Consider the following 57,671-nt stretch of genomic DNA (forward strand, 5'->3'; position numbering starts at 1 on the left):
ACTGAGTTCGGGCACCAGCGTGCTGCGCTCGGCCCACGTGGGCGTGGCCACCTGGCTGGGCCTGCTCTTCGGTACCTTCGTGAAGCTGGTGATTTCCTCCGTGATGATCGGCCTGTTCGCCTTTGCCATGGTGTTTGGCTGAGGGCGCGACCTTCGGCACATGGCGCGGCCCCGTCAACGCCCTATAGGCTCAGGGGACTCCACCTTCAGGGAAGTCCACATGTCCAAACGTCTCGCCCTGGCACTGGCGGTTTCGCTGGTCGCCGTTGGTTCCGCCCAAGCGGAAACCAAGTCGCCCGCCTGGATCGAACGCAGCAACACCGACGCCAAGGTGCTGCTCGACGTGATGGCGAAGTTCAACCCGGAATTTGCTTCGCAGATCGGCGTGCCCGGCTTCGACGACAAGGTCGTCGACCTGAAGCCCGACGTCGACGCCCGCTCGCGCGCGGCCTTCGTCGACGCGAAGTCCAAGCTTGAGAAGATGCTGGCCAGCGAGAAGGACGACAACGTCCGCCAGGATCTGCAGATCATGATCAAGGCCGTCGATCAGCAGATCGAGGGCATCGATCTCAATCACAAATACATGCTGCCGTACCAGGACGTGGGTCAGCTGATCTTCCAGGGCGAGTTTGTGCTGCTCAAGGACGATGTGGCAGCCAACCGTCGCCCGGCCGCGCTCAAGCGCCTGGAATGCTATGTGGGCAAGACCCCGGGCTGCACGCCGATCGTCGACCTTGCCAAGGCGCAGACCAACGCGCGCATCGGCGAGAAGGACCTGATCGGTCCCTACAAGAACGAAGTGGAGCAGAAGCTCAGCAACACGCAGCGCTATGCGCAGGGCATCCGCCAGCTGTTCGCCAAGTACAAGCTCGACAACGCCGAAGGCAAGGCCGCGCTGGATACGCTGGACAGCCAGCTCAAGGATTACGACAGCTGGGTGAAGTCCACCATCGTGCCGCGCGCACGCGCCGACTTCCGCCTGCCCGAACCGCTGTATGCGTACAACCTCAAGCAGGTGGGCATCGACATTGCGCCGGAGCAACTGATCAAGGAAGCGCAATTCGAATTCGTCGAGCTGCGTTCGATGATGCAGATGATGGCGCCGGTGGTGGCGAAGGAAGAAGGCATCCAGGCCACCGACTATCGCGACGTGCTGAAGGCGCTGAAGACGCAGCAGCTGGGCAAGGATGACGTGGTGCCGTGGTACCACGAGATCATCGGCAAAATCGAAGACACCATCCGCCGCGAGCACATCATCACCTTGCCCCAGCGCAAGATGCAGATGCGCCTGGCCTCGGAAGCCGAAACCGCGGCCGTGCCGGCGCCGCACATGGATCCGCCGCCGTTCATCAACAACCACGGCGAACAGGGCACCTTCGTGCTGACCATGGGCAACCCCAGCGGTGGCAAGTCCGATTCGTATGACGACTTCACCTATAAGGCCGCCGCGTGGACGCTGACCGCGCACGAAGGCCGCCCGGGCCACGAGCTGCAGTTCGCGGCGATGGTGGAGCGCGGCGTATCACTGGCACGCAGCCTGTTCGCCTTCAACAGCGTGAACGTGGAAGGCTGGGCGCTGTATGCCGAATCGGAAATGCTGCCGTACGAGCCGCCGTCGGGCCAGTTCGTGGCCTTGCAGGCGCGCCTGCAGCGTGCGGCGCGTGCGTATCTCGATCCGATGCTCAACCTCGGCCTGATCACCAAGGAACGTGCGCACGATGTGCTGCGTTACGACGTGGGCCTGTCCGAAGCGATGACGCAGCAGGAGCTGGATCGCTACACCTTCAACAGCCCGGGCCAGGCCACTGCGTATTTCTACGGTTACATGCGCCTGCAGCAGACGCGCCTGAACACGGAACTCGCCTTGGGCAAGGACTTCAACCGCCAGGCCTTCAACGACTTCGTGATCGGCCAGGGCCTGTTGCCGCCGGAACAGCTCGCCGAAGCTGTGCGCACGCAGTTCATTCCGTCGCAGAAGAAGAAGTAATCGAACGAGACGAATCGTCCCGTCGACTCAACGAGGCCGCGCTTTCGGGCGCGGCCTTTTCTTTGGCGGCGCGGGTGCGTGGCCACTGCGTTCCAGCCACAGGGCGAAGCGCGCGGTATCACGACGCAAAGCAGGCGGCACGAGGATGTAGTCGCGGCTGGGCGGTTCGTCCGGTCGATGCCGGAACCGGGCTGCGCCTTCCATCGCCAGCAATGCGGGTTGATCTGCAGCGGCCAATCGCAGCGCAAGTCCCTGGGCACATAGCCATGCACACGGCTTTTCGTCGAACCAGGCCATCAGCCCGCCGAACATCGGCTTGAAACGAAGATCGTGCGGACGCCCCAGATGCGTGGCGGCGTCCTCCAGCTCCTTCCGCAGCGACTGGATGTCCGGGTTCACACCGGCGCGTCAGGCAACACGTAGAGCAGCACCGCGAGGTAGTGCAGCACGCTGCCAGCGAGCACGAAGAAGTGCCATACCGAATGGTGATACGGCAGCTTGCGCCACAGATAGAACGGCACGCCGAGCGTGTAGGCCACGCCGCCGGCCAGCAACAACACCATGCCGCCGGTCTGCAGGTGCGCGAGCAAGGGCTTGAACGCAATCACGCCCACCCAACCCATGCCGATATACATAAGTACCGCCAGCTTGCGGTACTTCTTCAGCAAGCCCAACTCCAGCGCGCTGCCCATGATGGCCAGGCCCCAGACCGTGCCGAACAGGCCCCAGCCCCACGCACCCGGCAAGGCGATCAGGGTGAAAGGCGTATAGGTGCCGGCAATCAGCAGGAAAATCGCGATGTGATCCAGTGTGCGCAACACGCGCTTGGCCAGCACGCCGGGAATGGAGTGGTAAAGCGTCGACGCCGTGTAGCAGAGGATCAGCGTGGTGCCGAACACGGCGCTGGCCACGATGGCTCGTGCGTCGCCGTACAGCGCTGCGAAGGCCACCAAGGTGGCCAGGCCCGCGATGCTCAGGAGGATGCCGATGCCGTGGATGACGCTGGCGGCGAGTTCGTCGCCAAAGGCATAGCGCGGAAGAACCGTGCCGGAGGTGGCGGACATGGGGCATCCCTCAAACGAAACGTACTGGAGCGTACGGCCCCGCCACCTTAGGACGCCGGGCGCCATTGAACAAGGGCGCCTGTTGCCAGGTCTGCGCAAACGCAAGGCCATGCGACGCCACGGGCGCCGCGCGCAAGGTGCTACTCGATGATGAAGGCGCCGAACGCCACGCCCAGATCCCAGCCCTTGCCGGTACCGCTGAGCGCGAGCGAGACATTGCCCTTGGTCATCACGCGAGCACCCGCGGAGTTGACCGCACCGGCGTGCGCACCCGCGTCGGCGTAGTGGCCCTTGATCTCGCTGATGCTGCCGATGCCCGAAAACTTGCCCACGCCGTTGGTGATCTGGCTCTTGCCGAAGGTGAGGCCACCGCCCTTCACGCGCAGGTGCACCGACATGCTCTGCCCGTTGCTGCAGTGAACGGTGCCGTTGCCGGTGGCTGTCTGATAGAACACCGACCAGCCCGCGAGATTGAAATTCATCTTGCACTCGAGCTCACCGGCGCGTGCCGGCACGGATGCCATCCATCCGGCGAAAGCCAGCACCGACGCACCTGCGCACTTCCAAACGTTCATGGCGTTTCTCCCTGGAAATCCCCGACCGCCGATACGCGGCGAACAAGTCATTGTGGCCATCGTCAGCCCTCTGCGGCGTGAATGCTGCTTTCACCCGGGATGTACGTCAAAGCAAGCCGCAAAAGCAAAAAATGACATAACCGGGCATCCCCTCTCTCTCCCCCGATGTCCCGGCCTTACCGCCCCGCCATCCTGTGCGGGGCTTTTTTTGTGCGCCAGCAACGCTAGCTACACGGCCACCGACGGCAGGCTCTATGCTGGAGACGGACCGGGAATCGGGAGAGCCGACATGTCATGCATCGACTTGCTGTTGCATCTGGACCATCTGGACCTCGGCGTTGCCGCACCACGCGCCGCCATGGCCTTGGCGCAAAGACTCGGCGCACGGCTCGACGCGCTGTATGTCGCCGACCTTCCCGCCACCGCTTTCAGCCTGCCCGAAGCCGTACCCGTGCAACTGGAGGAAACGCAGCGCCGCGTGGCCGAGGCACTGACCCATGACGGCCGCTGGCAACAAGCGCTGGCTGCCCGTTCGCTCGACGGCCGCTGGCGCGTGACCCAGGGCGATACCGTGCAGACGGTAAGCCAGGCCGCCTCCGGCTACGACATGCTGGTGATGGAACGCAGCCAGAAACGCAGCGATGCGCCGGTGGGCTTCGGTTCCGTGTCGCGTTGCGTATTCGCCAGCGGGCGACCCGTGCTGGTGGTGCCCGATGTCTCGCCCGTCCCCTCGCTCGGCGCCAACATCCTGGTGGCTTGGAACGGCAGCCGCGAATCCGCACTCGCCCTCGCCGCCGCCCTGCCGTTGTTGCAGAGGGCGGACCAGGTGCGCGTGCTCGACGGCAGCGAAATGAATGCCGACATGTTGCCTGTGCTTCCACCGCCAGGGCTGGCCGACTGGCTGCAACGCCGCGGCATCAACGCCCGCATCGACACGCTGGACAGTGGCCCCAGTCACGCCGCCGGGCCCGCGGTGCTGGAGGCGGCCCACGTGCAGGGCGCCGACCTTATCGTGATGGGTGCCTGGAGCCGTTCGCGGCTGGCGCAAATGGTGCTCGGCGGCACCACCCGCCACCTCTTCATGCATGGCGATGTGCCGATGCTGGTGGCGCACTGAAAATCCCGTTTCCGGTCGTCCCCGGAAACTCCGCACAGAATAGCCTTCCATACGGCTACTTGCGCAAGTCTTTTTTTCGGGCTTAGGCTGGAACTGCACCGGCACGATCCCTCCGCGTCCCCACGCGGCGTGCACGGGCTGGAGCCTGCTCGATGTCTTAGCGTGGTACGCGCCGGGAGCTGTTTGCCCGCACGCCAAGGAAGAACGAGGGAGTGTATGTCGATACACGGCCGAGTGATGACGCCGGCGTACGGGCAAACAGACCCGGCCCGAAGGGTTGAGTCAGTGCGTGCCTCGCCAAGACATCGAGCAGGCTCCAAAACTCACATCGCCGTTACGTCAGGAGGTCGCTTATGTCGTCCGCAAGCCTGGCTGTACCCCGTCACGCCCATCCGGACCATGTCCGTATCGCCGCGCTCAGTGTGGCGATAGCCCTCAACCTTGCCGCGCTGCTTGTCCTCATGCGCCCCATGGCACCGCAGTTGGTCGCGCAGGCGCAGCGCATCGTGAGTACGCCGGTCACCTGGATCACGCCAGCGAAGGAGATTCCCCCGCCGCCGCAAATCGAGCTGAAAAAACTGCGGGATCCCAAACCCGTTCCCCACACGCCGTCCGTATCGCACCCGTTGCCGGTGACGCCCCCCGTGGTCAACACCACGGATCAAGGCACCGCGCCTGCGGTCGTCGCTCCACCGACGATTGCGCCGCCCGCCACCGACATCACCAGCGCACCGGTGGAAGCCACGCTCGCCTATCGCGCAACGCCGCTGAAATACCCCGCGCAGGCGTTGCATTCACGCATCCAGGGACAGGTGATCCTGAAAGTGCTGGTGGACGAGAACGGCTTGCCGCAGGACGTAACGATCGAACAAAGCAGCGGCTACACCCTGCTCGACCGCAGCGCACGCGAGCAGGTGCTGAAAGGCTGGAAGTTCGAACCGGCGATGGTGAACGGTCACGCCGTGCGTGCGTGGGCACGCGTGCCGGTGACGTTCAATTTGAACGAGCTGTGAACTGAGTCGCCGCGAGTCGGCGACACCGAGGGGAAGGCCCGGCCTGCATCCAGTGGCAGGTCCGGGCCCTTCCACGGCAAACGAAACGATCAGCGGGCGTTGACGGGCGCGGGGTGCGCCGGGCCGCGCGCGATGCGCAGGATGGCCCATACCACGGCCACGAACAGAATCACCGGCAGGCACAGCGGCAGCAGCGCAAGCGCCACGATGGGCGCCATCACCAGCAGGGCAATGCCGCCGAATACCACGCCGAGCAGCGCGCCAATCACGCTGAAAAGACCACCGATCAAGGTGAAGGTGAGCTTGAACACCAGGCCGATCATGGCGATCGCAAGCCACACACCCACCACCAACATCAAGAGCACGCTCATCGCAAACATGATGTTTCTCCTCCCGGCGTCACTGCCGGTGACCATGGCGCATCGCACCGAGCTTTTGAGGCAGCTGATGCGACTTTCAAGGCCTTCTTGCAGATGATCGTGCGCTTTTGCGGCATGCCGCGCATGTCGCGAAAGTCATGCCTCTCCTTAGGCAAACATCGTCCTCGTGTTACGGGACTTTAACGATACGCGTGCTCCACTGCGCGCCGGTTTCCATGAGTGACTTCGCATGGCCAAACACATGCAACACCTCAAGGCGCTGCGTGATATCGCGTTTGACTATGGGGTAGGCGAACACCCGGATCTTGCCTCGATGGCAAGAGAACTGAGCCGTACGGTTTATCAGAGCAAGCAAGCGCTGGCAGGCGACTTGGCCGACCTGCGGACCCGCAACAGGGGTTTCGAACGCTGGTTGGTGGCGCAGCGCAACAAGCCGGACATCAGCGTGCTGGTGATGGCCTGGCCGGCCAACTACGCCACGCCGATCCACGATCACGCCGGCCTGTGGGGCCTGGAGCTGGCGCTGCATGGCGCGCTTGAAGTGGAGTCGTGGGACCGTGACGAAAACAGGAAGAACCTGCGACTGAGCGGCCGTGACTGGCTGGGTCCCGGGGACGCCACCTGGTTCGACGCCGACAACCGCCATGCCCATCGCTGCCGCAACCTCTCCCGGCACGAAACGGCCTTGACGCTTCACGTCTACGGTGGCGATCTGGCACAGTACCTCACGTACCAACGAGCTGGCGAAGCCGGCCAGTGGACCGCAAGCCCGCAGCGCAGCGCCCTTGCTGGTCGCCTGTACGCTTGAAGCCACATACGTAGAGACGTTTTTTTAAGGGAGTGGCATGTATCGACGGGTCGCCATCATCGGCGGCGGTGCTGCAGCGGCAGCGCTGCTGAGCGAGCTGCTGGAACGCCAGCTGCCGCAGCCGTTGCATCTGGACTGGTACACCGGTGGCGGTAATTCGCCGCGGGGTGTCGCGTATGGCACGCGGTCCGACAAGCATTTGTTGAACGTCCGCGCGGCGTCGATGAGCATGTTTGCTGCCAGGCCGCACGGATTCCTGGAATTCGCGCAACGCGGCGACAGCACCATCGCCGGCACCGATTTCCTGCCGCGCCGCCTCTACGGCGATTATCTCGAGGCGCAGGTGGAACGCGCGCTCGAGAGAGCACGCGCCGCCGGGCATGACGTGCGCGTGCTGCCGTTCGCGGTGGACGCGATCGTGCCGGAGCATGACGGCGTCAATGTCATTCACGGTGAAGAAAGCGCACGCGTCGACGCCGCTGTGCTGGCCATCGGTTCGCTTCCGCCGCAGCCATTGAGTGGCGTGAGCGATGCCGCCCTGGAAAGCGGCCAGTACGTGACCGAGCCGTGGGGTTTCCTCGCACAGGCCAAGCCGGATGCGCGTCCACGCAAGGTCGTACTCATCGGCCTTGGCCTTACCGCCGTGGACGTGTTGCTGGAACTCTCCGCGCTGTGGCCCAACGCCACCTTCGAAGCCATCTCGCGCCATGGCCTGTTGCCGGAACCGCACCTGCAACATGCTTCCGCACCGGCAGACGACAGCAGTGAGCTGATCGAGTCGATGCGCGACGAACCCTACATCCGCACCTGGATACGCCTGCTGCGCGAAGCGGTGGCACAAAGCGCCGACTGGCGCACGATCGTCGACAGCCTGCGTCCGCACACGCCGTCGTTGTGGGCGTTGCTGCCGGAGGTGGAACGTTCGCGTTTCCTGCGTCACGCGCGCTGGGCGTGGGAGCGCGTGCGCCATCGCATGCCGCCTCAGGTCATGGTGGCCATGAAGGCGCTGGAGGATGCCGATCGGCTGCATCGTCGTCGTGGCCGTCTCCAGGCCGTGGACGTGGCCGGTGACAAGCTGCACCTGGATATCCGTCGCCCGCACGGCAAGGGCGTCGAGACGATGGATGCGGACCTGGTGATCCAGACGGTGGGCCTCAATACCGATGTACGCCGCACGCATCACCCGCTGATTCGCCAGTTGTCGACCAACGGTCACGTGACGCCCGATCCGCTGGGCCTGGGCGTCACCGCCACCACGGAAGGTCGCGTCAAGCATGGCGACCACACCTGGCCGCATTTCTACGCCATCGGCACGCTGCTGCGCGGCACGCTGTGGGAATCCACCGCCATGCCGGAAATACGTCAGCAGGCACGCAATCTCGCCGACCGCTTGTTGAAGGGCGGATAAAAAAAGGAGCGCCAGGCGCTCCTTTTTTTGTGGACCCTGTCCAACATTCCTCAGCAGACACCCGATCCCCTCAGCGTCATTCCCGCGAAGGCGGGAATGACGGTCAAGCTGATCCTTGGTGAGAAACCGCGGACTGGCCCTCCGCATGCTCAGGCGATCACCAACCGCTGAGCACCACTTTGCCGATGGTGCTGGCGCTTTCCACCTGTTGATGGGCGCGCCGCAGGTTGGCGGCGTTGATCGCCCCCATGTTCTCGCGCAACGTGGTGCGCAACACACCGGCGTCGACCAGGTCCGCCGCCTCATTGAGCAACTGGTGTTGCGCCTGCATGTCGTCGGTGTGGAACAGCGAGCGCGTGAACATGAGTTCCCAATGCAGCGAGATGCTCTTGGGCTTGAGCAGGGTGACGTCAATCGGCTTGGCTGGATCGTCGATCAAGGCCAGCTTGCCCTGCGGCTTGAGCAGTTCCACCAGCTTGGGAAAGTGTTGCTCGGTATGCGTGAGGCTGAGCACATCGTCCACGCCCTGCGGTGCCACCGCCTTCACCGCGGCCACGAGATCGCCGTGATGATCGACCACGTGATGCGCACCGAGCTCCTTCACCCAGGCCTGCGTGTCTTCGCGCGATGCGCTTGCGATCACCGTGGCGTTGGTCAGCCGGCGCGCCAGTTGGATGGCCATGGAACCTACACCGCCAGCGCCACCCATCACCAGGATGACGCGATGGCGCCCGCTGCTGCCGCGCGGCACGTTGAGCCGGTCGAACAGCATCTCCCACGCCGTGATGGTGGTGAGCGGCATCGCCGCGGCCTGCGCGAAATCCAGCGTGGAAGGCTTGCGTCCCACGATGCGTTCGTCGACCAGTTGGAACTGCGCATTGCTGCCGGAACGATCGATGGCACCAGCGTAGTACACGGCATCACCGGGCTTGAACAGCGTGACATCCGCGCCTACCGCGACCACCGTGCCGGCGGCATCCCAACCCAGCACCTTGTCGGCACCTGCTGGATCGGTACGCCGACGTACCTTGGTGTCCACCGGATTGACCGAGATGGCTTCCACCTTCACCAACAGGTCGCGCCCTTGCGGAACCGGCTGGGGCAGGTCGACATCGATCAGGCTCTGGGGATCGGTGATAGGCAGGATCTGCCGGTACGCAACAGCCTTCATGCAACTCTCCTAGCGAATGCGAAAACTCAGGGAATGATCTTGCGCCGACGAAAGTCGTCAAACAGTCGCGTAAACATGGCCTTGGTTTCCACGTGTTCGTGGAAACCGAAGCGACGCGCCTTGGAGCCGTCGCCAAACATGTCGTAGTCCCACGAAAACACGAAATCGGCGAAGCCCCAGGACGATACCTCGGCATACGCATGCGGCACGAGGCCATGCCGTTCGCCCATGGTGCGCCACAGCGGTTCCTTGTCCGCCATCACGGTGGCCAGCGACAAGGGCAGCGGCGGCGCCACTTCCAGATCGAAGTAGTCGGCGATGAACGGCCACATCTCGTTCCAGCGGAACAGGTCGCCATTGGTGATGTTGAACGCCTGATTGGCGCAGCCAGGCTCGGAGGCGGCCCATACGGTGGCGCGCGCGAGCAGGCCGGCGTCGGTCATTTCCAGCAGGCGGTCGTAAGCGCCGGGCTTGCCCGGAAAACGCAGCGGCAGACCGAGTTCCTTGCTCATCGACGCATACATGGCAATCGCCAGCGCGAGATTCATCGGATTGCCCAGCGCGAAACCGCCTACCACGGCCGGACGAATCGCCGACCAGCGCCACGCCTTGCCCTGCTGGCGATGTTCCAGAAAACGCTGCTGGTCGTGCATGAATTCCGGCGGCATGAAGGCCGCGTCGGTTTCACGCGCGGGCGTCTTGAACGGCCCGAGGTGACCGCCGTAAACCTTGTAGCCCTGCATCAGGCTGATGTGTTGCAGCCGCGTCGCCACCGGCTCGAGCGTGTCGACCACGTTTACCAGCATGGCGAGATTCGGCGGCACCAGTTCGGCCCAGCTGGGGCGATCCTGGTAGGCCGCGTAGAACACATGCGTCACGTGGCCGAGCGCGCCGAGTTTCTTGCGCGCGTCTTCGATGTCGAGCAGATCCACGGCGACATGTTGCACGCGGCCCGCATCGATGCCGCCGCGGCGCGACAAGCCGATCACCTGCCAGTCGTCGAGCGTGGACAGGTGATCGATCAGGTTGCGGCCAATCACGCCCTGCGCACCAACCACCAGGGCGACGTTCGCTTGTTTTGTCATGACGATCCTTCGTGCATTCGTATGAGCAGGATCAGGCGCCGACCGCACACGCCGCCACGCTGCTTGAGCGGCGACGTTCAAGCGCTGCGCTCGCCAGCGTCACCAGCAGACCGAGCAGAGCCACCACCGCGCCGGCAACGCTCACCGAAGGCAGGCCCAGGCCCATGCCGATCATCGAGCCGCCGATGAACGCGCCAATCGCATTGCCGAGATTGAAGGCGGCGATATTGAGCGTGGACGCCAGGTGCGGTCCTTCGCTGGCCTGCTGCACCACGCGCATTTGCAGCGGCGGCACGGTGGCGAACGCTGCAATGCCCCACACGAATACGGTGACGATGGCGGCGATCGTGTTGTGCATGGTCCACGCAAAGGCCAGCATGATCACCGACAGCACCACCAGCACGCCGACCAGCGACGGCATCAGGCGCCAGTCGGCGAGACGGCCACCCAGCATGTTGCCGATGGTGGTGCCCACGCCGAACAGGATCAGCACCCAACCCGTGGCACCCACGCTCACATGCGACACCTGCTGCAGGATCGGCGCGATATAGGTGAACACGGTGAACACGCCGCCGAAGCCGAGCACCGTCATCAGCAAGGCCAGCAGCACTTGCGGCTGACGCAGCACGCCCAGCTCGCGCTTCATGTGCGGCGACGGCAGATCCGGCAACGATGGCACCAGGCGCCAGACGGCGATGGCCGCGACCACGCCCAGCCCGGTGACGGCCATGAAGGTGGAACGCCAGCCAGCCCACTGGCCGAGGAAGGTACCGAACGGTACGCCCAGCACGTTGGCGAGCGTCAGGCCGGTGAACATCAGCGCAATGGCACGCGCCGCCTGCCCCTTCGGCACCACATGCGAGGCCACCACGGCGCCAATGCCGAAGAACGAGCCATGGCAGAACGCCGCCACCACTCGCGCCACCATCAGCACGCCGTAGTTGGGCGCCACGGCACAGAGCGCGTTGCCGAGAATGAACAGGCCCAGCAACAGCAGGAGCGCATTGCGGCGCTCCATGCGGGCCGTGAGGGCCGCCAGCAGCGGCGCACCGGCCGCCACGCCCAGCGCGTAGCCCGACACCAGCAGGCCGGCCGAGGGAATGCTCACGTGCAGGTCCGACGCCACTTCGGGCAGCAGGCCCATGATCACGAATTCAGTGGTGCCGATGGCAAACGCGGCCACCGACAAGGCCAGCAGGGCCAGCCGGGAGGACCCGGCGGCCGCCGTATCGCTACGTTCGGCGGAAAGGGGGGAGTTCATGGGAAGGTTCCAGAAGGAAACGGCCGCCACTTTGCGCCTTGTGAACCTTTCCGGGAATTGAGCAAACTAGAGAGGCATCTTTTCCTGAAAGTTAAAGATGCGCGGCAAGCGGCACCCTCACCGCCTCCACCAGGGCATCCGGAAGATGGTCGATTTCGAAGACATGCGCCTGTTCGTCCGCGCCGTGGCCGAAGGCAGCCTCTCGGCCGCCGGGCGCGAACTGGGCCTCTCCCCGGCCGCCGCCAGCAAACGGCTGACCCGCCTGGAGACTTCACTGGGCGTGCGCTTGCTGCAACGCAGCTCGCGCCGGCTGGTGCTCACCGAGGAAGGCACCATCTACTTCGAGCGCTGCCAGGCCATCATCGCCGACGTGGACGACGCGAACTCGGCCGTCGGTCTCCGCCAGCTGGAGGTGCGGGGGCAGCTGCACCTGTCCGCCTCGGTGGACATGGGGCGCCAGTACGTAGGCCCCATTGCCGCGGACTTCGCGGAGCAGCATCCCCAGCTCCACCTGCGCCTCACCAACTCCGACGCCATGCTCGATCTGTTCGAATACGGCGTGGACGTGGCGGTGCGCGGCGGAAGCATGGTCGATTCGCGCCTGGTGTCGCGCCTGCTGGCCAACAATTTCCGCGTGCTGTGTGCCTCGCCGGACTATCTGGAACGGCATGGCCATCCGCGCACCGCCGACGAGCTGCAGCACCACCGCTGCCTGATGCTGCATCGCCCTGGCCACGGCGTGCTGCCGTGGATCGTGCAATCGCCCGACGGCCCCCGCCCGCTGCGGGTGGAAGCCGCCATGACCTGCGACAACGGCGACCTGATGCGTGCGCTGGCCGTCGCCGGCCACGGCATCGCGTTCAAATCCGCCTGGGACATCGCCGAGGACGTGCGCGCCGACCGGCTGGTGCCGCTGAAGAACGAGGTGTTCCTGCCCGATGCCCACGTCTACGCCATCTATCCCAGCCGCGCCTACCTGCCGGCACGCATCCGCCTGTTCGTGGATCATCTGCAGCAGGAACTGAAAGCGCGCGAACAGGATGTGCTCGATACTGTGCGCGACGCCATGCGTTGACGACAACGGGAGACGCCATGCCGGGCCAGGTTCGACGCACTTGTATCTTCACCATCGGCTGCATCGCATGCTGACCACCATCGTTGGCACCTTGCTGCTGTTCCTGCATATCGCCGGCGTGCTCGCCGCGATGCATGCGGTGATGAATACGCGCACGCCGCAAGGCGCGTTTGCCTGGGCGCTCGGGCTGGTACTGCTGCCTTACATCACGCTCATCCCGTATCTCTACCTCGGCCGCAGCCACTTTCACGGTTATGTAGATCTGCACCGCGCACGGCGCGATCAGATGCACGCGCTGGCGGACGAGCAACTGTCCAACGGCTCCTCCTCGCCTGACGTCAACGAACGCTATGGCGAAATCGCGCAGATGCTCGGCGCGCATTTCCACGAGGGCCAGCGCCTGCAGTTGCTGGTGAATGGCGAGGCCACGTTCGAGGCCATCTTCTCCGCCATCGACGCCGCACAGCGGTGCGTGCTCGTGCAGTTCTTCATCTTCCACGACGACATGCTCGGCAAGCGCATGCAGCAGGCGCTGATCGACCGTGTGCGCGCCGGCGTGGAAGTGTGCGTGCTCTACGATGGCATCGGCAGCCACGCGCTACCGCGCGAATACGTGGAAACGCTGCTCGAAGCCGGCGTGAGCATCCATCCGTTCGCCACGCAGCGGCGCAGCAATCGCTTCCAGCTCAACTTCCGCAACCATCGCAAGATCGTGGTGGTGGACGGCGTGCGCGGGTTTGTCGGCGGCCTCAACGTCGGCGACGAATACCTCGGCATGGAGCCGCCGCTGTCGCCCTGGCGCGACACCCACCTGGAAATCGAAGGCCCCGCCGTGGCGGACCTGCAACGCAGCTTTGCCGAAGACTGGCACTGGGTGACGGGAGAACTGCCGCCATTGCTGAAGCCCCAACCGGGCAACGGCACCGCGCACACGCTGATTGCCGCCACCGGCCCGGCCGATCGCCAGGAAACCTGTTCGCTGTTCTTCGTTTCGCTGATTCATGCCGCGCGACGCCGGCTATGGATCACTACGCCCTACTTCGTGCCTGACCAGGCGGTGATGGCCGCGTTGCGGCTTGCCGTGTTCCGTGGCGTGGACGTGCGTGTGCTCATTCCTTCGCGCCCCGATCACCACACCGTGTTTCTCGCCACGGGCCTGTATGCGCACGACGCCGTGCTCGCCGGCATTCGCGTGTTCCGCTACGGGCCGGGCTTCCTGCACGAGAAGGTGCTGCTGGTGGACGACGACACCGCCGTGGTGGGCAGCATGAATCTGGACAACCGCTCGTTCCGCCTCAACTTCGAAATCGGTGCGTTGAACGTGGATGCGGATTTCGCCGCACAAGTCGAAGCCATGCTGTGCAATGACTTCGACCACGCGTACGAAGTGACGGAAGCGGAATACGAAAACGCACCCTACGTGCGGCGCCTGGCGATGCACGTGGCGCGTCTGTTCGATCCGGTGCTCTGACCCAGCGTCAGCCGGTCGCCTTGTTGCCGTAGACGACATAGAGGCAAGCGGTGAGCACCACTGCGGCAAGCGACATCATCGCCGCCACCACGAACATCGGGCCGTAGCGCCCGCCTGAGGCGATCCAGCCGCCCAGCGGTCCGGTGACGCCAAGCGCCACATCGATGAACACGGAATACGCCGCCAGCGCGGCGCCACGATTGCTTCCGCTCACGCGCTCCACCGCCACCACGCCCAGCGCCGGAAAGATCAGCGAGAAACCGATGCCACTCAATGCCGCACCCAGCATCGCGATGCCGGGGTGGTTCGCCATGGCCAACACCACCAGGCCCGCGCATTCCACCAGCAGCGAGACCATCGCGGTGCGATAGCCGCCAAAGTGCGCGATGGTCCATCCCAGCACCAGCCGCACGCCGACAAAGCACACGCCGAACACGCTGAGCGTTGGCGCCGCACCGGCCCAGCCCTGGCTGGCGTAATACAAGGTGATGAACGTTGCGATGACGCCGAAGCCCACCGAACCAAGCGCGAGCCCCGTGCCATAGGGCGCCACGCGGCCGAACACGTGATGCATCGGCATGCGCTCGCCGCCTTCCACGCGCACGGCGGGGCGACGCCACGCGAGCAACAGCCCCAGCACCATCAGCGCCACCGCTGCCACGCCGATGCTGGCGAAGCCGGCGGCATGGCTCAGCACCACGCCGAGCGGCGCACCGACCGCCAACGCACCATAAGTGGCGATGCCGTTCCACGAAATGACCTTGGCGGTGTGTTCCGCACCTACACGGCCAATCCCCCACACGATGCAACCGGTGGCCACGCAGCTCTCGCCCATGCCCAGCGCCAGTCGTGCCACCAGCATCACGCCGATGGACACCACGCGCCATTCGCGCAGCAACGCCGCCCCCATGAGCAGCAGGCCGCTGGCCGCGCACGCCGCCAGGCCAATCAGCGCCGCGCGCTTGGGGCCCGCCGTGTCAGAGGTGCGCCCGGCAAAACCGCGGCTCAGCAGGGTGGCCACGTATTGCGTACTGATCACCAGGCCGGCGAGCACGGCGCCGAAGCCGAGATCGTCGTGCACGAACGGCGGCAAGACCGCCAGCTGCATGCCGATCACCAGATAGGCCAGGAACGTGAAAAGGACGATCTGGACGATGCGCAGGGTCAGCGGCGTGCCGCTGGCGCCCGGTTCAACGTGAGTAGTCATGGGTACAACATCGGGGAAGGGATAAAACTGCGGAAGTCGTCGGCGCAGAGGGGGAAACGCCGACGCCCCGTGTCAGGTGGACGACCGTCGGCGCGCCACCAGCAGCCAACCGATGAAGACGCCCACGGCCACGCCCACGAATTCGAAGAACACGCGCGCGCCGAGGTTGTCGGGGTCATGCACTTCGGCCAACCGCACTTTCAGCAATTGCAGCGATTGGACGCGTCCGTAGTTGAAATAGACGAGGTTCCACATGTCGCTGCCGCCGGCCAGGATCATCCCGCCCACGCAGGCCCAACCGACCTCGATGCCCAGGCTCCAGCCTTGGGTGCGGCCATACAGATGCAGCAGGACGAACAGGACCAGCCCGATGGCCAGGGCGATGGCACCGGCCTCCAGCGCACCGACGATTCCGTATCCCATCCACGACTGGTCGAAAAACATGTGCAGGTTCCGCTGGTTGCCTGGAACTCATTATGCCTGCGACGCCGCCCCGACTGGGTGCCAACCGCCGATCTCGCAGGAAATTTCCCAGCCTGAACACTGTCTATGGATGACAAATCACCCGCCGAACGCGTCACACCATGATTCCCGTTGGCCGACTAGACTTTACGACGCAACCTTTTACGAGACCCGACGCGACTATGAGCCCATCCCCATGAGCCCAGCCATCAGCCGCCGCGCCGCCCTCATCCTGGTCGACGTCCAGCCGGACTTCATGCCCGGTGGCGCACTGGCCTGCCATGAGGGGGATGCCATCGTTCCCGGCATCGACCAGTTGCTGAAGCGGGACGTGTTCGAGCACGTGGTGGCCACCCAGGACTGGCATCCCGCCGGCCATATCTCGTTTGCCACCTCACATCCCGGGCGCGAGCCGTTCGACCGCATTCCGCTCTACGGCCACGCGCAAACCTTGTGGCCGCCACATTGCGTGCAGGAAACGCCGGGCGCCGCGCTGCATCCCTCGATCGACTGGTCGCACGTGGATACGGTGATCCGCAAAGGCGACGACCCCAGCGTGGATTCCTATAGCGGCTTTCGCGAGAACCATGGCCCGCACGGCAAGCGGCCGTCCACCGCCCTGCACGGCTGGCTGCGCGAGCAAGGCGTGGACGAAGTGTATGTGTGCGGGCTGGCGCGCGACGTGTGCGTGCTGTGGACCGCGCAGGACGCGGTGGAACTGGGTTATCGCACGCACGTGCTGTGGGATCTCACGCGACCGGTGTCGCCGGAGACCGATATCCCCACGCGGCTTCGCTTCGAGAATCTCGGCGTGAACGTGATCGATTCGTCCACGCTCGCCTGAGCGTCAGCCCTCGTTCTCCGATGCCACGCTGACCTGGGGATCGCCGTCCTCGTCGAAGCTCACGCTGATGTTGATGGGACGGCAGCAGACCTGGCAGTCCTCGATGTAGTGCTGGCTGTCGACGGAGCCATCGACGAGTATCTCGATGGCTTCGCCGCAGTAGGGACAGTGGATGAAGACTTGATCGAGCATGGCGCCCTCCTCTTCTCCCCTGTCAAACCATCGCTCAGCGCTTGGCCAGCGACAGCGACGAACCCCACTTGTTCACCTGCACCAGCGCGGTTTCGCCGGCTGCCAGGTTGGTGTCGACATGCGCGTCGTTGCTCACCTTGTGGCATGCGCCGGAATTGCGCAACGACACGGTGTGGGCACCGCTGGGCAGATAGAACGTGGCCTGCTCGCCGGGTTCCATCGATGCGGCGAACTTGTCGTCGACCAGGATCTGGCTGGAGCAGCCGCCGCCGAAATAACCATTGCTGCGCACCACCTGCAGCGTCGCATTGCCATCGCCCGGCGCCTGGTAGAGGAACTGGCGATTGGACACCACGTCCTTGGTGATCTTGTCGTGGTCGTTGGTCACGCCGCAGCCGGTCAGGGCCATCAGGCCCAAGGCCACCCACACTGCACCCGCTGCGTTCTGCATGATCTTCATGGTCGTACTCCATCTTGGATAGTTAGCATCGCGAACACCCGATCAATCGCTTGTGAAGCGTACGCTCAGGGCACGGGTGGTTCCCATGCCGAAGGACACAGAATGCGGAACCAGCCCTCGCGCGCCGTGCGCCGGGCCAGTTGTAGCAGCGCCTTGTCCTTGCTGAGCAGGCACTGCGCACCCGACGCGAGCGCCAGTTCGAGGAATTTCTGGTCGTCCGGATCCGCGCAGCGCGGGAGTTTTATCTCCGGCCGCGACATCAGGGCCGCTGGCTCAAGCTGCGTCACCGCCTGGTCGAACGCGGCCACGGCCTGCTCGCGCGCCGCCTCGGTGAGGCCGAGCTGGGGATAGTCCAGCACCGCCAGCCATTCCGCACGGCAAGGCTCATCCACCACCGCGACCACCTGCGCCCGCTGCAGCGCGTCCTGGAGGCGTGCGCAGGCGGGATCGCGGAACACGAAAAGATCGAGTGCGACATTGGTGTCGAGGACGAGTCGGGGCACGGAAACGGACATGGCGCGCATGGTGGCACAGCCGCCCGGTTAAAATGAGCGTCCTACCTGGTGGAACACCGACATGACCGATCGCCTCTTCGACCATTACACGGTCCACGCCACGGCGGTTGCCGAGGGTTCGCGCTTCACCGCCTGCATCGTGGTCACGCCGCGCGAACGCAGCGGTTTTCCCGTGTATTTCGCCATTTGCGAGAACCGCAGCTTCCGCGACAAGTCACTGGCCGAGGAAGCCGCCGCCAAGGCGCTGGCCGCCATCGAATCGCTGGAAGACGACGGCACGCCGGTGTTCCCGGAAGGCTACACCGGCTTCGACGACGAACCGCCCGCGGCATGACCTCGCTGAAATACCTTGGCGGCTATCCACCCGCACTGCTGGAGAAGGTGCGTCAGCTGATCGAGCGCGACGAGCTCGGTACGTACCTGGACAAGCGCCATCCCGGCCGCCACGAAGTGCAGAGCGACAAGGCGTTGTATGCCTATACCAACGCGCTGCGGCAGGAACACCTGCGCAACGCGCCAGGCATCGATCGCGTGTGGTACGACAGCAAGCTGGACGTGATCAGCAAGGCGCTGGGCATGCATACCGCCATCTCGCACGTGCACGGCAGCCGCATGAAGGCGCGCAAGGAAATCCGCATCGCATCGCTGTTCCGCGACACGCCGCCCGAATTCCTGAAGATGATCGTGGTGCACGAACTGGCGCACCTGAAGGAAGCCGAACACAACAAGGCGTTCTACCAGCTTTGCGAATACATGCAGCCCGATTACCACCAGCAGGAATTCGACCTGCGCCTCTACCTGACCTGGCGCGACGTGCAGGCGACACGCTCCGCGTGAGCTTCGCGCGCCGCGATAGAATCGCCACGCCCCTCACCCGCTCGGTATCGCTCCATGCGCGCTTGGTTTCATCAGTGGCTCAACCGCCCTCGCACCATCCAGATCGGCGGACGCCCGTTCGTCAGCGAGGGCCTGACGCAGCGCATCTGGGACGACATCTACCACTTCGCACTCACCATCCGCTGGCCCACGTTTTTCGGGCTCGCGGCGGCCGCGTTCCTGGCCCTCAACACGGTGTTCGCCGCCCTGTACCAACTGGGCGACCATGCCATCGCCAACCAGTTTCCGCGCAATTTCGCCGGCGCCTTTTTCTTCAGCGTGGAAACGCTGGCGACGGTGGGTTATGGCGACATGCACCCGCAAACGCTGTATGCCCACATCGTGGCAACGGTGGAGATCTTCGCCGGCATGTTGAGCATCGCCTTGGTCACGGGCCTGGTGTTCTCGCGCTTCTCGCGCCCGCGCGCCAAGATGCTGTTCGCCGACCATCCGGTGATCCACCTGGTGCATGGCAAGCGCACGCTGATGATCCGCGCGGCCAATGCGCGGCAGAACGTGATTGCCGAAGCTTCCGCAAAACTGCACCTGCTGCTGCGCGAAACCTCACCCGAAGGTTTTCGCCTGCGCCGCATCCACGACCTGAAGCTGATGCGAGACCGGCACCCGGTGTTCACGCTGAGCTGGAGCCTGATGCACATCATCGACGAGACCAGCCCACTGTACGGGCTGAGCCGCGACGACCTGGCCGCCACGGAAGCCACGCTGATGCTGTGCATCGAAGGCGTCGACGAAACCACCGCGCAATCCATGCTCGCGCGCCGCCAGTGGAGCCATCGCGAGTGGCGCTGGAACTACCGTTACATCGATCTGGTGCACGACGACGAACAAGGCGTCAGCCACATCGACTACGGCGTGTTCCACCACGTGCTGCCGGTGGAAGAGAACGAAGACATCGACCGGTTCTGATATCCCTCAGAGCGTCAGCAGCACCTTGCCGATGGCGCCGCGGCTTTCCAGGAAGGCGTGGGCGCGGGCGCCGTCGTGCAACGGAAAGCGTGCGGCGATCTGCGGCTTCACCGTGCCCTGCCTGATCTGCTGGAACAACGCCGCGGCACGTTCGCGGCGGGCCTCCGCACCCGTGAGCACGTTCCACAGGTCACCGCCGGTCAGGGTGAGCGAACGGTCCATCAGCAGGCGCGGATCGACCGGATCCGGATCGCCCGCCGCCATGCCGTAGAACACCACGGTGCCACCGATGCGGGCGGCAGCGAGGCTGTCGGAGAGGGTCCGGCCGACGGAGTCGTAGACCACGTTGGCGCCGTGTCCGCCGGTGAGCGCGCGCGTGGCGTCCACCCATTCCTCATAGCCAACGGCCACGTCGGCGCCGGCGGCGATCACGGCATCGCGTTTGGTCTCGCTGGAGGCGATGCCCAGCACCACCGCGCCCAGCGCCTTGAGCATCTGCACCAGCAGCAAGCCAACGCCACCCGCGGCAGCGTGAACCACAGCCACGTCACCGGCGCGCACCACGAAGCTGTCCGAGACGAGGTATTGCGCTGTGAGGCCCTGCAGCAGCACGGCGGCGGCCGTGTCGGCGTCGATGTCGTCCGGCAGCGGGATCAGGCGATCGCGATCCACCGCCACCAGTTCGGCGTTGGCATGCGGCATGTCGGCGAAGCCCACCCGCCTGCCCGCCGGAAACTGGCTGTCACCGGCCACCGGCACCTCGATCACGCCCGCGCCTTCATAGCCCAGTACCCAGGGCGCCGAGCCGCTGAGGTGGTAGTTGCCGTTGCGGCGGTACACGTCGGCAAAGTTCAGGCCGACGCTCTTCATGCGTACCAGCACCTGGCCGGGGCCGGGAATTGGGTCCGGACGCTCGGTCCAGCGCAGGACGTCGGCAGGGCCAAAACGGTCGAAAGTGAGTGCGTGCATGGGCGTGTCCTGTGCTGGGCGCCGAGAGGATGACAGGTTTGGCGCCGCCGTCCCTGGCCCGGGTCTCGAAAAAAAGTGACAAATCTGTCGCTTTTTCCTTACGGGAAGCTGTATTTTTGGTCAACGCAACGAGAAATCACGCGTTATTCACCGCCATTGGCCAGGACGTCGCGGCCACTGTTCAGGGAGACAGCGCCATGCGGCGAACGTTTGTCGTGGGTTGCCCACGTTCGGGGACCACTATTGTCCAGGCTTTGCTGGCACGACATCCTGCTGTCTATACGCTGCCGGAAACCGCCTTCTTCGAACAATTGCACGGCGACCTGGCCTGGCGCTGGGGCGATGCCCGGGTGCAGCCCCGTCGTCGCCGCTGGCGCCAGTCGCTGGGCCTGACCCGCCGCCACATCCGCGACGCCTTTGCCGCCTTGCACGTGCAGTTGGCCGGCGCCCGCCCCCCGATGCCCTCGGCCTACCATTGGCGGACGCTGTCCGGCCGGTTCCTGGCCCTGCTCGACCGCTCCGCCGCCGCGGCCGGACGCTCGATGTGGCTGGAGAAGACACCCAACCACCTGCTTTATATCCCCGAGATCGAGACGCTGGCGCCTGACGCCCGCTTCGTTCACGTCGTGCGCCGTGGCATGGATGTATTGGCCTCGCTGGCCGACGTCTACCTGCGCTTCGAGAACGACGACGCCTTCGGCGGCGGCACCGTGCACTGGGCGCGCCGCTGGAACCGCGCCATGGACATCCACAGCCAGCATATCGGCCGCGCCAACCATCACTTCGTGTTCCTCGAGGACCTGGTGCGCCAGCCGGACATCGAATGGGTGCGTCTGTGCGCCTTCCTTGACCTGCCGCCAGACGCGCCCTTGGACAACGCCTGCCAGCAGTCCATCGCCAACCTCTCCGACGAACCCTGGAAGATGTCGGCCATCGAAGGCCAGGTGCGCGAGGCCGACCGCAAGGTGGATAGCCTTTTCGGCCCCAAGATGCAGCGCTGGCTACACGGGCGCCTGGCCTCCTACGAAGACCTGCGCGCGCAGTGCCAGGCGGTTCGCGTACGCCCTTCGCCGCGTCCGCGCAGATCACGCAGCGCCCAGGTCGCCGGCGTCGGCTGAGCCGGCTGGTTCACCTCAGCCCGAAAGCACCGCCACTTCGCTGGCGCGGTTGAAATCACCGATGGCCTCGACGAGGTCCGTCACCGCCACGCGCTCGACCTCGGTCAGGTCAGGGTTCCAGCTGTCCATGATCACCACCACGCGCGTCGTGTCGCTGCGATTCCACGCCTCGTGCTCGAAGGTGTCGTCGAACGTGACGCAGCGACCTTCCTTCCATTCGTGCAACTCACCGCCCACATTGATCGCGCAATCGGGCGGTACGATCAGTGGCAGGTGCGTGACCAGCCGGGTGTTGGTCACGCCGCGGTGCGGCAAAATGTGCGTGCCCGGGCGCAGGATGGAGAACAGCGTCTCCGGCGCATGGTCGCGTATGCGCACCAGCGGCACGCGCTCCAGCACGGCGGACGTGCGCGGGCACCTCGCGTGATGGTCGTCGAAGCGTTCGCCGTGGCGATAGAAGAAATAGGCGTCCCACGCCGCAGGCTGCACACCCGAGGAACGCAGGTGGCCCTGGAGCTCCTCCACCGACTGCTCGCCAAGGAAGGGCTCCAGCGGGCGGTTTTCCGCCAGCACGGACATGAGCTCTTCGCGAATCACGTCGGTGGCGGCTTGAAGATCGGCCTGCCAGGGAAAGCGCTCCGTGCCGTAATAGGGCTGACTCGGTATGCCGGGAAAATAGAGAAACTTCGGCTTCTGCCGCGCATCAGGAATCTGGGCCTGGCGCTCACCCAGATAGATGGCCAAACAGTCTTCCACCCGCGACAACTCATGGCGCCCGTAGCGTTCGCGCAGCGGCTGCAACACCGCATCGAAAGTGCGGCGTCGGCCCGCATCGATGAAACGCATGGCGTGCTGCACCGACTGGCGAAGACCGGGCGCCGTGGTGGCATCGCTCATCCAGCGACCTTCGGCCTGCGCCGAATTGACCGCGCCGAAATAGGCAAGCAGGGCACGGTGCATGTCGCCCAGTTGTTCCAGCGTGATGCCCAGGCGCAGGCGCGCCACGAACATGTTCGGTGCGATGTCCACGCAACGCCGCAGGCTGGCGGCGGCGCCCGTCAGGTCGCCCGCGATGGTCTGCACCACGCCAAGCTGGTGCAGCAGATCCGGGTGGTCCGGGTGTGCCCTCACCGCCGCGGTCAGCATGGCCAGCGCGCGACTGGCATCGCCCCTCGCCACATGGCGGCTGGCCACGAACTGCAAGGCCTCGGCATCGTCCGGCACCTGCTCCAGCAGGCGCGCGAAATACTGCTCGGCCAGCGGCGCATCGCCCTGTCGCAATCCGTTGAGCGCCATCTCGCGTAGCGCCGACGCTGTCACTCCCACCCCGGTATTCATCGTTGCTCCCACCGCTTGCGACATCATGTATTCGTTTGAAGGCCGCGGTCCCCACCGCGGCGCATACGGGCATAATAGACGCGTTTCGACGGGCCGCACGCGCTTTTTTCATCCACGGGAAACGGCGTCGCGGGAATCGTTCCCTGGATCGGGCCACTGATGAATTCGCGACTGCAAGGGCTGGGACCAACGGCCACCCAACAAGTGATGATCGCCGCCCAGGCGCTCGACGCCGGGCGCGCCGACGACGCCGATCGCCAGCTCGAACGCGTGCTGACGGCCTACCCCAACCATCCCGAAGTGCTGCGCATGAAGGCCGGCATCCACAGCCTGCGCGGGCAGCACAACGATGCCGTGCGCCTCATGCAGCGCGCACTGGTGCAGCGACCCCAGGACGCGCTCTACCACAACACGCTCGGCTCGCTGCTGGGCACGGCGGGCGACTATGAAGGCGCCATCCTTGCCCTGCGCCGCACCTGCGAGCTCGATCCCAAACTTGCGATGGCCTGGTACAACCTCGGGGTGATGCTGACCAAGTCGGTGCGCAACGAAGAGGCCACCGAAGCACTGCAGCGGACCGTGGCTCTGGCGCCCGACCACATTGGCGCGCGCGCGCTGCTCGCCGACCTGTTGCGCACGCGCGGACAGGTGGATGCCGCCGCCGCGGAATATCGCCGCCTGCTCGCTGTGCGTCCCGCGTTCGGCCTCGCCTGGTGGGGACTGGCCGACCTGCGCACGCAACGCTTCGATGCGAAAGACGTGGCGCAAATGCAAGCGGCGTTGCAACGATCCGACGCCAGCGAGAACGACCGCATCGCCATCGGCTTTGCGCTCGCCAAGGCATTCGACGACGAAGGCGAGTACGCGCAATCGCTGCAGGCACTCGCAACGGCAAACGCGACGGCACGACGCTATCAAGCTTGGGACAGCAACCGCTTCTCCGCTGGCGTGAAAAGCGTCGCCGATGCTTTCGTGCCGCCACCCGCCGGCAGTCCTGCTCCACTGGGAAGCGAGGTGATCTTCATCGTCAGCCTGCCGCGATCGGGCTCGACGTTGGTGGAACAGATCCTCGCCTCGCATTCCCAAGTGGAAGGTGCCGGCGAGTTGCCGGATCTGCCGCAGGTACTGGCCGAAGAAACCCAGCGACTTGGCGGCAAGCCGATCCCACAATGGGCGCGCGAGGCGACACCCACCGACTGGCAGCGACTGGGCCAGCGCTACCTGGAGCGCACCGCACGCTGGCGCAGCGAGCGCCCCGTGTTCACCGACAAATTGCCGAACAACTGGATCTACCTCGGCGCCATCCGCGCGATGCTGCCGGGGGCACACATCGTGGTGGTGCGACGCGATCCGCTGGAGACCTGCTTCTCCTGCTACCGCCAACCGCTGGATGCCGCCAGCGGTTATAGCCGCAGTTTCGACGCGCTCGCCAGTTTCTGGCGCGACTTCGACCAGAACGTCTCGCTCATCGCGAACTTGCATCCAGGCCATATCCGCGAGCACAGCTACGAGGCGATGGTGGCCGATCCAGAGCCGCACATCCGCGAACTGCTGGCGTTCTGCGGACTGCCGTTCGAAGAGGCCTGCGTGAACTTCCACGAGAACCAGCGCGTCGTGCGTTCGCCCAGCGCCACGCAGGTGCGCCAACCCATGCGAAAGGATACGGCGCGATCGCAGCGCTATGGCGCGTTGTTGAATCCGTTGCGAGCGGCGCTGGGTCTGCCAGCGTATAGCGAATGACCCCTGGCACGACACTGCCAGGGAATACGTCGGCATTGCTCGCGGCGCTTGCGGCGCAACCGGAAAGCGAATGGCTCGCCCAAGGGCGCGCGCTCACCTTGCGCTCGGACATGGCCGGTGCGCTTGCCGTGTTCAACGCGGCCACGTCGCGCTTTCCCGAATCGGCCGACATCAGGCTCGGCCTGGCGGGCCTGCTCTGGCAAACCGGCGAATCAGAGCAGGCGGAACAGCTGCTGCGCGAATGGTTGGCCGCCCATCCTGCCGATGCGAGCATGGCGCTACTGCTCGCATCGCTCTTGCGCGAACACGGGCGGCTGACGGCGGTCGGCGAAGTTTTGCTATCGGCGTTCGCAAACGGTGCACACGATGTGGATACCGTGATCCGCGCGGTCGAAACCCTCGATGATTATGGACGTCCAAACGAAGCGCTAACCATCTGCGAAAATGCCATGGCCGCGGACGACGATGATCCACGCCTGCATGCCTATGCCGGCATGCTGGGCATTCAGCTCGGACAGTTCGAACGCACGCGCGCCCACTATGCGCGAGCACTGCAGCAGGAACCCGCTGCCGTCGAATGGAATATCCCGCTGGGCTTGGCGGGTCTGCAGCGTTACGAAGACGCGAGCCATCCGGATTTTTCGTTCTTTCGCGACGTGCTTGCCCGGTCAGACATCACGGCATACACGAGGCGCTCCACACTGTTCGCGCTAGGCAAGGCCCACGACGACGTAGGCGACTACGCCAGCGCCGCGACCTACTTTCGCCAGGCCAACGCCATGGGGCACGCCCATGCCAGCTGGTCGCGCAAGTTGTGGAAACGCAATATCCAGGCACGCCTTGCGGCAGCGAAGCCGACGGTAAGTTTGCCGGCACCGACCGACTGGACGCCCATCTTCGTGGTCGGCGTACCGCGTTCCGGCACCACGCTCGTCGCGAAACGACTGGCGGATCATGCCGGCGTGCGCAACCGCGGCGAACTGGGTTGGCTCCAGGTGTGGGAGGAGCGTCTTTCACACAAATCCCCCCTGCACGCCGCTGCACTTGAAGAAGCCGCGCGGTCGCTGGAGATGCAGCTGCGTCAGGACGACGGCGACGCTTCGTGGATCATAGACAAGCAGCCGCTCAACCTGCTGCGGGTCGATTTGATCATGGCGCTATGGCCGAACGCGCGGATCGTGCATTGCCAGCGAAACGCCCGCGACACGGCGCTCTCGTTGTGGACACAACCCTTCCATGACCAGGCCCATGACTATGCGTACGATTTCGGTGACATCGACGCGGTAATCAGAGGATGTCGCCAACTGGCCGAGCTTTGGCAGGCACGATATCCGCAGGCCTTTCGCAGCATCGCCTACGAACAGCTGGTCTGCGAACCCGACGCGTGCATCGACGCCCTGCGCGATTGGCTTGGTATGCCCTTGCAATCGACGGCACAGCCGACGGACGTCCAAAGCGTTATCGCGACGGCAAGCGCCTGGCAAGCGCGCCAACCCGTTTACACGCGTTCCGCGGGCCGCTGGGTTCACTACGCTCCCTACCTGCCCGAGCTGCTCGATATCCCGGGGCACTGAACGCCCCGGGATATCGCAGAAGCATCAGGAGCCGGTCGCGTCGTAGCCCCAGTGGCGCAACATCGGCTCGAGGATGGGCAGCAGGGGTTCCATCTCGCGGCGGTACTTCTGCCAGCGGCCCACGGCTTTGCGGTTCACCGGTTCGATGACCTGGGCGTAGCTCGGCGTGCCGATATAAGCCTTGTTTCGCGCATGCTGATCAAACTGCAGCATGGGCGAGGCGTCACCGAGTTCGAGGAACTGCGCGATGCGCGATGCCTGCTGCACCGGATCGTCGACGAGGTCTTCGTAGCGGGACACCAGTAGCGAAGGCTGCAAGACCTCCACGTCGTTCAACCAGGACTGCATGACCTGCACATAGGCGTGTGCCAGGCGTTCGAGCGTGCTGCACGCTGCCGCGAGCGCGCTGGAGCGGAAGCTCTGCATGTAGCAACTGAGGATCACGTCGCACGGATGACGCACGGCCAGGATGAACTTCGATGCCGGGAACAACCGGTACATGATCGGCAGCCAGAGCATGTTCAACGGGTTCTTGTCGACCAGTCGCGTATTCCAGTCCCGCTGGATGCGTTGGCCAACCATCGTGTTGTAGCGCTTGCGCAGCTCGTCGCAGTCGTACTGACGCAACACACTCAGGTCGCCCAGGATGCGTTGGTCGTGATTGCCCAGAATGCCCGAAAGGCGATTGAAGAAGGGATTCTCGTCCATGGACTGCAGGCCCGGATGTGCATCCAGCATCTGCTCGAGCAAGGTTGTGCCCGAACGTGGAAAGCCGACCACGAAGATCGGCGAATCCTGCATGTCCGGCGCGATGTACCGGGGCCAGCGCGCGAACTGCTCGGCCGTGACACGCGGCGCCTTGACGGGCATGGCGGCGGCGTCCGGCGCGAAGAACTCGGGCGAGTCATGGCGTCGTTCGGCAGCCTCCCGCTGGTGCGCAACGCGCAAGGCATCCATGGCCGCCCGGGTGTCGCCCAACTTGTCGTAAACCGAACCCAGCTGGAAATAGTGGTTGTAGTCGGCATCCGATTCCGGACCGGCAGCCTCCAGCAAATCCCTCGCAGCCGCAGGCTCTTTGGCGCGCATGGCAAGCGTGGCCTGCACATGTGCACCCTTGTTTCGATGGATCGCGGCGCTTGCCGGCCCGACCTGCATCAGCGGGGAGACCATGGCCGCCGCGTCATCGAGCCGATTGCGACGTTCATACATATGCGCAAGTTGAAGGCGAACCTCGGGATGACCGGGCAAGCGGTCGAACAAGTCCTCGAGCAGATCGGTCGCGTCAGGGATCTCGTTGTTCTGGATCAATACCTGGGCAAGCTCCAGCTGCAGCTGGTCGTCGTTCAACGGCACGCTGTGCCGCCAGTGGCGGAGTAGGTCGGAAGCGCCCTCGTAGTCCTGGCTGAAGCAGCATGCGCGCGCCGCGTCCACGCGCAGCCGCAACGATTCGGGTTGCTTCTCCACGGCGTCCAGAAGCAGATCGCGGGCGGCCAGATAGTCGCGCTTCTGCATCAGGGTCGTACCCATCTGCGACCTGGCCAGCGTGTTGTCGGGGTTCAATTCCAACGCACGTGAGTAGGCGGCCAAGGCCGCATCGAGCTCACCTGCCCCTACCAATGCCGTCGCGTAGTTGTTCCAGTACTCGCTGCTGCCGGGCTGCAGGCGGGTCAACTCCTCGTAGATCGGCAGCGCTTCCTGCGCGCGCTCCTGGAAATGCAGGCTGATCGCCAGCAGGAACAACAGGTTCTCGTCTTGCGGCGATTCGATGAGTGCGGCGCGGCTCAATTGTTCGGCGCGGCCGGGCTCGCCGGCCTGGAGGGCGGCGGCTATCTGGGCGGTCTGGGCTGGAATCATAGGGTCACAAAAAAGGGCCGCGTGAACTGCCACGCGGCCCTAAGGTTAACGCTTTAACTCAGGCTTAGAACTTGACCGTCACGCGAGCCCAGTAGTAGCGGCCCATCAGGTCGAAGTCGCTCGGGTCGGTGTTGGCGTTGAGCGTGTTGTTCGCGTACAGCAGCGGCGGCTGCTTGTCGAACAGGTTGTTCACGCCGAAGTCCAGACGGGTGTTGATGATGGCCAGGTTGTAGCCAATCGACACGTCGTTGTAGACCGTTGCACCGTACTTCAGGATCGTGCCCGACTCACCGTTCGGGAAGCTATCCTGCGGCGAGCCCGTGGCGGCACCGTTCTGGAAGCGACCGATGTAGCGCATGCGCCACTGGGCACTCCAGCCACCAGCCTGCCAATCCACGAAGCCCTGTGCGCGCCAGCGCGGGAACAAGCAGATACCGGCGTTATCCGGGCAGGCCGCGGAAGCAGCCGAACCGTACGGCAGGAAGTGACCGGCGTTCTTGTAGACGTCCGCATCCGGCACGCCCGGCGCCGTGATCTGGTTGTAGTAGTTCAGGTACGACGCGTTGACGCCGATGTTGATCTGACCGAACGAGAACTGCGGCAGCTTGTAGTTCGCGGACCAGTCGATACCGGCGGTGTTGATCGTACCCAGGTTGGCGATCGGCTCGATCGTGTTGGGAGCGATCTGGCCGCTGGCGTCGCGCTGGATGAAGTGGCAGTACTGCGTGGCACCGGCCGCGCAGACGTTGAGCAAGCTCTGCAGACCCACCGTGGTGATGGTGTCGTTGAGGTTCACGCGCCAGTAGTCGATCGTGGTCGAGAAGCCCGGCAGGTACGACGGGCTGTACACGAAGCCGAAATCGTACGACTTGCCGTGTTCCGGCTTGATCGGCACGCCGGCCACGTAGGCGCCCTGCACGATGGTGCCGGCCTGGGTACGCGAATCGACGAACGAGTTGGTGAACGAACCGTCGGTCGGAACGTTTACGCAAGCCAAGGCCAACGGCGAACCGGCCGGGGCGCCACGGTAACCCGTACACGGGTCGGTGTGGATCAGCGGTGCGTCGGAACCGGACGAGTACAGCTCGGTCAGGTTCGGTGCGCGGAACACTTCTTCCATCGTGCCACGCAGCAACAGGTCGTCGATCGGCTTGTACTCAAGCGCGAACTTGAAGTTGTTGGTGCTGCCGAAGCCTTCGATACGCGAGAAGCGGTCACCGATGGTCAGGTTCAGCGACTGCACGCCCGGCATGCCGGCGAGGATCGGGATGAAGGTTTCTGCGTACAGATCCTTGGTGGTGTAACCACCCTGCACGGCGCTCAAGCACTGGCTACCCAGCACGCAGCTACCGGTGGTCGGGTCGATGACCAACTGCGGCGACGGGATGGTATGGGTGTAGTCCTTGCGGTATTCGAAACCAGCCGCCAGCTGCACGGCACCGGCCGGCAAGCTGAACAGCTCACCGCTCAGGCCCGCATGCCAGGTCTTCTGGATGGTGTACAGCGTGGACGGTGCGGTAGCGGCGGCGGCCTTGATGGCCGCGATGCTGCCAGCCGAGTGGATGTCAAACGGGTTGAACTGGCAGGCCACCGGATCGACGCCAGTCGGGCAGGTCGCGGTGCCATCGGGATTCAACGTCGACGGGCCGGTGTAGAGCTTGCTCTGGTCCGGCAGACCGGTGGTCGCGAGCGAGATGCTCTGGTGACCGTAGTTGAAGCCGACGTCCCAGTTCCAGTTCTTGTCGAAGACGTTGAAGTCACCACGGAAGCCCGTGTTGATCTGGGCGTCCTGGCGACCGCTGAACGCCATACGATTGCCGGCGCTGTCCAGGCGCGAGCCGAACACCAGATCCTGCGGGGTCTGACGCGGCGACTGGAAGGTCTGGCCAAAGCCGTTGAACGCATTGTTCTCGGCCACCACCACGCCCGTGCCGGTGCCGTACACGGCCGGAGCAAGCTGGAAGTTGGAGGAGGTCTTCTGGTAGACGGCGTCCACATAGGCGGTGACGTGATCGCCCAGGTGGTAGTCGCCGTTGATGAAGCCGCCGGTACGCTCCTGCGGGGTCATGATCAGGTTGACCGTCGCGTAGTTGTACTTGTCGGCGTTGCCGTAGCAATGGTAGTTCGACGAGTTGACCTGGGTCGGGTTGCCACCCGGATTCAGGGTGACGTAGCCCGAGCCGCAACCCGCGCCGCCACCGAAGTTACCAGCCAGCGCCGGCGGCAACTGGATATGGCCATACGGCGTGCTGGACGAACCGCCCACGCTCACGGCAGTGCCCGACAAGCTCAGCGCGTTCTTCGAGAAATCGCGCTTGGACGACTGCACGCCGTCCTGCTTGTTGTAGCTGATGCCGGCCATGATGCTGCCCTTATCGGACGTCTGGCCAAAGATGAAGTTGTAACCGCTCTGCTCACCGTCGTTGCGGTCGGACTGGCCGACGTTCGCCGAGAAGGTGGCACCCTGGTAGTTCTTGCGCAGAATGAAGTTCACGACGCCACCAATGGCGTCCGAACCGTAGGTAGCCGAGGCACCGGTCGGCAACACTTCGATGCGCTCGATGGCATCGGCCGGAATGGCGTTCGGATCCTTGCTCAGCAGGCGCTGGCCGTCGACCAGGATCAGGGTACGGCGTGAACCCAGGCCGCGAAGGTTGATGGACGACACACCCGAACCGCCACCGTTGTTGGTCTGCGGGTTCACGTTGCCGCCGGTCATGGCCGGCAGCTGCTGGATCAGGTCGCCGAGCGTCGGCTTGCCGGTGGCCTGGATCTGAGCGCGATCAATGGTTACGACGGGACTGGCCGTCTCGACGTCTACGCGGCGAATCAGCGAACCGGTCACGGTGACCGTTTCGAGGGTCTTGCTCTTGGCCTGATCAGCGGCCGGAGCCGGCGTAGTGGACTGCGCATCCTGCGCGAAAGCGGCAGTGCCGTACGTGCTCGCTGCGAGCATGCCCAGCGACAGAGCCAGGCGCACCGACGTGCACAGTTTATTTTCCCCGAACTTCATGAGAACACCCTCCCGTTATTTATATTGACTGGGTTTGAAAGATTTCCCCGCCTCAAACCCGCGCCCGAGTCACCCAAACAAAACAGGCGTAGACCTACAAAATTACGGTCTACAGCGCTCGGCATTTATCACGCTTTACTTACAGATAGTCAATAAAATCTATACGGCAAGAAATCACCATGTCGCGACAGGTATCGTGGTTTTTTGCGAAAAATCCCGTTCCGACCCGTGCCCCCACCGGCCTGACAGCGTTTGCTGCGGCGCGACGAACATCCCTGGACAGGGGTGAAGCCACGGTGAAAGAAAGCCTGGCAAGCCGCCCTGCGCCTCGCCAGACCTCTGATTTGACGAGGGTTCAATCCGCCGCGCTGTCGTCCTCGAAACGCAGGTGCTTGACGCTGCGTCCCCTGCGGCGCACCAGTTTCAGCGCCTCGATACCGATGCGGATATGGCGTTCAACAAATTGCGAGGTCACGCTGCGGTCGCTTAATTCCGTCTTAACGCCCTCGGGGATCATGGGCTGGTCGGAAACGAGCAGGAGCGCTCCGCACGGGATCTTGTTGGCGAAGCCCGCCGCGAAGATGGTGGCCGTCTCCATGTCGATGGCCATGCAGCGCGTGCGGCGCAGGTAATCCTTGAAGGCGTCGTCGTGCTCCCAAACCCGGCGGTTGGTGGTGTACACCGTGCCGGTCCAGTAGTCGTAGCCCAGGTCGCGGATCATGGTGGACACGCCGCGCTGGAGCTGGAACGCGGGCAGCGCCGGCACCTCGGGCAACAGATAGTCGTTGGAGGTGCCCTCGCCACGGATCGCGGCGATGGGCAGCACCAGGTCGCCGATAGCGTTCTTCTTCTTCAGGCCACCGCACTTGCCCAGGAACAGTGCGGCCTTGGGATGGATGGCGCTGAGCAGATCCATCACGGTGGCCGCGTTGGGGCTGCCCATGCCGAAGTTGATGAGGGTGATGCCGTCGGCCGTGGCATTGGGCATGGGCCGGTCGCGGCCGCGCACTTCCACGCCATGCCATTCGGCAAAGAGTTCCACGTAGTGCCCGAAATTGGTCAGCAGAATGTGCTGGCCAAACTCCTCCACAGGCGTGCCGGTATAACGCGGCAGCCAGTTGGAGACGATCTCCTGCTTGTCCTTCATTGAGACCCCTTGAGGTCAGCGCAAGGTGGGTTCCCTCGCGCGTTACCGGCGACGCCACGCCGGCAGATGCCAGATCAGTGGTGACATCTTAACGGGTCGGAGGCCGCAGCTGACCAGTTCGTTGTCATTTTCTTGAGCCGCGCCTGCTCACGATGGGCGCCATTCACAGGAGAGCCTCATGCTGCTGATCGGTTGGATCGCCGCCCTTGTCGTCTTTCTGGGCTTCGCCTTCGTGGGTCGCGGATGGCTGGCCTGGGTATTCGCGCTGGGCGTGCTGTTTCTTACCTGGATAGTGCGGGGCGTCGACTCGCCACTCCTTCTATATGGACTGCTATCTGCCACCGCGCTGGTTGCACTCGTAACCGGTTTGCCGCCGCTGCGCCGCGCGCTGTTCGCCCGCGCCCTGCTGCCGATGCTCGGCAAGGTGATGCCACGGCTGGGCGAAACCGAACGCATCGCGCTCGAGGCGGGCACGGTGTGGTGGGATGCGCAGATCTTCTCCGGCATGCCCGATTGGGATTTCCTGCTTCGCTTCGAGTGCAAGCCGCTGAGCGCGCGCGAACAGGCCTTCATGGATGGGCCGGTGACGCAGCTGTGCGCGATGCTCGACGACTGGCAGGTGGAACAACAGCGCGACCTGCCGCCCGAGGTGTGGGACTTCATCAAGCGCGAGCGTTTCTTCGGCATGGTGCTGCCCGAAAGCTATGGCGGGCTGGGCATGTCCGAAATCGGCCACTCCCGCGTGGTCACGCGCATCGCCACGCGCTCGGTTGCTGCGGCGGTGACGGTGATGGTGCCCAACTCGCTGGGTCCCGGCGAATTGCTGCTGCACTACGGCACCGAGGAACAGAAGCAACATTATCTGCCGCGACTGGCCGACGGCCGCGAAGTGCCCTGCTTCGCACTCACCGGGCCGGAAGCCGGCTCCGATGCGGCCGCCACGCAATCCGAAGGCATCGTCGAATGGGGCCAGTGGGAAGGCAAGGAAGTGATCGGCCTTCGTCTCAACTGGAACAAGCGATACATCACGCTGGCCCCGGTGGCGACCCTGATCGGCCTGGCGTTCCGGCTGAAGGATCCCAGCGGCTTGCTGGGCGGCGCGGTGGATCGCGGCATCACCTGCGCGCTGGTTTCACGCGATCTGCCCGGCGTCGTCATCGGGCAACACCACGATCCGATGGGCGTGCCGTTCGCCAACGGGCCCATCGAGGGACACGACGTGTTCGTTCCCATCGACGCCATCATCGGCGGCGTGGAACAAGCGGGACACGGCTGGCGCATGTTGATGGAAAGCCTCGCGGCGGGTCGTTCCATTTCACTACCCGCGCTTGCCGTGGGCGCCGCACAAATGGCCACGCGCATCTGCGGCGCGTACGCCACGGTGCGCGAACAGTTCGACACGCCTATTGGCCGCTTCGAAGGCATCGAGGAGCCGCTGGCGCGCATCGCCGGCCTCACTTATCTGATGACGGCCACGCGCACGCTCACCTGCGGCGCGCTCGATGCCGGCGAGAAACCGGCGGTGCTCGGCTCGATCGCCAAGGCCTATCTCACCGACGCCATGCGCGAAGTGGTGAGCGACGCGATGGACATCCGCGCCGGTGCCGCCATTCAACGTGGACCGCGCAACGTGCTCTCGCACATGTGGATGTCGGTACCCATCGGCATCACCGTGGAAGGCGCCAATATCCTCACGCGTTCGATGATCATCTACGGACAAGGCGCCATCCGTTGCCACCCGTGGGTGCAGAAGCTCATCAACGCGCTGGCGGCGAAGGACCTCAAGGCCGTCGACACCTGTACGTTCGGCTACATCAACTTCGTGTTCACTCGCGGCGTGCGCGCACTGTTGCTGGCGCTCAGTGGCGCGCGCCTCGCCAAGTCCCCGGACAGCGAACTGGCTCGCTGGTACCAGCACCTCACACGCTTTGCCTCGGCCTTCGCGTTCGTGTCCGACACCTGCATGGCCACGCTGGGCGGTTCGCTCAAACGTCGCGAGAAGATCTCGGGCCGGCTCGCCGATGCGTTGGCTTGGCAATACCTGGCCGCCGCCACGCTCAAGCGTTACCACGACGGCCCCAAGCTCGCCTCTCATTACGACCTTGCCCGCCGGGGCGTGGCGCTGGCGCTGTATCGCACGCAGGAGGCATTGCGCGGCGTGTTGGACAACCTGCCGTCGGGTTTCGCCGCCGGCCTCGCCCGCGTGCTGGTGTTTCCCTTGGGCGCGCACTTCCGGCCGCCATCGGATCTGCTGGGGCAGCGCGCGGCGCGCGCCATCCTCGAAGACCGCGAGGCGCGCATCCATCTCACCGGGGACATCCATGTTCCCGGCCCGCAAGAGCCTGGACTGGGCCAACTGGAAGCCGCGCTGGACAAGGCCGTACGCGCCCTGCCTGTGGAAACCAAACTTCGCGACGCCATACGGGCGGGCAAGCTGGACCGCGCCGCGGGTGAAGCGCTGGGACGCAACGCGCTGGCCGCAGGCATCATCACCCAGGCCGACTACGACGCGCTCAGCGAAGCCGATGAAGCGCGCAATGCCGTGGTGCAGGTGGATGCGTTCGACCCCGATACCTACCGCCAGTTGCGCTAGGGCATCCGCCCGCACCGCTCTGGGCCTGGGAATGCGGGCAGACTCATGGCCCAACCGTCAGGGTCGGCACCTGCACAGGTGCGTGCTATGTTGGCGGCGCTTGTCATAGGGGAGTCATGATCATGCGGATGGGTTTAGCGATCGATGCCGCCTGCGATCTGCCGCAGGCCTTTCTGCAGAAGCACAACATCGCGGTGATGCCCATCACCATCCGCATCGACGATGAAATCTTCATGGACAACCGCAACCAGGTCGAGCTGCATCGCTTCCTGGATCGCAACCTCGGCAGCCGCAGCCATTCGGCCGAAACCATCCCCTGCTCCGTCGAAGACGTGCAGAAGCTGTTCCTCGAAAAACTGGTGCTGGAGCAGGACTGCGTGTTCTGCCTCACCATCACCGCCACCCGCAGCGCCATCAACGATCATGTGGTCAAGGCCAGCTTCGCGGTGCTGAAGAACTATCGCGAGGTACGCGAGAAGAACAACATGACCGGCCCGTTCCTCATGCGCGTCATCGATACGCGCACGTTGTTCGCCGGTTCCGGTCCAGCCATCGTCGAGGCCACGCGACTCATCGCCGCCGGCGAAGTGCCCGCGGCGATCCGCGAACGGCTCACCTATATCGCCAACAATTCGTACGGCTACATGTTGCCGCGCGACCTCTACTACCTGCGCGCGCGCGCCAAGAAGAAAGGCGACCGCAGCGTGGGCCTGGTCAGCGCCATGCTCGGCTCGGCGCTGGACATCAAGCCGTTGCTGCGTGGTTATCGCGGCGAAACCGGCCCGGTGGGCAAGGTGCGCGGCTTCGAGCACGGCGCGGAAACGCTGTTCAACTACACGGCGCAACGCGTGCGCGCCGGCCTGCTCGTACCCGCGGTGTGCGTGAGCTACGGCGGAGATCTTGCCGAACTGGCCAAGCTCCCCGGTTACGCCGGCCTGCGCAGCACCTGCGAGGAATGCGGCGTGGAACTGATGGAAGCGCCGATGAGCATCACCGGCATGGTCAATGTGGGCGAAGGTGCGGTGACGCTCGGCTTCGCAGCCGAGGAACACGTCGCCGAATTCTGAGTCGACGCGCCACGGGAGACATCGCATGGTCCGCCTGTGCATCCTGTTCCTGCTCGTGGTGGCGAGCCTTCCCGCGGCGGCTGGCACGGCCTATCAATGCACGGATGCCAGCGGCAAGATGTCGTTCCAGGACAAACCCTGCAGCGGCAACCAGCGCCAACAGGTGCTGCAGCTCGACGATTCCCAACCCGCCATGCCACCGCAGCCGGAAGCAACCGACACCACGGTCGCGGAACCTTTACCACCGCCTCCGCCGCCACAGCCGATGGCCGCGCTTCCCAGCATGTTCGCCTGCGTGCGTGCCACCGATGGCAAGCCTTACACCAGCGACAACGGCGATCCACAGCCCTATCAGGTGCCCTACGGCATCCTCGGCGCATCGCAGTTGCCGCTGTCCCAGGTCTACGGTGGCCGCAACGCTGCAGGCGCATCGGCACCCGAACTCAATCGCGGCCGCGTCACGCCCGGCCTCATCGCCAACAACTACGTGTGGGTGCAGGACCAATGCCGCGAACTGACCCGCGCTGAAACCTGCCGCGCGCTGCGCGATGCCTACGACGACAACGCCGACAAACTGCGTCGCGCGTTCAAGAGTGACCAGCCGCCGCTCGAACGACGCGAGCAGGAACTGCAGGCACAACTGCGGAACTGCTGAGCGCACTGCGCAAAGTTTGCGCAATGTCATGCAAGTGTGCGCCACGCAACGCGCGTGGCGAGTTGTCCACAGGCTTGTTACCAGGGTTTCCCCAGGTGCTGTGGAAAACGTTGCGGGCGGTGGTGATTGTTTGCGCAGGGTGCTGAAACTTTTGTGGTGGCGCGGGGTTGGGTGATCTATCCACAGGGTTTTGCGGTGATGATCCACATGGGCTGTGGAAAAGGGTGCGTTTGCCTTTTGCTTGTCGTCCCGGCTCAGGGCGGAGGCGCTTTACAACAGCCGAGGGCTGGTCATCCAGAGCCTCGTTGTTTGGTTGTCGCGCTATCGCGATCTGGCCGCTTACGCAGCGGGCGTTTCGAACGGCTGCCGCCGCTCGAGTCACTTTTCTCTTGCTGGCCCAAGAGAAAAGTAACCCAAAGAGAATGGCCTGAAGAGCAAGGGCTCATAGCGTTCTGTTGAATACGAGCCTTGCAGTCTTCGAAGCCCGGAACGTCACGATCTCTCTAATCAACGGTATGGCTATACCGCCACGCGCCGAAGCGAAGAGGGCTTAAAGCAGGACGTCGCTGCGCTGCTTCATGGCTACCAGCATCTTCGCCAAGCACCGCACTTCTCCCTCTCCCCTCGTGGGAGAGGGTTGGGGCATTGCCACCTTTACGGTGGAGAGGGGGCGGGTGCTCGCGAAATCGTTGCTACTCGAGCTTTGGCTTTCGCCATTGCTTCTGCGCTTGGCTCTTCGGGGTCCCCGTATGACAGCGGCGGGCGGGTGGAGGAAAGCCCGTAGGGTGGCCGCATGGATGCGGCCAGTTTTTCGACAGGACATGGATGTCCTGTCGAAAAACCCCGTAACCCGCACGCGTACCTTCCGGGCTTAGCCCGGAAGGCGCGTCATCCGGGGGGCCGTTTCTTTTGGCATTGCCACCATCTCGGTGGTTGCTTTTCTTTGGGCCAGCAAAGAAAAGTGACCCGACCTGCGGCAGCAGGTCGGAAGCCCGCCGCAGGCGAGCCAGATCGCGGCATCGCGACAATCAAACGCGCAGCCACAGGATGACCAGCCTTCGGCTGTTGAAAAAGCGCCTCCTGCTTCTGCAGGAATGACGACGACCAGGAACGACAACCCTAGATCCTTCGTCGTGCCCAGTTCCCGCAACCCCTAGAACCCGTAATTCAAGAACCCGCCATCCACCGCCAACACCTGCCCCGTGACATAACTCGCCGCCGGCAGGCACAGGAAAGCGATGGCCGCCGCCACTTCCTCTGGCTCGCCGATGCGACGCAGCGGTGTGCGGTCCAGCACTTCGTCGAGATATTCGTCGTTCGCCAGCGCAGGCTCGGAGCGTTGCGTGCGGATGTACCAGGGCGCCACGGCGTTGACGCGGATGCCGTCGGCGGCCCATTCCGCGGCGAGATTCCGCGTGAGCTGGTGCAAGGCCGCCTTCGACATGCCGTAGGCCGAACCAGTGCGCACATGCGTGATGCCCGATACGGAACCCACGTTCACGATGGCCGCGTTCGCGTGCTGCACCAGTTGCGGATGCGCCAGCCGGCACATCTCGAAAGCGGAGAACAGGTTCTGTTCGAAGATCGCGCGGTAATCGTCTTCGCGATAGGCGAGCGTGGGCGCCGGCTGGTTGCCGCCGGCGTTGTTGACCAGCAGGGACAGCGGCGCACCAAGGTCGGCGACCCAGTCGAACACGGCGAGGCGCTCTTCCTGCTCGCTGAGGTCGGCACCGAAGGCCAGCACCTCGATGCCCGGGAAGTCGTCCACCAGCTCCACGCGCACCTGTTCCAGGTAATCGGCGTCGCGGGCCACCAGCAGCAGGTTGGCGCCAAGCGAGGCCAGTTCGCGGGCAGTGGCATAGCCGATGCCCTTGCTGGCGCCGGTGATCAAGGCGGTGTGTCCCTGCAGCTGCCAGGCGTCGATGCGTGCGTTCATGCCCTGAGCTTAGAACGCGACCACGTTTCCCGCCAAGCATTGCCCGCTACCATGCAGACCGGAGCGCCAGCTCCATCCATCACCGAGGCAACGTCATGAAACGGTTCGTTCCCCTGCTGTGCCTGCTCGCCCTCACTGCCTGCTCCGGCAAGCCGCCTGCCCCGGAATCCGCACCGGCCACGGCCAGCACGGCGCGCGTCGCCACACCGTGGGACGACATGGAGAAGGCCAAGCAGCGCGCTGCCGACGTGCAGAAAACCACCGACGAGCAGGCGAAGAAGCAACAGCAGCAACTCGACGCGGCGGGGCAATAAGCTGCCCTTCCGACAACAGGACTTGGCAAATGGACGTCCGGACGTGCATGGTGTCCGGCATGAACGTCCACCACGATGAACTTTCCGCCGCGCCGCTGCTGGATATCGACGATGCCAGCGTGATGCGCGGCGAGCGCCTGATCCTCGACCGCTTCAGCCTGCGTATCGGCGCAGGCGAACACACCGCCATCCTCGGCGCCAACGGCGCGGGAAAATCCACGCTGGTGCGGCTGATCACGCGCGAGCTCTATCCGCTGGCACGCAGGGATGGCGTGGCCGCCATGCGTGTGTTTGGTCGCGAGCGCTGGCATGTATCCGATCTACGCGGATTGCTGGGGATCGTCTCGCCGTCCCTGCAGCACGACTGCACCAGTGATGCCACGCTGGAAGTATCGGAGGCCGTGCTGTCGAGCTTCTTCGCCGCGCAACGCCTTGGGCTGAATCATCACGTCACGCCGTCCATGCGCGAACGCGCGCACGAAGCACTGGAACAGGCAGGCGCCACGCATCTGCTCGGCCGCACCATGGCCAGCCTTTCCACCGGCGAAGCGCGCCGCGTGTTGATCGCTCGCGCGTTGGTGCATCGGCCTCGTGCCCTGCTGCTCGACGAACCCTGCGCGGGCCTGGACATGGCCAGCCGCCGACGCTTTCTGGAAAACCTGCGCAATCTCGCGCGCCACGGCGCCACACTGCTGCTGGTGACGCATCACGTGGAGGAAATCCTCCCCGAGATCCAGCAGGTGGTGCTGCTGCGCGACGGCCGTCTGCTCAAGCAAGGCGACAAGGCGGAAGTACTCACCAATGCGCTGCTGTCGGACACCTTCGGCATGCCCGTGTGCGTGGAACGCCACGGCGATTACTTCAACGCTGCCATCGCGTAAAACCATCGGACATAAAAAAGCCGCCGCCGGAAACCGGCAGCGGCTCGATCACTGAACGTTGCCGCGCGTCAGCGCGGTGAACAGAAACAATAGGCGTACACGTTCGGCCGGCCAGACTGCGCCGTGCGCAGCAGTTTCAGTTCCGGCGCGAATGCATCGACGTGGGCCATCCACGACGGCAGTTGCACGCCGTACGACTGCGCCATCTGCACCATGGCGTTCTCGTTGAGGCTGATCACGAACTGCTCGAAGCCACCCAGCGGCTCTTCGACGTAACGCACCGGCGCATCCTTGGCGAGCTTGGCGCGCTGCTGGGCATCGGCGATAGCGTCGCCCAAACCACCGAGTTGATCGACGAGGCCGCGATCGAGCGCCTGCTGTCCCGTCCACACGCGCCCCTGCGCAATTGTGTCGACGGCGTCGTACGGCTTGCCGCGGGCCTTGGCCACCTGGCCCACGAAATCGCGGTAGCCCTTTTCGATGGTGGCCTGGATCACCGTGCCGACCTTCGGGTCGAGCGGACGCGTGATGTCGAACGCACCGGCCAGCGGACTGGTGCCCACGCCGTCGCTCTTCACGCCGATCTTGTCCAGCGTGCCCGGCACGGTGAGCACCATGCCGAAGATGCCGATGGAGCCGGTGATGGTGTTGGGTTCGGCGTAGATGCGATCGGCATTCATCGAAATCCAGTAGCCGCCACTCGCGGCCACGTTGCCCATCGACACCACGACCGGGATGCCGGCTTCACGCGTCAGCGCCACTTCGCGTCGCACCTGCTCGGCGGCATACACCTCGCCACCGGGCGAGTTCACGCGCAGCACCAGCGCCTTGGTGCGCTTGTCTTCGCGAGCGGCGCGGATCAATGCGGCAGTGGAGTCGCCACCCACCGTGCCTTGCGGCTGCTTGCCGCCGGAAATCTCGCCCTCGGCCACCACGATCGACACGCCCGGCGTGGTCGAGCCGTTCTCCGAAAGCGTCGCTTCATAGCGCTGCAGGGACACCTGCCGGAAACCCTCGCCCTTCTTGCCGGCGGGCACGCCTTCCTTGCGCATCATGGCGATCACTTCGGCCGGCGTGGCAACGCCGTCCACCAGGTGCTGGTCGAGCGACAGCTGGCCCAGGTCGCCCTTGGCACTGGCGATACGCTCCGGCAGCGAGTCGATATCCGAACGCAGCGTGGCCGGATCGAGCTTGCGTAGCTTGGCCACTTCGTTGATGTAGGTGTCCCACAGGCCGCCCATCCAGAAGCTGTCCGCTTCCTTCGCCTCGGGCGAGGCGTGGTCAAGGATGTACGGCTCGGCCGCGCTCTTGAACTGGCCGACGCGGAACAGGTGCACGTCCACGCCGAGCTTGTCGAGCAGATCCTTGTAGAACAGCCGGTAGTTGGCCAGGCCGGTGATCATCACCCCACCCTGCGGATCGACCAGCACGCGGTCGGCATGCGCGGCGAGGTAGTACTGGCCCTGGTCCAGGCTGGGCGCCCATACGATCACCGGTTTGCCGGCGGCGCGGAAGCGGTCGAGCGCCGCACCTACCTCGCGCAACGCGGCAAAGCCGCCGCCCTGCAGTTCACTGGGTTCGAGCAGGATGCGCGTGATACGCGCGTCCTTGGCGGCGCCGTCGATGACGCCGATCAGATCGCGCAACTGGATCTGCTTGGGCGGATTGCCCGACAGGCTGGCCAACGCGCGCTGCATCGGCTCGATGCTGTACTGCTCGACCAGCTCGCCCTTGGGCTGGATGACCAGCACGCTGTCGCTCTGGATGAAGTGCTCGGAACGCGCCCCGGCGAAACCGACCAGTATCACCAGCAGCACGATGAACAGCAGTGCAAAGAAAATCAGGTTGAGGATGGTCAGCCTGACGATGTTGATGCCGCGCCCAAGGACGCAGAGAAAGGCCCAAAAACCGTTGGGGCGGCGCTCCGTCATTGCCTAGTTCCTCAGGATGTCCGTGACAGCGTAGCTGTTCGCGCGGCGCAGGTCATGTGGGGCAAACGGCACATGGCGGCGGTCACCATACGCGTTCGCCCGCGGCGTGAAAAAGCGCCCGGCCCGGCTCAGGCGGGGCGCTGCCAGCCGTGGTGAAACGCGCGGCGGCAGAAGCGGGTGAACAGCAGGATGGCGGCCATGGTGAGCCCGGCGATCAGGCCGATCCACATGCCGCGCGCGCCCATGTCCTGGCGGAACGCCAGCCACCAGCCGATCGGCATGCCCACGCCCCAATAGGCGAACAAGGTGATCACCATCGGCACGCGGGTGTCTTTCAGTCCACGCAGCGCGCCGTTGGAGGTGACCTGGATGCCGTCGGAAAACTGGAACAAGCCCGCCAGCACCATCAGCTGCACCGCCAGCGCGATCACCGCGGCATCGTGCGTGTACAGCCGCGCCAGCACATGCGGGATGGTCAGCATCACGGTCGACGAGACGATCTGCACGCACACCGCCAACCCGACGCCGCACAGTCCCGCGTAACGCACGCCGTGCGCATCGTCGCGGCCCACGGCGTTGCCCACGCGCACGGTGATCGCCATCGAAAGACCCAACGGCACCATGAAAGCCACCGTCGCCACGTTCAGCGCCACCTGATGACTCGCCTCCACCGTCTCGCCCAGCGTGGCGATGGCCAGTGCCACTGCCACGAACAAGCCGCCCTCGGCGAGCAGCGTGATCGCCATCGGGCCGCCGATCTTCAGCAGCTCGAGGATCATCTTCGGCTTGGGCCAGGCCAGCCCGGCGCGCAGGTGGGCGTCGCTATAGGCCGGATGCTTGATGACGAACCACAGGAACGCGAGCATCTCCAACCACAGCACAGTAGCCGTGGCGATGCCGCTGCCCAGCGAACCCAACGCCGGCAATCCCAGCTTGCCGTACATCAGCACGTAACCCAGCGGCGCCAGCACCGCCAGGCCGCCAAAGCTGAAGTACATCGAAGGACGCGTCATCGACAGGCCTTCGGACAGGCCGCGTATCGCGAAATAACTCGTCATCGCGGGTGCGGCCCAGCTGATGGCGTGCAGGAAGCGGTTCACGTCCGCGCGCAACGTGGGCACCACGCCGATCCAGTCGAGCAAGGGCGTGGCATGACGCACCAGGAACCACAGCACGATGCCCATGGCCCACGCCAGCCACAACGCCTGCACGAATACCGCGCCGGTTTCGTGGCGGCGACCGGCACCGTCCAGCTGCGCCACCGTCGGCGGCACCGCCATCATCATGCCCAACCCGCTCACCAGCGCCAGCGCCCAGATGCTCACCGCCGTGGTGACCGCCGCCTGCACGTGCGCGCTCAGGTGCCCCGCGAGCACGGCATCGACCACGTTGGGACCCACCGCGCCAAGCTGCGCGGCGATGAGGGGAAGGGCGAGACGCACCGTGGCGCCCACCTCGCGCGCCACCCTGGCGCGATCGGGGCGGAAAGACAGCATAAATAGACTCCTGGGCCGCACAGTCTAACGCACCGGCGTCGCGCGCCTTCCGGCAGGCATCGTGGAAAGAGCCCCACGGCAGCTGTCTACGCAGGCGGCTTGTGCCAAGATCGCCCGCTGATTCATCCGGGGGAGGCGCATGAAGAAGGAAATCGTGTCGTTCGAAGGCGTGCACTGCGCCAATTGCAGTGCGCCCATGCAGGGCGAGTTCTGCCACGAATGTGGGCAGTCCATCCACACCGTGCTGCGTCCCATGCATCACATGGTGGAAGACACGCTGGACATGGTGCTGCACGTGGACGGCCGCGTGATCCACACGCTGCCACCGCTGTTCCTGCGCCCCGGATTCCTCACGCTGGAATATTTCTCCGGTCGCCGCCAGCGCTACGTGGCACCGTTCCGCCTGATGTTCGTGCTGTCGCTGCTGGCGTTCTTCATGTGCCATCTGGTGGTGGCCAACATGGACATCATCCACTTTGGCGCAAAGTCGAGCGAAGGCACCGGACAATACGCCGCAGACGCCACGCCCGACGCCGTGCGCACGCACTACGCACAGGCGAGCGATGAGCTGCTCAAGGCCAAGAACCAGCAAGGCACCGGCAAGAAGACGTACAACAAGCTGGTGGAAATCGAGCGCGACCACGCCAACCATCGCCTGGGCGAACTCGGGGCGCCGCCGATGCCGGCGACGATGGACCTCGACGACATGACGAATCTGCCGACGGTGCAGGTGGCATGGCTGCCCGAGACCATCAACCACAGCCTCAACCGCTCGGTCGCCCGCGCCCGCAGCAACATCAGGGCCATGATGAGCGGCGGCGAGCAGGGCGCAGAGGCCACGGAACGCATGGTGGCCTCGGTGTTCCACGTGCTGCCGCAGACCATGTTCGTGCTGATGCCGCTGTTCGCCCTGCTGCTGAAGATCACCTACATCTTCAAGCGGCGGCTCTATATGGAGCACCTGATCGTGGCGCTGCACAGCCACGCCTTCCTGTTCCTCAGCTTGATGCTGGGCATGATCGTGTACATGCTGCGGGGCTGGCTGGTGCCGCACGCCGCCTGGCTGAACGCCCCGCTGTGGACGGTAATCTGGGCGCTGTGGGCGTGGTCGCTGCTCTACCTGCTGCTGATGCAGAAGCGGGTCTACCGGCAGGGCTGGTTCATGACCTGGGTGAAGTACCTGTTCGTGGGTTGGTGCTACACCTTTCTGGCCTGTTTCGCGCTCGCCTTCGCGGCCGTATTGGGCATGACGAACTGAACTACGGCGCCGCCCGCGTTCTGTGACACAAATCACACACATATCGCGCATTGGCGCCGCCTGGCGAATACCCGGAAGCCCTTTCAAGCGGGGTTTTGCACAGCGTCACATGGCTGTCAAGGCAGGTCTCGTGCCTGTGGCAGTTCCATGAACCCCAGCCGAGCGAGAAATTCAAGTCACTGTATTCATGGATGTTTTTAGGCTGGCTAAAACTTGAACAGCGCGTACTGAAGGGCGTTTTCATGCGCCTTACAGGCCTCCCTCAACGGACCATCCACAGAGTTATCCACAGACCTTGTGGATAAGCTCAAAAGACCCCTGCCAATAGTCACTTAGCACCCTTTCCTAGATGACGGGGCAGCAAGGACCTCCAAGCCGTGGTCTGCTCGTCAAACAGCCGGGCGACACATTTCACCCGGCTGGAATCCCGCTCGGCGGAACGGCCCGGTTACACTGTTGTGCCGAGAGGTATTCATGCCCGCCGTCCTTCGCGTCGCCCTGCCGGTCCCCCTGCCCACGTTGTTCGACTACCTGCCGCCGGCCAGCGGCGAGGCGGTAGCGGGCAGCCGGGTGCTGGTGCCGTTCGGCAAGGGCAAGGCGGTGGGTGTGGTGGTCGAGGCCAACGTCGAATCGGCGGTGGGCAACGCCCGGCTCAAGCGGGTGCTGCGCGTGCTGGACGACGCCCCCCTGCTCGACGCCGAATTGATGGCCACCCTCGCCCGCGCCGCCGACTACTGGCTGGGCGCGCCCGGCGAGGCTTACGCCAATGCCCTGCCGCTGGCCTTGCGCGAAGACCGCCCGCTTCCCGACCTGCATGAAGAAGCGTGGACGCTCACCGATGCCGGCCGCAGCGCGCTCGACGCCGGAAGTCGGCGTGGCGGCAGCCGTGCGCTGCTCGACGCCCTCGCACGCGGGCCGCAAACCGCCGAGCTGCTGCACGAGATGCTGCCCGGCTGGCGCGATGCCGCGCGACGCCTCGAGCAGGCCGCACTGATCGAACGCACCCAGGCGCATGTCGCCGAACCGCCGCGCGTTACCGCCGCGCCGTCGCTGAGCGAGGAGCAACAGCAGGCGGTCGACGCCATCGGCGAATCGCTGGGGAAGTTTCAGCCGTTCCTGCTCGATGGCGTTACCGGCAGCGGCAAGACCGAGGTGTATCTCGCGCTGATCGAAAAAGTGATCGCGCAAGGCAAGCAGGCCTTGCTGCTGGTGCCGGAAATCGGGCTCGCTCCGCAGACCGTGCGTCGCCTGCGCGATCGCCTGGGCGTGGCCGTGCAAGTGCTGCATTCCAATCTCGCCGAAGGCGACCGTGCGCGCGCCTGGCTGCGTGCGCGATCCGGCGAGGCGAAGGTGATCCTGGGCACGCGCTCGGCCATCTTCACCCCGCTGCCGCACGCCGGCCTGATCGTGGTGGATGAAGAACACGACAGCGCCTACAAGCAACAGGAAGGCTTCCGCTATCACGCGCGCGACCTGGCCATCCTGCGCGGCCGCGCACTGAACGTGCCGGTGGTGCTCGGTTCTGCCACGCCGTCGCTGGAATCGCTGGCGAACGTGCAGGCCGGGCGTTATCGCGCGCTGCACCTGCGTGCGCGGCCGGGGGCGATTCGCGCGCCGCAGGTGCAGATCGTGGACATGCGCGCGCAACGCCTCGACCACGGCCTGTCGCCTGCCTTGCTGGCCGCCGTGGGCGACACCGTGGCACGCGGCGAACAGGTGCTGGTGTTCCGCAATCGCCGCGGCTATGCACCGGTACTGCTGTGCTACAGCTGCGGCTGGCATGCGGAATGCCCGCGCTGCGAACATCCCATGACGCTGCACGCGGGACGTCGCGTGCTGATCTGCCATCACTGCGACGCGACAACACGCATACCGTCGCAATGTCCCTCGTGCGCAGCGCCGGATCTGAAACCGCAGGGACAAGGCACCGAGCGGTTGGAAGAAGCGCTCACCGCGCAGTTTCCCGACGTGCCGGTGCTGCGCATCGATCGCGAGACCACGCGTCGCCGCGACTCGTTCGAACAACTGCTCGAAGGCCTGCACGAAGACAAACCCGCCATCCTCGTCGGCACGCAGATGCTGGCCAAGGGCCACGACCTTCCCAACCTCACGCTGGTCGCCATCGTCGGCGTGGACGAAGGCCTGCTCAGCGTGGATTTTCGCGCGAGCGAACGGCTGGCGCAGCTGGTCGTGCAAGTGGCCGGACGCGCCGGACGCGCGAAGAAGCCCGGACGCGTGCTGCTGCAGACGCACCACCCCGAACATCCGCTGCTGCGCCAGTTGCTCGCGCAAGGCTATGCGGCATCCGCCAACACCTTGCTCGACGAGCGCCGCAGCGTGCAGTTGCCGCCGTTCGGGCACCAGGTGTTGCTGCGTGCCGATGCGCACCAGCGCGACCACGTGGATGCATTTCTCGGCGATGCGGCGCAGGCGCTCGCCGGCCTGCCGCTGCAGCTCGCGGGCCCGATGCCGGCGCCGATGCCGCTGCGCGCCGGGCGCCATCGCGGCCAGTTGCTGATCGAAGCAGACACGCGCAGCGCCTTGCATGGAGCGCTGCGCCCCTGGTATCCCGCATTGTCGGCGCTGCCTTCGGCGCGCCGTGTGCGTTGGTCGCTCGACGTGGATCCCATCGATCTTTATTGACCGCGGGACGACGCCAGCACCGTCACGATACTCACCTTGAAAGGAGCATCCGATGGAAGGCAACGCAACGTCCGATCCACGTCCCCATGTCGTCATCCTCGGCGGCGGCTTCGGCGGCCTCGCCGCGGCGCGCGAACTGGCTGATGCGAACGTCCGCGTCACGCTGATCGACCGACGCAATCATCATCTGTTCCAGCCGCTGCTCTATCAGGTCGCCACGGCGGGACTCTCCGCGCCATCCATTGCCGCGCCGCTGCGGCAGATCCTGCAGAACGACAAGCACGTGACGGTGCTGATGGATGAAGCACTCGACGTCGACCTCGACCGCCGCATCGTGATGCTCGCGCAGGGCGAGCTTCCTTATGACGCGCTGATCGTCGCCACCGGTGCCACGCACGCCTATTTCGGCCACGACGAATGGGAACGCTACGCGCCGGGCCTGAAGACGCTGGAAGACGCCTTCACCATCCGCCGCCGCGTGCTGCTCGCGTTCGAACGCGCCGAGCGCGAAGACGATCCGGAAAAACGCCAGGCGTGGCTCAACTTCGTCGTGGTCGGCGGCGGTGCCACCGGCGTGGAGCTGGCCGGCACGCTGGCGGAAATCGCCCGCCACACCTTGCCGCGCGAATTCCGTCGCGCCGATCCGCGCATGGCGAACATCCTGCTGGTGGAAGCCGGGCCGAAATTGCTGCCGGCGTTTGCGCCCGATCTCACCGAAAAGGCGCGTCGCCAGTTGGAGAAACTCGGCGTGCAGGTGCGCTTGAACACCGCCGTCACGGCCATCGACGAACACGGCGTGATGCTCGCGGACACACCGTACCCTGCACGCACCGTGCTGTGGGCGGCTGGTGTCGCCGCCTCACCCTTGGGCCGCCGGCTCGGCGCACCGGTGGATCGCGCCGGTCGCGTGCTGGTGGCGCCCGATCTCAGCTTGCCGGGACACCCGCAGGTGTACGTGGTCGGCGACCTGGCGAGCGTGACGCAGGCCAACGGCAACGCCGTGCCCGGCGTAGCGCCCGCCGCCAAGCAGATGGGACGCCACGCCGCCCTCGCACTCAAGGCGCGCTTGCGCGACGGAAGCGCCATCAAGCCGTTTGCCTACCGTGACGATGGCTCGCTCGCCACCATCGGGCGCATGGCGGCCGTGGCGCAGTTTGGACGCCTGAAACTCTCTGGCCTGCTGGCCTGGTGGGTCTGGCTGATCGCCCACATCGCCTTCCTGATCGGCTTCCGCAACCGCTTGGTGGTGATGCTGGACTGGGCCTGGGCCTACTGGACCTACCAACGCCACGCCCGCATCGTCACGGGCACGGACGAGCGAACCAACACGCAGACTTTGCCCCGTGACGCTTAGGGTGGAGAATCAGGGTTTTCCCGCCATGCCGGATACCGCCGTGTCTTCCCAACTCGAACAACTGCGCCAGTACACCACCGTCGTCGCCGATACCGGTGATATCGAAGCCATTGCCCGTTGGCGCCCGGTGGACGCCACCACCAACCCGTCGCTGCTGCTCAAGGCGATCGAGAATCCCAGCTTCGCGCCGGTGATCGACGAATCGGTGGCGTGGGCCAAGGGCAAGAGCAATTCGCGCGAGCAGCAGGTGATCGATGCCAGCGACCATCTCGCCGTGGCGGTGGGCCGCAAGATCCTCGACATCGTGCCGGGCCGCGTGTCCACCGAAGTGGATGCGCGCCTCTCGTTCGACGTGGATGCCTCCATCGCCAAGGCCGAGCGCCTGGTGGGCCTGTACGAAGAACACGGCGTCAAGCGCGACCGCATCCTGATCAAGCTGGCCTCCACCTGGGAAGGCATTCGCGCAGCGGAGCAGTTGGAAAAGCGCGGCATCAACTGCAATCTCACCTTGCTGTTCTCGTTCGAACAGGCCGTGGCGTGTGCTGAAGCCGGCGTGTTCCTGATCTCGCCGTTCGTCGGCCGCATCATGGACTGGTACGTCGCCAACACCGACACCAAGAGCTACGCACCGGAAGAAGATCCGGGCGTGAAGTCGGTGCGCCGCATCTATGCCTGGTACAAGGAGCACGGCTTCAAGACCGTGGTGATGGGCGCCAGCTTCCGCAACATCGGCCAGATCCAGGCCCTCGCCGGCTGCGACCGCCTCACCATCAGCCCCGACCTGCTGGAAAAGCTCGACCACGACAACTCGCCACTGCCACGCGCCCTCAACGACACCGGCGCCACCCAGCCCAAGCCCGCGCCGATCACCGAAGCGCAGTTCCGCTGGGGCCACAACGAAGACGCCATGGCCACCGACAAACTCGCCGACGGCATCCGCAAATTCGCCGTGGACCAGCGCAAGCTGGAAAAGATGCTGACGGCAAAGCTGTAAGAGCGACAAGGGGAGCCAGTCGCAAGATTGGCTCCTCTCCACCGTGAAGGTGGCCATGCCTCGGCCCTCCCCCGCAAAGGGAGAGGGTGAGATGCGATGCACCACGCATTGCTTGCTCAAGCAATGCGAAGCGAGCGCCGCTTTAAGTCCTCTCCGCCTCGGCGCGTTGCGGTGTAGCCGTAACGTTCATTAGGGAGATCGTGACGTTCCGGGCTTCGAACGCTGCAAGGCTCGTATCCAACAGAACGCTACGAGCCCTTGCTCTGAAGGCCATTTTCTTTGGGTTACTTTTCTTTTGGGCCAGCAAAAGAAAAGTGACTCGAGCGGCGGCAGCCGATCGAAACGCCCGCTGCGTAGGCGGCAAGCTGGAGATATCGCGACAATCGCAGCGCAAAGTCACTGGATCCCTGCCTTCGCAGGGATGACGAGCAAAACCACGCTGCGCCAAGACGCCGAATCAGGCCCAGAGAATCACTTCAACCCTTGCGCCTTCGCATCCGCCGCCAATTGCCTCGGCGCAATCTCATCCCCCGACCAACCGCCACCCAAGGCCCTCACCAACTGCACACTCGCGCGCAACTGATTGGTCTGCAGCGCCAGCAGGCTCAGATGGGCATTGAGCGCATCGACCTGCGCCGTCACCACGTCGAGGTAGCTATTCGCACCCTGCTTGTACAGCGCGGTGGAAAGCCTCAGCGTCTTGTCGGCCGCATTGGTGGCGTCGTTCTGATCCACCAGGGCATTGCCGAAGTTGTTGATCAGCGACTGGTTGTCTTCCACCTGCTGGAAGGCGCTGAGTACTGTGCCGCGATACTGCGCACTGGCTTCGTCGAACGCCGCGTGTGCCTGCGCCACCTTGCCGCGGCGACGGCCGCCGTCGAACACATCCAGCAGCAGACTCGGACCCAAGGCCCACATCTGGCTGGGCGCGTTCAACAAATTGCCCCAGGCGCCACTGGAAAGGCCACCGGCCGCGCTCAAGGTCAGCGACGGGAAGAACGCCGAGCGCGCCACGCCAATCTGCGCATTGGCTTCCGCCGTACGACGTTCGGCGGCGGCAATATCCGGACGACGCTGCAACAGCGTCGACGGTACGCCTACCGGAATGGTCGGCAGCGCTGGCAAATCGGTCTTCGCCTCAATGGTGAAGCTGGAAGCCGACTGCCCCACCAGCACGGCAATCGCATGCTGCAATACATCGCGCTGCGCCTTGGCCTGCGAGAGCTGGGACTTGGTGGACGAGAGCTGCGTCTGCGCGCGATCCACATCCAAGCCGGATACCGCACCGCCGGCATGCAGCGTGGTGGTGAGCTGCAGCGCGCGCTGATAGGCGTCCACCGTGCTCTGCAACAGATCGATCTGGCGATCCTCGCCCAACAGCTGGAGATACGTGTCGGCCAGCGTCGCTTCCAGACTGAGGCGCGTCGAAGCGAGATCGGCCGCCGAAGCCTGTACTTCCGCGCGCCCGGCCGCCACGTTGTCGCGCACGCGGCCCCACAGGTCCACTTCGTACGAGGCCTGCACCTGCGCCGAATAGAGGTTGTAGTACTCGGGTGACGTCGCACCGTGCAGCGGCGAGTTCAACGACTGCCGATTGCGGGTAGCGCCGGCCCCTGCTGAAACCTGCGGGAACAGGTCCGCGCGCACCTGCGTCAGCACGTCGCGCGATTGCCGATAACTGGCGAGCGCCGCGGCGAGATCGGCGTTGTGCGCGATCAGCTGGTCTTCGAGCCCATTGAGTCGATCGTCGCCGTACAGCTTCCACCAGCCTTCGCGCGGCAACTGGTCGGCCGGCTGTGCCGGCGTCCACGGTCCGCTCTGCGGCTGATACTGCTCGGCCACCGGCGCATCCGGCGTCTTGTACGTCGGCGCCATCGAGCAGGCACCCAGCGCCACCGTGGCCGCCATCGCCACAGCGAGTTTCGTGGCGATGTACTTACGCTTTGTCATGAGGCTTGCCCGCCTGCGGGTTCTTCGCAATGCGCACTTCGTCGCCGTCGGCCAGGCCATCCGGCGGGTTGATGATCACGCGATCATTCCCGACCAGGCCCGAACCCACTTCGATGGTCTTGCCGTAATCGCGGCGGATCGTCACCGTCTTGAAGTGCACGTGGTCAGTGGCATCCAGCGTGGCAACATGCAGGCCCTTGTCGTCGAAGATCAGCGCCTCGGCCGGCAGGCGCAGGCCCAGCGCGCCGGAGCCGATCTTGAATTTCACGCTGGCATAGCTGCTCGGCAGCAGCTTGCCGTCGGGGTTGTCGACCAACAACTGCACCAGCGTGGTGCCCGAGGTCGGCGTGATGGAGCGAGCATCCGCTTCCACCTTGGCGGTGAACGATTTGCCCGGATACTCCGGCACATCGAGCGTAGCTTCGTCGCCGCGATGAATGGCCGGCGCATACACCTGCGGCACGCGCACATACACGCGCAGCTTGCTGGTGTCGGAGACGGTGAACAACGGAATGCTCGTGCCGGTGCTGTCCGCGGTGATCAGGGCGCCCACGTCGGTGTTGCGCGCGGTGACGCGACCGTCGAACGGTGCAACCAGGCGTGCGTACGACTTCAACGCCTTGAGGCGATCAAGATTCGCCTGCGATGCATTCACCTGCGCCACCTTGGCGGCGAGGTCGCCATTGAACTGGTCGACCGACTGCTGCGAGACCGAATCGGGATCGGTCTGGCGCAGTACCTGCCAGCGCTTGGCGGTGGTGGCCGCCAGCGCGGCATTGGCCTTCGACGTGGCGAGGTCAGCCTGCGCCTGCAGCAGCTGCTGGTCGAGATCGGGCGTGTCGATGGTGCCGAGCACATCGCCCGCCTTCACCGGCGCGCCGATGTCCTTGTCCCACGACTTCAGGTAGCCGCTGGTGCGCGCGAAGATCGGTGCGTTGGTGAACGCATCCATCTGCGCCGGCAGTTCCAGCGGCGAGGAGCCGTTGGCGGATTCGGGTTCGGAGATGACGACGGTGGGAATGGCCTGTTCGTCAGTCCACTGATGCAGGCTGCGCGCCTGCACGATGCGGGTGGTGACGCCGATCACCACGATGGCGCCGAAGACGACGGCAGCGATCGCGGCGGCCAGCCGCAGGCGACGCGGCGACAAGGTGACCTCAGGAAGCTGGGTATGTTCAGACATGGGCGGGTACTCCGGCATGGTCAGCCGAATCAGCGTCAGGCGCGTGCTTGTAACGCGCATGCACAATGGAGAAAACGACGGGAACGAAGATCAGCGTGGCCGTGGTGGCAAACAGCAGGCCACCGATCACGGCGCGACCCAGCGGTGCGTTCTGCTCACCGCCGTCGCCGAGGCCAAGCGCCATCGGCACCATGCCGATGATCATGGCCAGCGCGGTCATCAGCACCGGACGGAAGCGCACGAAGCCTGCCTCACGCGCCGCCAGCGTGGCGTTGCCGTGGACGGCCAGACGCTCGCGGCAGAAACTCACCACCAGCACCGAGTTGGCGGTAGCCACGCCCATGCACATGATGGCGCCCGTCAATGCCGGCACCGACAACGTGGTGTGCGTGACGAACAGCATCCACACGATGCCGGCAAGCGCCGCGGGCAAGGCGGTGATGATCACGAACGGATCGGTCCACGACTGGAAGTTCACCACGATCAACAGATACACCAGCACCGCCGAACCCAGCAGGCCGAACAGCAGGCCGAAATAGGCGTCGTGCATGGTCTGCACCTGGCCGAGCAACGCGACGTTCGCGCCCTTGGGCAGGTCCTTCTTGGTGTCGTCCAGCACCTTCTGGATATCGCCGGCAACGGCGCCGAGATCGCGACCCTGGATGGCCGTATAGATCTCCACCATCGACTGGATGTTGTACTGGCTCACGATGGTGTTGCGGTGCGTACGCGTGATGTCCGCCAGTGCGCCCAGCACCTGCGCATTGCCGCCGCTCTTGGCGGTGATCGGCAGATTGCTCAGCTGCGCCAGCGAATCGAGCTGGTACTGCGGCACCTGCGCGGAGATCGGATAGGTGACGTTGTTGTCCGGATTCAACCAATAGGTCGGCGCCACCTGCGCGGTACCGGAAAGGTCGGCGATCAGGCTGTTGGTCACGTCGCCTTCGGTCAGGCCCAGCAACTGCGCACGCGTGCGGTCCACGTCGATGCGGAACGCCGGCTGCGCCTGCGATTGCTGCAGTCGTGCATCGACCACGCCGGGAATCTGGCGCAGCTTGTTGAGCACTTCGTTGGCGTACGCGAAGTTCTTCTCCAGGCTTCTGCCGCGGATCTGCAGATCGATCGGCGCGGGCGAACCGAAGTTCAGGATCTGGCTGACGATGTCCGCCGGCGGGAACGAGAACGTGGTGCCCGGGAACAGGCGCGGCAGCCTTTCGCGCAGGATCTTCACGTACTCCGCGCTCGGGTGATGGTCTTCCTTCAGCGAGATCTGGATATCGCCGTCGGACTCGCCCACTTCGCCGGTGTTGTTGTAGATCGTGTTGATCGAGCTGGAATACTGGCCGATGTTGTCGATCATGGCATCGAGCTCATCCGGCGGTATCACCTGGCGGATGGCCTTCTGGATGTCCGCAAATTCCGCCGCCGTGGTCTCCACGCGCGTGCCCACCGGGACGCGTGCATGCACCAGGATCTGGCCGCCGTCCACATCGGGGAAGAAGTTGCTGCCAAGGCCCGGCAGCAGCGCGAACGACAACACGACGAAGCTGAGGAAGCCGACCACGAACACCTTGCGATGCTCCAGCGCCAGATGCAGCACGCCGCTATAGCCCGCACGGAACGTCTCGAAGCGATTGACGAAGCCCTGCTGGAAACGGCCCAGGAAGGTCTTCGGCGCCGGCTGCTCGATGTGCTGGCCGTGCTCGTCCACCGTCGCCGGATGCGCCTGCAGCAGGTACTTGGCCATGGTCAGCACGAGCGTACGCGACAGGATGAAGGAGAAGATCATCGCGAAGATCACCGCCTCCGCCATCGGCACGAACAAATAACGCGCCACGCCCGGCAGGAAGAACATCGGCACGAACACGATGCAGATGCAGCACAGTGACACGAACGCCGGCACGATGATCTGGGCCGAGCCATCGACGATGGCGGTGATGACGTCCTTGCCCTGCTCCAAGTGCCAGTTGATGTTCTCGATGGTCACCGTGGCTTCGTCCACCAGGATGCCCACGGCGAGCGCGAGGCCTCCGAGCGTCATGATGTTGAGCGTCTGGCCGATGGCAGACAGCGTGAACACCGAGCCGAGCACCGCCAGCGGAATCGAGGTGGTGATGATCAGCGTGGAGCGCCAGCTGCCCAGGAACAGCAGGATCATCAGGCTGGTGAGCGCCGCGGCGATGATGCCTTCGCGAATCACGCCATCGATGGACGCACGCACGAACACCGACTGGTCGCCGATCGGCTTGATGGTCAGGTTGTCCGGCAGCGAATCCTTCATCTCCACCAGCTTCTGGCGTGCGCCCGCCACGATGGCGAGGGTGGAGGTGGAGCCGTTCTTCAGGATCGACAACATGGTCGAGCGAACGCCGTCCACGTGCACGATGTTCGTCTGCGGCGGGGCGCCGTCACGCACATGGGCAACGTCGCGCACATAGATGGTGGTGCCGTTGACCATCTTGACCGGCAGGTCTTCCAGCTCGTCCACGTGAGTGGCTGCGTTGTTCAGCTCCATCACGTATTCGTACTTGCCGATCTTCTGCGTGCCGATCGGGCTGATCTGCTGCTGGTTGGCCAGCGCGTTCGCCACGTCCTGCGTGGAGAGGCCGCGCGCCTGCAGCGCGGCCGGATCCACGTCCAGCTGCACCTGGCGCGTCTTGCCGCCGAACGGATAGGGAATGGCCGCGCCCGGCACCGTCACCAGCTGCGGACGCAGCTGGTTGAGGCCAAGGTCGCCCAGCTGCTGCTCGGACAGGCCCTTGCCCGACAGCGCCACCTGCAGGATCGGCACCGTGGAAGCGTTGTAGTTGACGATCAGCGGCGGCGTGGCACCGGCCGGCATCTGCTTCAGGATCGTCTGCGCAATCGCCGTGACCTGCGCGTTCGCCGTGGCGATGTTCACGCCCGGCTGGAAGAAGATCTTGGTGATGCCCATGCCATTGATCGACTCCGACTCGATGTGCTCGATGTCGTTGACGGTCGTGGTGAGCACGCGCTCGAAAGGCGTGTTCATGCGGCCGGACATCTGGTCGGGCGTCATGCCGGTGAACTGCCAGGACACGGCAATCACCGGGATGTTGATCTCCGGAAAGATATCGGTGGGCGTGCGCGCCGCGGACATCACACCAAAGATGAGAATGGTCAGCGCGAAAACAATGAATGTGTAGGGCCGCGTAAGCGCGATCCGGACGATGCCAAGCATGCGGGGGATTTCCGTGCGCGAAATGATGCGTCGCGACAAATTTTCGCACGCAGCCGATGCGGCCCATAGGGTTTAGCGGATGAAGATAATTTCATGTTGTTTCATGAAAGCCCGACGCGCGTGCAGATGAAGAAATCTTCATGCACTGGTGGCCCTGACTGGATGGAAACGCGTGTGCGTCCCTCGTCATTCGTCGCTTCCTCACCGTCATTCCGGCGGAAGCTGGAATCCAGTGACTTTTTCGCGACTCACATGAAAGGCGCTGGATTCCGGCTTTCGCCGGATTGACGGTGAGGGAGTTGACATGTTGCCGGCAAGCCGAGTGCTGGGAAAGAACCAGCACTTACGCCGTCATCGGCGTGACTTCCGGCACCGATCGCGACAGGCACGTGCCTGCTTTCTCGTCCGCTGCCAGCGGGTAGCAGTACAAGGTGAGGCGCGCACCGTTGCTGGTGGCATCGCCAATATCGAGTGCGTAGCCGTGCAGGCGCACGATGGCGCTCACGATGCTCAGGCCCAATCCCGAACCACCGGTGGTGCGGCTGTTGTCGCCGCGATAGAAGCGGCGCGTCACAGCGTCGCGTTCGTCGGCCGGAATGCCCGGGCCGCTGTCGATCACGTCCACGCGCGGGCCGCGCTTGTCCATGCTCGCGCGCAGGCTCACCTTGCCGCCGGATGGCGTGAACTTGATGGCGTTGCCCACCAGGTTAGCCAGCGCTTCGAAAAGCAGGTGCGCGTCGGCGCGCACCGGCGACAGCGACTGGATGTCGATCTCGAACGACTGTCCGCGATCTTCCGCCAACGGTGCGTAGAACTCGTGCACCTGGCGCAACACCTGCCCCACGTCCACTTCGTCGAAGCAGGCCGCACGATGGCGGTCTTCCAGCTCCGACACGCGCAGCAGCGCGCGAAAGCGCGTCAGCACTTCGTCGATGTCGACGATGCACGATTCCACCAAGGCCGACTCGGGCTCGCCTTCCAGTTGTTGCTGCGTGCGATACAGGCGGGCGCGCAATCGCGTTAGCGGCGTGCGCAGGTCGTGCGCGATGTTGTCGCACACGCCCTTCACCTCGTTCATGAGCCGCTCGATCTCGCCCAGCATCGTGTTGACGATGCCGGCCAGTTGATCGAGTTCATCGCCGCGACGGCTGATCGGCAGGCGCTTGGACAAATCGCCCTGGCGAATGGGACCGGTCGCCTCCTGCAGGGCGCGGATGCGTTTCTCCGGGCCACGGCGCAGCAGGAAACCGCCGAGCAGGCCGGGAATGATGGTGAGCGACACGCCCCATAGCAAGGCGCGCCGGATGATCGCGCCGATGCCGTCGATGGTGCTGATGTCCTTGGCGATCACCAGGATGTCGCCATTGGGCAGCGTGGCAGCGAGACCGCGCGCGCGCACGCGTTCCGCATCGCGATCGGGACGCGGCAGGCCATGCCTCAGCAGATGCACCTGGCCGTCGCGCAGCAGCGAGGACGGCAAGTGATCGATGTTGCCGGCCACCGGCTGATGGTCCTTGTCGAACAGGCCCACCGACATGATGCCGTGCGGATCGATGGCGGCGG

48 protein-coding genes (2 of these 48 cut by a window edge) are annotated in these 57,671 nt (G+C 64.8%); 24 read left to right on the forward strand and 24 right to left on the reverse strand.

Annotation, left to right across the window (positions count from 1 at the left end; all coding sequences use genetic code 11):
• Both ABIC75_RS12815 and ABIC75_RS12820 read left to right on the forward strand, forming a co-directional pair.
• Window positions 1-142, forward strand: the 3' portion of a protein-coding gene (locus ABIC75_RS12815; RefSeq protein WP_354014359.1) for a DUF456 domain-containing protein. Its footprint begins 341 nt before the window's first position; only the last 142 of its 483 coding nucleotides appear in the window; the start codon falls outside the window, past its left edge; it ends in the stop codon at window positions 140-142.
• 78 nt (window positions 143-220) lie between these two features.
• On the forward strand, window positions 221-1,987 hold the full coding sequence (locus ABIC75_RS12820) for a DUF885 domain-containing protein (protein ID WP_354014241.1): 1,767 nt from the start codon (window positions 221-223) through the stop codon (window positions 1,985-1,987).
• A gap of 27 nt (window positions 1,988-2,014) precedes the next feature.
• Here the strand turns inward: ABIC75_RS12820 and ABIC75_RS12825 are convergent, their stop codons facing one another.
• From ABIC75_RS12825 to ABIC75_RS12835, 3 genes are all read right to left on the reverse strand, one after another.
• Window positions 2,015-2,386: a TfoX/Sxy family protein gene (locus tag ABIC75_RS12825; protein WP_354014242.1), complete on the reverse strand. Its 372-nt coding sequence runs from the start codon at window positions 2,384-2,386 to the stop codon at window positions 2,015-2,017.
• Window positions 2,383-3,051 carry a PAQR family membrane homeostasis protein TrhA gene (trhA, locus tag ABIC75_RS12830; protein WP_354014243.1) on the reverse strand — a complete coding sequence of 223 codons (669 nt, stop codon included), beginning with the start codon at window positions 3,049-3,051 and terminating at the stop codon, window positions 2,383-2,385. The genes ABIC75_RS12825 and trhA overlap by 4 nt, the downstream gene beginning before the upstream one ends.
• 140 nt (window positions 3,052-3,191) lie before the next feature.
• Entirely contained in the window at window positions 3,192-3,626 is a 435-nt protein-coding gene (locus tag ABIC75_RS12835; RefSeq protein ID WP_436407918.1) for a hypothetical protein, read from the reverse strand.
• Window positions 3,627-3,915: 289 nt separating this feature from the next.
• On the opposite strand from ABIC75_RS12835, the gene ABIC75_RS12840 reads away from it, so the two are divergent.
• Window positions 3,916-4,743 (forward strand): universal stress protein, encoded by an 828-nt coding sequence (locus ABIC75_RS12840; protein WP_354014244.1) that lies wholly within the window; start codon window positions 3,916-3,918, stop codon window positions 4,741-4,743.
• 353 nt (window positions 4,744-5,096) lie between these two features.
• Window positions 5,097-5,756, forward strand: a complete 660-nt coding sequence (locus ABIC75_RS12845; protein WP_354014245.1) for an energy transducer TonB — start codon at window positions 5,097-5,099, stop codon at window positions 5,754-5,756.
• An 89-nt stretch (window positions 5,757-5,845) separates the two neighbouring features.
• Here the strand turns inward: ABIC75_RS12845 and ABIC75_RS12850 are convergent, their stop codons facing one another.
• Window positions 5,846-6,136, reverse strand: a complete 291-nt coding sequence (locus ABIC75_RS12850; protein WP_354014246.1) for a hypothetical protein — start codon at window positions 6,134-6,136, stop codon at window positions 5,846-5,848.
• 229 nt (window positions 6,137-6,365) lie between these two features.
• Here ABIC75_RS12850 and ABIC75_RS12855 point away from each other — a divergent pair, with 229 nt between their 5' ends.
• Window positions 6,366-6,944 (forward strand): cysteine dioxygenase, encoded by a 579-nt coding sequence (locus ABIC75_RS12855; protein ID WP_354014247.1) that lies wholly within the window; start codon window positions 6,366-6,368, stop codon window positions 6,942-6,944.
• Between the two features lie 37 nt (window positions 6,945-6,981).
• Window positions 6,982-8,352: an FAD/NAD(P)-binding protein gene (locus ABIC75_RS12860; protein WP_354014248.1), complete on the forward strand. Its 1,371-nt coding sequence runs from the start codon at window positions 6,982-6,984 to the stop codon at window positions 8,350-8,352.
• 157 nt (window positions 8,353-8,509) lie between these two features.
• On the opposite strand, the gene ABIC75_RS12865 is transcribed toward ABIC75_RS12860, so the two are convergent.
• From ABIC75_RS12865 to ABIC75_RS12875, 3 genes are read right to left on the reverse strand one after another with little or no spacing between them, the layout of a single operon-like run.
• Window positions 8,510-9,523 (reverse strand): zinc-binding alcohol dehydrogenase family protein, encoded by a 1,014-nt coding sequence (locus ABIC75_RS12865; RefSeq protein ID WP_354014249.1) that lies wholly within the window; start codon window positions 9,521-9,523, stop codon window positions 8,510-8,512.
• Between the two features lie 26 nt (window positions 9,524-9,549).
• Entirely contained in the window at window positions 9,550-10,608 is a 1,059-nt protein-coding gene (locus ABIC75_RS12870) for an SDR family oxidoreductase (RefSeq protein ID WP_354014250.1), read from the reverse strand.
• Window positions 10,609-10,639: 31 nt separating this feature from the next.
• Entirely contained in the window at window positions 10,640-11,869 is a 1,230-nt protein-coding gene (locus ABIC75_RS12875; protein WP_354014251.1) for an MFS transporter, read from the reverse strand.
• A 145-nt stretch (window positions 11,870-12,014) separates the two neighbouring features.
• On the opposite strand from ABIC75_RS12875, the gene ABIC75_RS12880 reads away from it, so the two are divergent.
• Together ABIC75_RS12880 and cls are read left to right on the forward strand one after the other, a co-directional pair.
• Entirely contained in the window at window positions 12,015-12,944 is a 930-nt protein-coding gene (locus tag ABIC75_RS12880; RefSeq protein ID WP_354014252.1) for a LysR family transcriptional regulator, read from the forward strand.
• A 67-nt stretch (window positions 12,945-13,011) separates the two neighbouring features.
• Complete coding sequence (gene cls, locus ABIC75_RS12885) at window positions 13,012-14,415, forward strand: cardiolipin synthase (protein ID WP_354014253.1); 1,404 nt, start codon at window positions 13,012-13,014, stop codon at window positions 14,413-14,415.
• Between the two features lie 7 nt (window positions 14,416-14,422).
• On the opposite strand, the gene ABIC75_RS12890 is transcribed toward cls, so the two are convergent.
• Together ABIC75_RS12890 and ABIC75_RS12895 are read right to left on the reverse strand one after the other, a co-directional pair.
• Complete coding sequence (locus tag ABIC75_RS12890) at window positions 14,423-15,622, reverse strand: MFS transporter (RefSeq protein WP_354014254.1); 1,200 nt, start codon at window positions 15,620-15,622, stop codon at window positions 14,423-14,425.
• Window positions 15,623-15,694: 72 nt separating this feature from the next.
• Window positions 15,695-16,066: a hypothetical protein gene (locus ABIC75_RS12895; protein WP_354014255.1), complete on the reverse strand. Its 372-nt coding sequence runs from the start codon at window positions 16,064-16,066 to the stop codon at window positions 15,695-15,697.
• A 214-nt stretch (window positions 16,067-16,280) separates the two neighbouring features.
• On the opposite strand from ABIC75_RS12895, the gene pncA reads away from it, so the two are divergent.
• Complete coding sequence (gene pncA, locus ABIC75_RS12900; protein WP_354014256.1) at window positions 16,281-16,928, forward strand: bifunctional nicotinamidase/pyrazinamidase; 648 nt, start codon at window positions 16,281-16,283, stop codon at window positions 16,926-16,928.
• 3 nt (window positions 16,929-16,931) lie between these two features.
• Here pncA and ABIC75_RS12905 read toward each other — a convergent pair whose 3' ends face one another.
• The 3 genes from ABIC75_RS12905 to ABIC75_RS12915 all read right to left on the reverse strand — a co-directional run bounded on the left by ABIC75_RS12905 (window position 16,932) and on the right by ABIC75_RS12915 (window position 18,083).
• Complete coding sequence (locus ABIC75_RS12905) at window positions 16,932-17,120, reverse strand: CPXCG motif-containing cysteine-rich protein (protein ID WP_354014257.1); 189 nt, start codon at window positions 17,118-17,120, stop codon at window positions 16,932-16,934.
• Window positions 17,121-17,154: 34 nt separating this feature from the next.
• A complete protein-coding gene (locus ABIC75_RS12910) occupies window positions 17,155-17,580 on the reverse strand; it encodes a hypothetical protein (RefSeq protein WP_354014258.1) in 426 nt (141 codons plus the stop codon).
• Between the two features lie 65 nt (window positions 17,581-17,645).
• Window positions 17,646-18,083 carry a putative toxin-antitoxin system toxin component, PIN family gene (locus ABIC75_RS12915; RefSeq protein ID WP_354014259.1) on the reverse strand — a complete coding sequence of 146 codons (438 nt, stop codon included), beginning with the start codon at window positions 18,081-18,083 and terminating at the stop codon, window positions 17,646-17,648.
• A gap of 73 nt (window positions 18,084-18,156) precedes the next feature.
• Between ABIC75_RS12915 and ABIC75_RS12920 the strand changes: the two genes are divergently transcribed.
• From ABIC75_RS12920 to ABIC75_RS12930, 3 genes are read left to right on the forward strand one after another with little or no spacing between them, the layout of a single operon-like run.
• On the forward strand, window positions 18,157-18,429 hold the full coding sequence (locus ABIC75_RS12920) for a hypothetical protein (RefSeq protein WP_354014260.1): 273 nt from the start codon (window positions 18,157-18,159) through the stop codon (window positions 18,427-18,429).
• Window positions 18,426-18,932, forward strand: coding sequence for a M48 metallopeptidase family protein (locus tag ABIC75_RS12925; protein ID WP_354014261.1), 507 nt, complete (start codon window positions 18,426-18,428; stop codon window positions 18,930-18,932). Before ABIC75_RS12920 ends, ABIC75_RS12925 begins: the two co-directional genes overlap by 4 nt.
• 54 nt (window positions 18,933-18,986) lie before the next feature.
• Entirely contained in the window at window positions 18,987-19,898 is a 912-nt protein-coding gene (locus ABIC75_RS12930) for an ion channel (protein WP_354014262.1), read from the forward strand.
• Between the two features lie 6 nt (window positions 19,899-19,904).
• On the opposite strand, the gene ABIC75_RS12935 is transcribed toward ABIC75_RS12930, so the two are convergent.
• Window positions 19,905-20,867, reverse strand: a complete 963-nt coding sequence (locus tag ABIC75_RS12935) for a quinone oxidoreductase family protein (protein WP_354014263.1) — start codon at window positions 20,865-20,867, stop codon at window positions 19,905-19,907.
• Between the two features lie 38 nt (window positions 20,868-20,905).
• Here ABIC75_RS12935 and ABIC75_RS12940 point away from each other — a divergent pair, with 38 nt between their 5' ends.
• A complete protein-coding gene (locus ABIC75_RS12940; RefSeq protein ID WP_354014264.1) occupies window positions 20,906-21,985 on the forward strand; it encodes a sulfotransferase family protein in 1,080 nt (359 codons plus the stop codon).
• 15 nt (window positions 21,986-22,000) lie between these two features.
• On the opposite strand, the gene ABIC75_RS12945 is transcribed toward ABIC75_RS12940, so the two are convergent.
• Window positions 22,001-23,323 carry an aspartyl/asparaginyl beta-hydroxylase domain-containing protein gene (locus ABIC75_RS12945; RefSeq protein WP_354014265.1) on the reverse strand — a complete coding sequence of 441 codons (1,323 nt, stop codon included), beginning with the start codon at window positions 23,321-23,323 and terminating at the stop codon, window positions 22,001-22,003.
• Window positions 23,324-23,482: 159 nt separating this feature from the next.
• On the opposite strand from ABIC75_RS12945, the gene ABIC75_RS12950 reads away from it, so the two are divergent.
• Together ABIC75_RS12950 and ABIC75_RS12955 are read left to right on the forward strand one after the other, a co-directional pair.
• Window positions 23,483-25,063 (forward strand): tetratricopeptide repeat-containing sulfotransferase family protein, encoded by a 1,581-nt coding sequence (locus ABIC75_RS12950; RefSeq protein WP_354014266.1) that lies wholly within the window; start codon window positions 23,483-23,485, stop codon window positions 25,061-25,063.
• Window positions 25,060-26,637 carry a tetratricopeptide repeat-containing sulfotransferase family protein gene (locus tag ABIC75_RS12955; RefSeq protein ID WP_354014267.1) on the forward strand — a complete coding sequence of 526 codons (1,578 nt, stop codon included), beginning with the start codon at window positions 25,060-25,062 and terminating at the stop codon, window positions 26,635-26,637. The genes ABIC75_RS12950 and ABIC75_RS12955 overlap by 4 nt, the downstream gene beginning before the upstream one ends.
• A gap of 24 nt (window positions 26,638-26,661) precedes the next feature.
• Here ABIC75_RS12955 and ABIC75_RS12960 read toward each other — a convergent pair whose 3' ends face one another.
• The 3 genes from ABIC75_RS12960 to ABIC75_RS12970 all read right to left on the reverse strand — a co-directional run bounded on the left by ABIC75_RS12960 (window position 26,662) and on the right by ABIC75_RS12970 (window position 32,651).
• A complete protein-coding gene (locus ABIC75_RS12960; protein WP_354014268.1) occupies window positions 26,662-28,491 on the reverse strand; it encodes a sulfotransferase in 1,830 nt (609 codons plus the stop codon).
• Window positions 28,492-28,555: 64 nt separating this feature from the next.
• On the reverse strand, window positions 28,556-31,504 hold the full coding sequence (locus ABIC75_RS12965) for a TonB-dependent receptor domain-containing protein (RefSeq protein ID WP_354014269.1): 2,949 nt from the start codon (window positions 31,502-31,504) through the stop codon (window positions 28,556-28,558).
• Window positions 31,505-31,859: 355 nt separating this feature from the next.
• A complete protein-coding gene (locus ABIC75_RS12970; protein ID WP_354014270.1) occupies window positions 31,860-32,651 on the reverse strand; it encodes an AMP nucleosidase in 792 nt (263 codons plus the stop codon).
• Between the two features lie 178 nt (window positions 32,652-32,829).
• Between ABIC75_RS12970 and ABIC75_RS12975 the strand changes: the two genes are divergently transcribed.
• The 3 genes from ABIC75_RS12975 to ABIC75_RS12985 all read left to right on the forward strand — a co-directional run bounded on the left by ABIC75_RS12975 (window position 32,830) and on the right by ABIC75_RS12985 (window position 36,966).
• Entirely contained in the window at window positions 32,830-35,244 is a 2,415-nt protein-coding gene (locus ABIC75_RS12975) for an acyl-CoA dehydrogenase (protein ID WP_354014271.1), read from the forward strand.
• A gap of 122 nt (window positions 35,245-35,366) precedes the next feature.
• Window positions 35,367-36,311: a DegV family protein gene (locus tag ABIC75_RS12980; protein WP_354014272.1), complete on the forward strand. Its 945-nt coding sequence runs from the start codon at window positions 35,367-35,369 to the stop codon at window positions 36,309-36,311.
• Window positions 36,312-36,336: 25 nt separating this feature from the next.
• Window positions 36,337-36,966, forward strand: a complete 630-nt coding sequence (locus ABIC75_RS12985) for a DUF4124 domain-containing protein (protein WP_354014273.1) — start codon at window positions 36,337-36,339, stop codon at window positions 36,964-36,966.
• 1,153 nt (window positions 36,967-38,119) lie between these two features.
• Here the strand turns inward: ABIC75_RS12985 and ABIC75_RS12990 are convergent.
• The gene (locus ABIC75_RS12990) at window positions 38,120-38,902 is read right to left on the reverse strand and encodes an SDR family oxidoreductase (protein WP_354014274.1); all 783 of its coding nucleotides are present in this window, start codon (window positions 38,900-38,902) and stop codon (window positions 38,120-38,122) included.
• A 95-nt stretch (window positions 38,903-38,997) separates the two neighbouring features.
• Between ABIC75_RS12990 and ABIC75_RS12995 the strand changes: the two genes are divergently transcribed.
• Together ABIC75_RS12995 and ABIC75_RS13000 are read left to right on the forward strand one after the other, a co-directional pair.
• Window positions 38,998-39,216, forward strand: coding sequence for a hypothetical protein (locus ABIC75_RS12995; protein WP_354014275.1), 219 nt, complete (start codon window positions 38,998-39,000; stop codon window positions 39,214-39,216).
• 59 nt (window positions 39,217-39,275) lie between these two features.
• Window positions 39,276-40,097, forward strand: coding sequence for an ABC transporter ATP-binding protein (locus tag ABIC75_RS13000; protein ID WP_354014276.1), 822 nt, complete (start codon window positions 39,276-39,278; stop codon window positions 40,095-40,097).
• Between the two features lie 68 nt (window positions 40,098-40,165).
• Here ABIC75_RS13000 and sppA read toward each other — a convergent pair whose 3' ends face one another.
• Window positions 40,166-42,028 carry a signal peptide peptidase SppA gene (gene sppA, locus ABIC75_RS13005; RefSeq protein ID WP_354014277.1) on the reverse strand — a complete coding sequence of 621 codons (1,863 nt, stop codon included), beginning with the start codon at window positions 42,026-42,028 and terminating at the stop codon, window positions 40,166-40,168.
• A gap of 128 nt (window positions 42,029-42,156) precedes the next feature.
• Window positions 42,157-43,524 (reverse strand): MATE family efflux transporter, encoded by a 1,368-nt coding sequence (locus ABIC75_RS13010; protein WP_354014278.1) that lies wholly within the window; start codon window positions 43,522-43,524, stop codon window positions 42,157-42,159.
• A 139-nt stretch (window positions 43,525-43,663) separates the two neighbouring features.
• On the opposite strand from ABIC75_RS13010, the gene ABIC75_RS13015 reads away from it, so the two are divergent.
• The 4 genes from ABIC75_RS13015 (at window position 43,664) to tal (ending at window position 49,773) form a co-directional block, all read left to right on the forward strand.
• Entirely contained in the window at window positions 43,664-44,782 is a 1,119-nt protein-coding gene (locus ABIC75_RS13015; protein WP_354014279.1) for a DUF3667 domain-containing protein, read from the forward strand.
• 474 nt (window positions 44,783-45,256) lie between these two features.
• The gene (locus ABIC75_RS13020; RefSeq protein WP_354014280.1) at window positions 45,257-47,425 is read left to right on the forward strand and encodes a primosomal protein N'; all 2,169 of its coding nucleotides are present in this window, start codon (window positions 45,257-45,259) and stop codon (window positions 47,423-47,425) included.
• A gap of 52 nt (window positions 47,426-47,477) precedes the next feature.
• Complete coding sequence (locus ABIC75_RS13025) at window positions 47,478-48,779, forward strand: NAD(P)/FAD-dependent oxidoreductase (protein ID WP_354014281.1); 1,302 nt, start codon at window positions 47,478-47,480, stop codon at window positions 48,777-48,779.
• 25 nt (window positions 48,780-48,804) lie between these two features.
• Window positions 48,805-49,773 carry a transaldolase gene (tal, locus tag ABIC75_RS13030; RefSeq protein WP_354014282.1) on the forward strand — a complete coding sequence of 323 codons (969 nt, stop codon included), beginning with the start codon at window positions 48,805-48,807 and terminating at the stop codon, window positions 49,771-49,773.
• 471 nt (window positions 49,774-50,244) lie between these two features.
• On the opposite strand, the gene ABIC75_RS13035 is transcribed toward tal, so the two are convergent.
• The 4 genes from ABIC75_RS13035 to ABIC75_RS13050 all read right to left on the reverse strand — a co-directional run.
• A complete protein-coding gene (locus ABIC75_RS13035; protein WP_354014283.1) occupies window positions 50,245-51,723 on the reverse strand; it encodes an efflux transporter outer membrane subunit in 1,479 nt (492 codons plus the stop codon).
• A complete protein-coding gene (locus tag ABIC75_RS13040) occupies window positions 51,710-52,906 on the reverse strand; it encodes an efflux RND transporter periplasmic adaptor subunit (RefSeq protein ID WP_354014284.1) in 1,197 nt (398 codons plus the stop codon). The genes ABIC75_RS13035 and ABIC75_RS13040 overlap by 14 nt, the downstream gene beginning before the upstream one ends.
• Complete coding sequence (locus ABIC75_RS13045) at window positions 52,899-56,108, reverse strand: efflux RND transporter permease subunit (protein ID WP_354014285.1); 3,210 nt, start codon at window positions 56,106-56,108, stop codon at window positions 52,899-52,901. Before ABIC75_RS13045 ends, ABIC75_RS13040 begins: the two co-directional genes overlap by 8 nt.
• Window positions 56,109-56,451: 343 nt before the next feature.
• Window positions 56,452-57,671 carry the 3' portion of a sensor histidine kinase gene (locus ABIC75_RS13050; protein WP_354014286.1) on the reverse strand. The gene runs 214 nt beyond the window's last position, so only the last 1,220 of its 1,434 coding nucleotides appear in the window; its start codon lies off the right edge, out of view; the stop codon is at window positions 56,452-56,454.

It is taken from the genome of Dyella japonica (assembly GCF_040545895.1).
Classification (GTDB): Bacteria; Pseudomonadota; Gammaproteobacteria; order Xanthomonadales; family Rhodanobacteraceae; genus Dyella; species Dyella japonica_D.

Bases quoted from the DNA above. Each gene is read 5' to 3' on its own strand.
- ABIC75_RS12820 (WP_354014241.1), top strand. From the start codon at position 221: ATGTCCAAACGTCTCGCCCTGGCACTGGCGGTTTCGCTGGTCGCCGTT.
- trhA (WP_354014243.1), bottom strand. From the start codon at position 3,051: ATGTCCGCCACCTCCGGCACGGTTCTTCCGCGCTATGCCTTTGGCGAC.
- ABIC75_RS12835 (WP_436407918.1), bottom strand. From the start codon at position 3,626: ATGAACGTTTGGAAGTGCGCAGGTGCGTCGGTGCTGGCTTTCGCCGGA.
- ABIC75_RS12840 (WP_354014244.1), top strand. From the start codon at position 3,916: ATGTCATGCATCGACTTGCTGTTGCATCTGGACCATCTGGACCTCGGC.
- ABIC75_RS12845 (WP_354014245.1), top strand. From the start codon at position 5,097: ATGTCGTCCGCAAGCCTGGCTGTACCCCGTCACGCCCATCCGGACCAT.
- ABIC75_RS12850 (WP_354014246.1), bottom strand. From the start codon at position 6,136: ATGTTTGCGATGAGCGTGCTCTTGATGTTGGTGGTGGGTGTGTGGCTT.
- ABIC75_RS12855 (WP_354014247.1), top strand. From the start codon at position 6,366: ATGGCCAAACACATGCAACACCTCAAGGCGCTGCGTGATATCGCGTTT.
- ABIC75_RS12860 (WP_354014248.1), top strand. From the start codon at position 6,982: ATGTATCGACGGGTCGCCATCATCGGCGGCGGTGCTGCAGCGGCAGCG.
- ABIC75_RS12865 (WP_354014249.1), bottom strand. From the start codon at position 9,523: ATGAAGGCTGTTGCGTACCGGCAGATCCTGCCTATCACCGATCCCCAG.
- ABIC75_RS12870 (WP_354014250.1), bottom strand. From the start codon at position 10,608: ATGACAAAACAAGCGAACGTCGCCCTGGTGGTTGGTGCGCAGGGCGTG.
- ABIC75_RS12875 (WP_354014251.1), bottom strand. From the start codon at position 11,869: ATGAACTCCCCCCTTTCCGCCGAACGTAGCGATACGGCGGCCGCCGGG.
- ABIC75_RS12880 (WP_354014252.1), top strand. From the start codon at position 12,015: ATGGTCGATTTCGAAGACATGCGCCTGTTCGTCCGCGCCGTGGCCGAA.
- cls (WP_354014253.1), top strand. From the start codon at position 13,012: ATGCTGACCACCATCGTTGGCACCTTGCTGCTGTTCCTGCATATCGCC.
- ABIC75_RS12890 (WP_354014254.1), bottom strand. From the start codon at position 15,622: ATGACTACTCACGTTGAACCGGGCGCCAGCGGCACGCCGCTGACCCTG.
- ABIC75_RS12895 (WP_354014255.1), bottom strand. From the start codon at position 16,066: ATGTTTTTCGACCAGTCGTGGATGGGATACGGAATCGTCGGTGCGCTG.
- pncA (WP_354014256.1), top strand. From the start codon at position 16,281: ATGAGCCCAGCCATCAGCCGCCGCGCCGCCCTCATCCTGGTCGACGTC.
- ABIC75_RS12905 (WP_354014257.1), bottom strand. From the start codon at position 17,120: ATGCTCGATCAAGTCTTCATCCACTGTCCCTACTGCGGCGAAGCCATC.
- ABIC75_RS12910 (WP_354014258.1), bottom strand. From the start codon at position 17,580: ATGAAGATCATGCAGAACGCAGCGGGTGCAGTGTGGGTGGCCTTGGGC.
- ABIC75_RS12920 (WP_354014260.1), top strand. From the start codon at position 18,157: ATGACCGATCGCCTCTTCGACCATTACACGGTCCACGCCACGGCGGTT.
- ABIC75_RS12925 (WP_354014261.1), top strand. From the start codon at position 18,426: ATGACCTCGCTGAAATACCTTGGCGGCTATCCACCCGCACTGCTGGAG.
- ABIC75_RS12930 (WP_354014262.1), top strand. From the start codon at position 18,987: ATGCGCGCTTGGTTTCATCAGTGGCTCAACCGCCCTCGCACCATCCAG.
- ABIC75_RS12935 (WP_354014263.1), bottom strand. From the start codon at position 20,867: ATGCACGCACTCACTTTCGACCGTTTTGGCCCTGCCGACGTCCTGCGC.
- ABIC75_RS12945 (WP_354014265.1), bottom strand. From the start codon at position 23,323: ATGAATACCGGGGTGGGAGTGACAGCGTCGGCGCTACGCGAGATGGCG.
- ABIC75_RS12950 (WP_354014266.1), top strand. From the start codon at position 23,483: ATGAATTCGCGACTGCAAGGGCTGGGACCAACGGCCACCCAACAAGTG.
- ABIC75_RS12955 (WP_354014267.1), top strand. From the start codon at position 25,060: ATGACCCCTGGCACGACACTGCCAGGGAATACGTCGGCATTGCTCGCG.
- ABIC75_RS12960 (WP_354014268.1), bottom strand. From the start codon at position 28,491: ATGATTCCAGCCCAGACCGCCCAGATAGCCGCCGCCCTCCAGGCCGGC.
- ABIC75_RS12965 (WP_354014269.1), bottom strand. From the start codon at position 31,504: ATGAAGTTCGGGGAAAATAAACTGTGCACGTCGGTGCGCCTGGCTCTG.
- ABIC75_RS12970 (WP_354014270.1), bottom strand. From the start codon at position 32,651: ATGAAGGACAAGCAGGAGATCGTCTCCAACTGGCTGCCGCGTTATACC.
- ABIC75_RS12975 (WP_354014271.1), top strand. From the start codon at position 32,830: ATGCTGCTGATCGGTTGGATCGCCGCCCTTGTCGTCTTTCTGGGCTTC.
- ABIC75_RS12980 (WP_354014272.1), top strand. From the start codon at position 35,367: ATGCGGATGGGTTTAGCGATCGATGCCGCCTGCGATCTGCCGCAGGCC.
- ABIC75_RS12985 (WP_354014273.1), top strand. From the start codon at position 36,337: ATGGTCCGCCTGTGCATCCTGTTCCTGCTCGTGGTGGCGAGCCTTCCC.
- ABIC75_RS12990 (WP_354014274.1), bottom strand. From the start codon at position 38,902: ATGAACGCACGCATCGACGCCTGGCAGCTGCAGGGACACACCGCCTTG.
- ABIC75_RS12995 (WP_354014275.1), top strand. From the start codon at position 38,998: ATGAAACGGTTCGTTCCCCTGCTGTGCCTGCTCGCCCTCACTGCCTGC.
- ABIC75_RS13000 (WP_354014276.1), top strand. From the start codon at position 39,276: ATGAACGTCCACCACGATGAACTTTCCGCCGCGCCGCTGCTGGATATC.
- sppA (WP_354014277.1), bottom strand. From the start codon at position 42,028: ATGACGGAGCGCCGCCCCAACGGTTTTTGGGCCTTTCTCTGCGTCCTT.
- ABIC75_RS13010 (WP_354014278.1), bottom strand. From the start codon at position 43,524: ATGCTGTCTTTCCGCCCCGATCGCGCCAGGGTGGCGCGCGAGGTGGGC.
- ABIC75_RS13015 (WP_354014279.1), top strand. From the start codon at position 43,664: ATGAAGAAGGAAATCGTGTCGTTCGAAGGCGTGCACTGCGCCAATTGC.
- ABIC75_RS13020 (WP_354014280.1), top strand. From the start codon at position 45,257: ATGCCCGCCGTCCTTCGCGTCGCCCTGCCGGTCCCCCTGCCCACGTTG.
- ABIC75_RS13025 (WP_354014281.1), top strand. From the start codon at position 47,478: ATGGAAGGCAACGCAACGTCCGATCCACGTCCCCATGTCGTCATCCTC.
- tal (WP_354014282.1), top strand. From the start codon at position 48,805: ATGCCGGATACCGCCGTGTCTTCCCAACTCGAACAACTGCGCCAGTAC.
- ABIC75_RS13035 (WP_354014283.1), bottom strand. From the start codon at position 51,723: ATGACAAAGCGTAAGTACATCGCCACGAAACTCGCTGTGGCGATGGCG.
- ABIC75_RS13040 (WP_354014284.1), bottom strand. From the start codon at position 52,906: ATGTCTGAACATACCCAGCTTCCTGAGGTCACCTTGTCGCCGCGTCGC.
- ABIC75_RS13045 (WP_354014285.1), bottom strand. From the start codon at position 56,108: ATGCTTGGCATCGTCCGGATCGCGCTTACGCGGCCCTACACATTCATT.